The organism is Xanthocytophaga agilis (genome assembly GCF_030068605.1).
GTDB classification, from domain to species: Bacteria; Bacteroidota; Bacteroidia; order Cytophagales; family 172606-1; genus Xanthocytophaga; species Xanthocytophaga agilis.
This window is the reverse complement of the sequence record NZ_JASJOU010000013.1, coordinates 56675-114345: the sequence shown is the minus strand read 5'-3', so window position 1 is coordinate 114345 and position 57671 is coordinate 56675. Positions and strand designations below refer to the sequence as shown.

50 protein-coding genes (2 of these 50 running past the window's edge) are annotated in these 57671 nt (G+C 39.3%); 29 read left to right on the top strand and 21 right to left on the bottom strand.

What is annotated here, in order from left to right:
• From QNI22_RS29295 to QNI22_RS29285, 3 genes are all read left to right on the top strand, one after another.
• Positions 1–699, top strand: partial view of an MOSC domain-containing protein gene (locus QNI22_RS29295; RefSeq protein ID WP_314516479.1) — the 3' portion only. Its footprint begins 117 nt before the window's first position; the window shows 699 of its 816 coding nt (coding positions 118–816); its start codon lies off the left edge, out of view; the stop codon is at positions 697–699.
• 176 nt (positions 700–875) lie between these two features.
• Positions 876–2087, top strand: coding sequence for a nucleoside permease (locus QNI22_RS29290; protein WP_314516477.1), 1212 nt, complete (start codon positions 876–878; stop codon positions 2085–2087).
• Between the two features lie 215 nt (positions 2088–2302).
• Positions 2303–2830 carry a YceI family protein gene (locus QNI22_RS29285; RefSeq protein ID WP_314516475.1) on the top strand — a complete coding sequence of 176 codons (528 nt, stop codon included), beginning with the start codon at positions 2303–2305 and terminating at the stop codon, positions 2828–2830.
• 99 nt (positions 2831–2929) lie between these two features.
• Here the strand turns inward: QNI22_RS29285 and can are convergent, their stop codons facing one another.
• Complete coding sequence (can, locus tag QNI22_RS29280) at positions 2930–3595, bottom strand: carbonate dehydratase (RefSeq protein WP_314516473.1); 666 nt, start codon at positions 3593–3595, stop codon at positions 2930–2932.
• A 200-nt stretch (positions 3596–3795) separates the two neighbouring features.
• Here can and QNI22_RS29275 point away from each other — a divergent pair, with 200 nt between their 5' ends.
• The 3 genes from QNI22_RS29275 to QNI22_RS29265 all read left to right on the top strand — a co-directional run bounded on the left by QNI22_RS29275 (position 3796) and on the right by QNI22_RS29265 (position 6443).
• Positions 3796–4974, top strand: a complete 1179-nt coding sequence (locus tag QNI22_RS29275; RefSeq protein WP_314516472.1) for a baeRF3 domain-containing protein — start codon at positions 3796–3798, stop codon at positions 4972–4974.
• Positions 4975–5064: 90 nt separating this feature from the next.
• The gene (locus tag QNI22_RS29270) at positions 5065–5307 is read left to right on the top strand and encodes a hypothetical protein (RefSeq protein WP_314004008.1); all 243 of its coding nucleotides are present in this window, start codon (positions 5065–5067) and stop codon (positions 5305–5307) included.
• Between the two features lie 503 nt (positions 5308–5810).
• Positions 5811–6443, top strand: a complete 633-nt coding sequence (locus QNI22_RS29265) for a nitroreductase family protein (RefSeq protein ID WP_419836249.1) — start codon at positions 5811–5813, stop codon at positions 6441–6443.
• Positions 6444–6563: 120 nt separating this feature from the next.
• Here the strand turns inward: QNI22_RS29265 and dnaE are convergent, their stop codons facing one another.
• Complete coding sequence (dnaE, locus tag QNI22_RS29260; RefSeq protein WP_314516468.1) at positions 6564–10145, bottom strand: DNA polymerase III subunit alpha; 3582 nt, start codon at positions 10143–10145, stop codon at positions 6564–6566.
• Between the two features lie 179 nt (positions 10146–10324).
• Between dnaE and QNI22_RS29255 the strand changes: the two genes are divergently transcribed.
• Positions 10325–10720, top strand: coding sequence for a hypothetical protein (locus tag QNI22_RS29255; protein WP_314516467.1), 396 nt, complete (start codon positions 10325–10327; stop codon positions 10718–10720).
• Between the two features lie 152 nt (positions 10721–10872).
• Here the strand turns inward: QNI22_RS29255 and QNI22_RS29250 are convergent, their stop codons facing one another.
• Positions 10873–11151, bottom strand: coding sequence for a HigA family addiction module antitoxin (locus QNI22_RS29250; RefSeq protein ID WP_313987176.1), 279 nt, complete (start codon positions 11149–11151; stop codon positions 10873–10875).
• Positions 11152–11439: 288 nt separating this feature from the next.
• On the opposite strand from QNI22_RS29250, the gene QNI22_RS29245 reads away from it, so the two are divergent.
• The 3 genes from QNI22_RS29245 to QNI22_RS29235 all read left to right on the top strand — a co-directional run bounded on the left by QNI22_RS29245 (position 11440) and on the right by QNI22_RS29235 (position 15153).
• Complete coding sequence (locus QNI22_RS29245; protein ID WP_314516465.1) at positions 11440–12225, top strand: DUF4905 domain-containing protein; 786 nt, start codon at positions 11440–11442, stop codon at positions 12223–12225.
• Entirely contained in the window at positions 12215–13507 is a 1293-nt protein-coding gene (locus QNI22_RS29240; protein WP_314516464.1) for a LysM peptidoglycan-binding domain-containing protein, read from the top strand. The genes QNI22_RS29245 and QNI22_RS29240 overlap by 11 nt, the downstream gene beginning before the upstream one ends.
• Positions 13508–14019: 512 nt before the next feature.
• Positions 14020–15153 (top strand): hypothetical protein, encoded by a 1134-nt coding sequence (locus QNI22_RS29235; protein ID WP_314516463.1) that lies wholly within the window; start codon positions 14020–14022, stop codon positions 15151–15153.
• A gap of 37 nt (positions 15154–15190) precedes the next feature.
• Here QNI22_RS29235 and QNI22_RS29230 read toward each other — a convergent pair whose 3' ends face one another.
• A complete protein-coding gene (locus QNI22_RS29230) occupies positions 15191–15880 on the bottom strand; it encodes an SDR family NAD(P)-dependent oxidoreductase (RefSeq protein ID WP_314516461.1) in 690 nt (229 codons plus the stop codon).
• A 512-nt stretch (positions 15881–16392) separates the two neighbouring features.
• Here QNI22_RS29230 and QNI22_RS29225 point away from each other — a divergent pair.
• From QNI22_RS29225 to QNI22_RS29205, 5 genes are read left to right on the top strand one after another with little or no spacing between them, the layout of a single operon-like run.
• A complete protein-coding gene (locus QNI22_RS29225; RefSeq protein ID WP_314516459.1) occupies positions 16393–17181 on the top strand; it encodes an RNA ligase family protein in 789 nt (262 codons plus the stop codon).
• Positions 17182–17221: 40 nt separating this feature from the next.
• The gene (locus QNI22_RS29220) at positions 17222–18265 is read left to right on the top strand and encodes an RNA ligase family protein (RefSeq protein ID WP_314516458.1); all 1044 of its coding nucleotides are present in this window, start codon (positions 17222–17224) and stop codon (positions 18263–18265) included.
• Between the two features lie 3 nt (positions 18266–18268).
• Positions 18269–21223 (top strand): poly(A) polymerase, encoded by a 2955-nt coding sequence (locus QNI22_RS29215; RefSeq protein ID WP_314516457.1) that lies wholly within the window; start codon positions 18269–18271, stop codon positions 21221–21223.
• Positions 21224–21252: 29 nt separating this feature from the next.
• Positions 21253–21522: a hypothetical protein gene (locus tag QNI22_RS29210; RefSeq protein WP_314516456.1), complete on the top strand. Its 270-nt coding sequence runs from the start codon at positions 21253–21255 to the stop codon at positions 21520–21522.
• A gap of 5 nt (positions 21523–21527) precedes the next feature.
• Positions 21528–22640, top strand: coding sequence for an AAA family ATPase (locus tag QNI22_RS29205; protein WP_314516455.1), 1113 nt, complete (start codon positions 21528–21530; stop codon positions 22638–22640).
• A 46-nt stretch (positions 22641–22686) separates the two neighbouring features.
• Here the strand turns inward: QNI22_RS29205 and QNI22_RS29200 are convergent, their stop codons facing one another.
• From QNI22_RS29200 to QNI22_RS29190, 3 genes are read right to left on the bottom strand one after another with little or no spacing between them, the layout of a single operon-like run.
• Positions 22687–23082 carry a VOC family protein gene (locus QNI22_RS29200; RefSeq protein ID WP_314003958.1) on the bottom strand — a complete coding sequence of 132 codons (396 nt, stop codon included), beginning with the start codon at positions 23080–23082 and terminating at the stop codon, positions 22687–22689.
• Positions 23083–23088: 6 nt separating this feature from the next.
• On the bottom strand, positions 23089–23763 hold the full coding sequence (locus QNI22_RS29195; protein WP_314516453.1) for an NAD-dependent epimerase/dehydratase family protein: 675 nt from the start codon (positions 23761–23763) through the stop codon (positions 23089–23091).
• Positions 23764–23774: 11 nt separating this feature from the next.
• Entirely contained in the window at positions 23775–24110 is a 336-nt protein-coding gene (locus tag QNI22_RS29190) for a winged helix-turn-helix domain-containing protein (protein WP_314516452.1), read from the bottom strand.
• Between the two features lie 243 nt (positions 24111–24353).
• Between QNI22_RS29190 and QNI22_RS29185 the strand changes: the two genes are divergently transcribed.
• The 5 genes from QNI22_RS29185 (at position 24354) to QNI22_RS29165 (ending at position 29420) form a co-directional block, all read left to right on the top strand.
• On the top strand, positions 24354–24890 hold the full coding sequence (locus QNI22_RS29185) for a pyridoxamine 5'-phosphate oxidase family protein (RefSeq protein WP_314516450.1): 537 nt from the start codon (positions 24354–24356) through the stop codon (positions 24888–24890).
• A 94-nt stretch (positions 24891–24984) separates the two neighbouring features.
• Complete coding sequence (locus tag QNI22_RS29180) at positions 24985–25614, top strand: GyrI-like domain-containing protein (protein WP_314516448.1); 630 nt, start codon at positions 24985–24987, stop codon at positions 25612–25614.
• Between the two features lie 611 nt (positions 25615–26225).
• Positions 26226–27983: a tetratricopeptide repeat protein gene (locus QNI22_RS29175; RefSeq protein ID WP_314516447.1), complete on the top strand. Its 1758-nt coding sequence runs from the start codon at positions 26226–26228 to the stop codon at positions 27981–27983.
• A 95-nt stretch (positions 27984–28078) separates the two neighbouring features.
• On the top strand, positions 28079–28978 hold the full coding sequence (locus QNI22_RS29170) for a LysR family transcriptional regulator (RefSeq protein ID WP_314516445.1): 900 nt from the start codon (positions 28079–28081) through the stop codon (positions 28976–28978).
• A 79-nt stretch (positions 28979–29057) separates the two neighbouring features.
• Entirely contained in the window at positions 29058–29420 is a 363-nt protein-coding gene (locus QNI22_RS29165) for a 4Fe-4S dicluster domain-containing protein (protein WP_314516443.1), read from the top strand.
• A 40-nt stretch (positions 29421–29460) separates the two neighbouring features.
• Here the strand turns inward: QNI22_RS29165 and QNI22_RS29160 are convergent, their stop codons facing one another.
• The 5 genes from QNI22_RS29160 to QNI22_RS29140 form a co-directional block, all read right to left on the bottom strand.
• Positions 29461–30258, bottom strand: a complete 798-nt coding sequence (locus tag QNI22_RS29160; RefSeq protein ID WP_314516442.1) for a helix-turn-helix domain-containing protein — start codon at positions 30256–30258, stop codon at positions 29461–29463.
• 21 nt (positions 30259–30279) lie between these two features.
• A complete protein-coding gene (locus tag QNI22_RS29155) occupies positions 30280–31083 on the bottom strand; it encodes an SDR family oxidoreductase (RefSeq protein WP_314516441.1) in 804 nt (267 codons plus the stop codon).
• Between the two features lie 309 nt (positions 31084–31392).
• The gene (locus tag QNI22_RS29150) at positions 31393–31977 is read right to left on the bottom strand and encodes a hypothetical protein (protein ID WP_314516439.1); all 585 of its coding nucleotides are present in this window, start codon (positions 31975–31977) and stop codon (positions 31393–31395) included.
• A 1052-nt stretch (positions 31978–33029) separates the two neighbouring features.
• The gene (locus tag QNI22_RS29145) at positions 33030–33857 is read right to left on the bottom strand and encodes a DUF4249 domain-containing protein (RefSeq protein ID WP_314516436.1); all 828 of its coding nucleotides are present in this window, start codon (positions 33855–33857) and stop codon (positions 33030–33032) included.
• A gap of 29 nt (positions 33858–33886) precedes the next feature.
• Positions 33887–36286, bottom strand: coding sequence for a TonB-dependent receptor (locus QNI22_RS29140; protein ID WP_314516434.1), 2400 nt, complete (start codon positions 36284–36286; stop codon positions 33887–33889).
• Between the two features lie 483 nt (positions 36287–36769).
• Here QNI22_RS29140 and QNI22_RS29135 point away from each other — a divergent pair, with 483 nt between their 5' ends.
• The gene (locus QNI22_RS29135; protein ID WP_314516433.1) at positions 36770–37927 is read left to right on the top strand and encodes a zinc-dependent alcohol dehydrogenase; all 1158 of its coding nucleotides are present in this window, start codon (positions 36770–36772) and stop codon (positions 37925–37927) included.
• 59 nt (positions 37928–37986) lie between these two features.
• On the opposite strand, the gene QNI22_RS29130 is transcribed toward QNI22_RS29135, so the two are convergent.
• Together QNI22_RS29130 and QNI22_RS29125 are read right to left on the bottom strand one after the other, a co-directional pair.
• On the bottom strand, positions 37987–39411 hold the full coding sequence (locus QNI22_RS29130; protein WP_314516432.1) for a pyridoxal phosphate-dependent decarboxylase family protein: 1425 nt from the start codon (positions 39409–39411) through the stop codon (positions 37987–37989).
• 21 nt (positions 39412–39432) lie between these two features.
• Positions 39433–40002, bottom strand: coding sequence for a DJ-1/PfpI family protein (locus QNI22_RS29125; protein WP_314516431.1), 570 nt, complete (start codon positions 40000–40002; stop codon positions 39433–39435).
• Positions 40003–40137: 135 nt separating this feature from the next.
• Between QNI22_RS29125 and QNI22_RS29120 the strand changes: the two genes are divergently transcribed.
• Positions 40138–41568 (top strand): aminotransferase-like domain-containing protein, encoded by a 1431-nt coding sequence (locus tag QNI22_RS29120; protein WP_314516429.1) that lies wholly within the window; start codon positions 40138–40140, stop codon positions 41566–41568.
• Between the two features lie 363 nt (positions 41569–41931).
• Here the strand turns inward: QNI22_RS29120 and QNI22_RS29115 are convergent, their stop codons facing one another.
• The 3 genes from QNI22_RS29115 to QNI22_RS29105 all read right to left on the bottom strand — a co-directional run bounded on the left by QNI22_RS29115 (position 41932) and on the right by QNI22_RS29105 (position 45041).
• The gene (locus QNI22_RS29115) at positions 41932–42378 is read right to left on the bottom strand and encodes a DoxX family protein (RefSeq protein ID WP_314516427.1); all 447 of its coding nucleotides are present in this window, start codon (positions 42376–42378) and stop codon (positions 41932–41934) included.
• 183 nt (positions 42379–42561) lie between these two features.
• Positions 42562–43419, bottom strand: a complete 858-nt coding sequence (locus QNI22_RS29110) for a hypothetical protein (protein ID WP_314516426.1) — start codon at positions 43417–43419, stop codon at positions 42562–42564.
• Between the two features lie 470 nt (positions 43420–43889).
• Complete coding sequence (locus QNI22_RS29105) at positions 43890–45041, bottom strand: serine hydrolase domain-containing protein (RefSeq protein ID WP_314516424.1); 1152 nt, start codon at positions 45039–45041, stop codon at positions 43890–43892.
• Positions 45042–45536: 495 nt separating this feature from the next.
• Between QNI22_RS29105 and QNI22_RS29100 the strand changes: the two genes are divergently transcribed.
• Genes QNI22_RS29100 through QNI22_RS29085 form a run of 4 tightly spaced genes read left to right on the top strand, consistent with a single transcriptional unit; the run spans position 45537 to position 48731 of the window.
• Positions 45537–46463, top strand: coding sequence for a heme-binding domain-containing protein (locus tag QNI22_RS29100; RefSeq protein WP_314516422.1), 927 nt, complete (start codon positions 45537–45539; stop codon positions 46461–46463).
• A gap of 3 nt (positions 46464–46466) precedes the next feature.
• Positions 46467–46943 (top strand): hypothetical protein, encoded by a 477-nt coding sequence (locus tag QNI22_RS29095; RefSeq protein ID WP_314516420.1) that lies wholly within the window; start codon positions 46467–46469, stop codon positions 46941–46943.
• Complete coding sequence (locus QNI22_RS29090) at positions 46940–47983, top strand: sensor histidine kinase (protein ID WP_314516417.1); 1044 nt, start codon at positions 46940–46942, stop codon at positions 47981–47983. The genes QNI22_RS29095 and QNI22_RS29090 overlap by 4 nt, the downstream gene beginning before the upstream one ends.
• Complete coding sequence (locus QNI22_RS29085; RefSeq protein WP_314516416.1) at positions 47964–48731, top strand: LytR/AlgR family response regulator transcription factor; 768 nt, start codon at positions 47964–47966, stop codon at positions 48729–48731. Before QNI22_RS29090 ends, QNI22_RS29085 begins: the two co-directional genes overlap by 20 nt.
• Positions 48732–48757: 26 nt before the next feature.
• Here QNI22_RS29085 and QNI22_RS29080 read toward each other — a convergent pair whose 3' ends face one another.
• The gene (locus QNI22_RS29080; protein WP_314516414.1) at positions 48758–48952 is read right to left on the bottom strand and encodes a Rossmann-fold NAD(P)-binding domain-containing protein; all 195 of its coding nucleotides are present in this window, start codon (positions 48950–48952) and stop codon (positions 48758–48760) included.
• Between the two features lie 386 nt (positions 48953–49338).
• Between QNI22_RS29080 and QNI22_RS29075 the strand changes: the two genes are divergently transcribed.
• Entirely contained in the window at positions 49339–51219 is a 1881-nt protein-coding gene (locus QNI22_RS29075) for a serine hydrolase domain-containing protein (RefSeq protein WP_314516413.1), read from the top strand.
• A gap of 309 nt (positions 51220–51528) precedes the next feature.
• Here QNI22_RS29075 and QNI22_RS29070 read toward each other — a convergent pair whose 3' ends face one another.
• From QNI22_RS29070 to QNI22_RS29060, 3 genes are all read right to left on the bottom strand, one after another.
• A complete protein-coding gene (locus QNI22_RS29070; protein ID WP_314516410.1) occupies positions 51529–52179 on the bottom strand; it encodes a response regulator in 651 nt (216 codons plus the stop codon).
• Positions 52180–52293: 114 nt separating this feature from the next.
• Positions 52294–54207, bottom strand: coding sequence for an ATP-binding protein (locus tag QNI22_RS29065; protein WP_314516409.1), 1914 nt, complete (start codon positions 54205–54207; stop codon positions 52294–52296).
• A 176-nt stretch (positions 54208–54383) separates the two neighbouring features.
• The gene (locus QNI22_RS29060) at positions 54384–55466 is read right to left on the bottom strand and encodes a hypothetical protein (protein WP_314516407.1); all 1083 of its coding nucleotides are present in this window, start codon (positions 55464–55466) and stop codon (positions 54384–54386) included.
• 406 nt (positions 55467–55872) lie between these two features.
• Between QNI22_RS29060 and QNI22_RS29055 the strand changes: the two genes are divergently transcribed.
• On the top strand, positions 55873–57093 hold the full coding sequence (locus QNI22_RS29055) for an alpha/beta hydrolase (protein ID WP_314516644.1): 1221 nt from the start codon (positions 55873–55875) through the stop codon (positions 57091–57093).
• A gap of 41 nt (positions 57094–57134) precedes the next feature.
• Positions 57135–57671, top strand: the 5' portion of a protein-coding gene (locus tag QNI22_RS29050) for a DUF4844 domain-containing protein (protein ID WP_314516405.1). The gene runs 102 nt beyond the window's last position; only the first 537 of its 639 coding nucleotides appear in the window; the start codon lies at positions 57135–57137; its stop codon lies beyond the right edge, outside the window.

Here is a 57671-nt window from a genome sequence, read left to right as displayed (position 1 = left end):
CTTGTCGATGAAAACAACAAGTTTCTGACACAGCGAAGTAATGCCAGACTTGCTTTGTTGCAGGTGTCTATGTCTAATGACAGCTTACTGGTGACACATAAGCAAACCAATGAACAAATTGCTATCCCTTTACAACCTCATACTTCCGAACATCTTCAGGTACAGGTATGGGATGACACCTGTGAGGCTGTAGTAGTTGATTCGGTTGTAGACACATTTTTTAGTGACTATATGGGTAGCCGTTGTCGGTTGGTCTATATGCCCGATTCTTCCATTCGTCCTGTAGATCCGCGTTATGCTGTTACAGATAACTATACCAGCTTTTCAGATGCATATCCGTTTCTGATGATTGGACAATCGTCACTGGATGATCTGAATGACAAACTGGAAGAGAAACTACCCATGAATCGGTTCCGACCTAACCTGGTAGTTAGTGGAGCGACTCCCTATGCGGAAGAAAGCTGGCGGGAGATACAGGTAGGAGATGCTCATTTTTATGGAGTAAAGCCCTGTGCCCGTTGTGTTGTGACCACTACCGATCAGGAAACTGCCAGAATTGGCAAAGAACCGTTACGCACTTTAGCGACATACCGGAAAGTAGGAAATAAGATTTTATTTGGGCAGAACCTGATTTTTGGACGCAAGGGATCTGACATACGTGTTGGTGATTTGGTGTCTGTCTCTTCTGTTAATGGCTGATATTCTGATGATAAGGCTCAGGGAAATAGGTGTGTATCCTATTCGCAGATCGCAGAGCTATCCTTATACAATGAAATTTTAACACGGTTTTAAAAAGCAGGTGTTTCTGATTTTTGTAGATTGGGCTCCTGTTTCATTTCTTTTCTGTCTTTCACTTTTAACCTTTTATTGAATCAATGAATGCTAAAGTGCGCATACAACTCTCGGTAATGATGTTTCTCCAGTTCTTTGTCTGGGGTTCCTGGTATGGACAAATGAGCAAATATTTATTTACACAACTCAATGCAACTGGCGATCAGGTAGGGAGTGCATATGCTGCATTTTCTGTAGCAATGATTTTTGCACCGTTTTTTGTAGGTATGATTGCTGACCGTTATTTCGCAGCTCAAAAAGTTTTAGGAACCTTAAATTTACTAGGCGCCGGCCTTCTGTTTTATCTTACTCAGATTACAAATGCAGATTTGTTTTTCTGGGTTATGTTAGCTTATTGTTTATCTTTTGCTCCGACAATTGCTTTGACAACATCCATTTCAATGCGTCAGATGGCAAATCCGGAAAAAGATTTTCCATCCATTCGTGTACTTGGAACTCTGGCCTGGATAATTGTAACCAATATAATTGGCTTTATGGGGGTTGGAGATAAAGTTACCATATTTCAGATCTCCATGATTTCATCACTTGTTTTAGGGTTGTTTTCATTTGCTCTGCCAAATACTCCTCCTACATCTACGGGACCAACTAGCTTTACACAGATTATAGGTGCAGATGCTTTCGTTCTCTTCCGGAATCGTTCATTTGTCATTTTCTTCATTGCTTCTATTCTTATTTGTATTCCATTATCATTCTATTATGCAATGGCTAATCCTGCTTTAACAGATGCCGGAATGTCCAATGTGGAAAATAAAATGTCTCTTGGACAGGCTTCTGAAGTTATTTTTATGTTACTACTTCCACTTGCATTTAGTCGTTTAGGAGTAAAATGGATATTAGTAACCGGATTGTTGGCATGGATTGCCCGATTTGTATTCTTCGCTTATGGTGATGCAGGTTCTGGAGAATGGATGTTTTATCTGGCAATTGTTTTACATGGTGTTTGTTATGACTTCTTCTTTGTGACTGGGCAGATTTATACAGAAACAAAAGCGGGTGAAAAGATAAAGTCTCAAGCACAAGGGTTGATTTCTCTGGCTACTTATGGTGTGGGTATGTTTATCGGGTCTAAACTGGCTGGTAAGGTTACAGATATGTATACAGTGAATAATGTGAAAGACTGGACGCATATTTGGTTAATTCCTGCCGGTATTGCTGTTGTTGTATTAATCATGTTCCTGGTTGCCTTCCGTGAAGATAAGCCCTCAACAAAAGAAAAAGCAACGGTCTTATCGTAATAAAGAGAAGTAAGATTTGTTATAACTTATTGAATTTCATATGTTATCTGCCAGATCGGATTGTCGGTCTGGCAGATTTTTTTATCTGTTATACCCTCATTTTTTAATAGAAAATTAATTTCAAAAATATTTGTATATACATTAAATGTTTATACATTTGTGTCATCAAGTAGTTATCACTTATTCATTTTATAAACTTTATAATACTTAAAACTATGGCAACATGGGCAATTGATCCACTGCATTCAGAAATTCAGTTTCGGGTTAAACACTTAGTAATTTCAAACGTAACAGGAAGCTTTCAGAAATTTGAAGGTAAGGTGGAAGCTGACAAAGAAGATTTCTCAGATGCTTCTATAGCATTTTCAGCTGATATCGACAGCATCTTTACAGGTAATGAGCAACGTGACGGACACTTAAAGTCTGGCGATTTCTTTGATGCTGCTCAACATCCGAAATTATCGTTCCAATCTACTTCCTTTAAAAAAGTGAGTGGAGATGAGTTTACATTGGAAGGTGATCTTTCTATAAAAGGAGTTACCAAGCCTGTAAAACTGGAAGTAGAATTTGGTGGAACAACAAAAGACCTGTATGGCAACACTAAAGCTGGCTTCGAAATAAAAGGTAAAATCAGCCGTAAAGCGTTTGGTTTAACATGGGATGCTGTAACTGAAGCTGGAGGAGCTGTAGTATCTGATGAAATTCGTTTGATACTGAACGTGCAGGTTGCAAAACAAGCTTAATCGACCTTTTAGCAATCAATTCATACAAATAGAAACCTCATTCGACGAGAGCTATTCTCTTGTTGAATGAGGTTTTGTTTTATAAGGCTGTTTTGACCGTTATTCGTCGGTTTTATCAGTAGTAAGTTGTTTGAATCGGAAAATAGGATGGAGGCTCTCCTGATCATTTACCTTAACATTCAAATCTTTAATCTTTCCGGTACGCATGTCAAATACCCAGCCATGGATATTAAGTTCTCTGCGTTCCCATGCTTTTTGTACAATAGATGTCTCTGCCAGATTATAAACCTGGGTAATTACGTTCAGTTCTACCAAACGATCGGCACGTTCCTGATCATCGTTCAGGCTATCAAGTAAAACTGCATGTTTGAAGTAAACTTCTTTAATATTCTGTAGCCATTTATTTACCAAACCATAGTTTTCCTGTTTCATGGCTGCCAGTACACCTCCACAACCATAGTGTCCGCAAACAATGATATGTTGTACATGAAGTACTTCTACTGCATACTGCACAACACTCATGGCATTTAAATCTGTATGTACAATTACATTGGCAATATTTCGGTGAACAAAAATTTCGCCTGGCTCAGATTGGGTAATTACTTCTGCTCCTACACGACTATCTGCACAACCAATCCAAAGTACATGAGGACTCTGACCACTGGATAGTTTATCAAAATAGTCTGGGTCCTGAGAAAGTCTTGATTCTACCCAAGACTCGTTGTTTTGCAACATTCTCTCATAAAGTTCATTCGATACAGGCATCCTAATTAGTTTAGTTAAAAATAAAAGAAGTACGAAAAACAGGTTATAACAACAGTAGGTTTGAGAACAAAGAAACTAAAATTTTTGTGTGTACCCAACTTCATTTTTATAGGCATACTTTTTTAACCCGTAGAGTAACTTACATACCTGTGAATTACACAGGAAAATAAATAAAGTGATCATTTTGTGTATTTAATCTTATGGAGGCTATCGATAAACAAACTATTCTGAAGTTAGCGAATCAGAATGCCAAACCTTGCATTTCTGTTTATATTCCTACTCACCGTAAGGGTGATGAGGTAAATGAAGGGTATGATCGGATTCTGTTCAAAAATCAAGTCCAGAAAGTAAGAACTCAGTTACAAAGTTCGAATATGCGCAGTAATGAGGTAGATGAGTTGTTAAACCCTTTGGAAGGATTATTAAATGATAAAGAATTCTGGAAGAATCAAACAGAGGGATTGGCTGTATTTCGGAGCCCTGAGTTGTTTGAATACTTTCAAAGTCCGATTCCATTTAATGAGTTGTGCGAGATAAATAGTCAGTTCAGATTACGTCCTTTGTTTTCGTTTACCCAATCGTCATCGGAATATTATATTCTTAATATTACCCAAAAAGGAGCTTCGCTTTTTCAGGCAGATCAGTATTTCATTCATCCTGTTGATACACAGGATTTGTTTCCTGCCAGTATGGACGAAATACTGGAGCCTTATGAGCTGGAATCTGAAGGTCAAGGACAGCCACAAAGCAAGTCTGGCCGAATGCAAGGAGAAGCAAGTGTACATCGGGGAGCAAAAGAAGAAAACAAATACAAAGATCATTTACTTGCCGATTACTTCCGGGAAATTGATAAAGGTGTGAAACAATTGCTGGCCCAATCGAAAAAACCTTTGGTGCTGGCATGTGTGGAATACTACCATCCTATCTATCATGAAGTAAATACCTATCCGTTTCTTAAGGATAAGGGCATTACAGGAAGTATGGGTACTATAAATCAGAATGAAATACATCAGAAGGCAAACGAACTGCTCGGAGACTATTTTACTGAACGTCAGGATAAACGTATTACTCAATACCAGAATAGTAGCGGGAGCGGATTAATTTCACACGATTTGCGCCAGATTCTGGAATCTGCTGTGACTGGTCGGGTTGATACTTTGTTTGTAAAGAATGATGCCGAGGTCTGGGGATTGTTTGATGAAAACAATCTGACTGCTACTATTCATGATGAACGTAAAGACAATGATGAATCTTTAATCGATAAGGCGATCATGCTAACATTGCGTAATGGAGGCGAGATCTATATCATGAATGATGTAAATGTGCTTCCACATACATCAGAAAGTAATATTGGCATTGCTGCCCTACATCGGTTTTAGTACATCTGATTTTCCGTATTCAGGTAACAAGTAATACAAATAACCTGAATACGGATTGTTACCTATTTTTCATTTTAACTATGTACGATTATGAGTCAGAATCGAGTAAAAGGGCCCAACAGGAATGATTCTCCACTTAAAAAAGGTTCACCATCTGGAGAGGGTAGAAGTAAAGCAGGAAGCAAACCGGTATTAGATCTGGACAATCCGGAACAACATGAGGAGATGCGGGAAAAGTATACCGATGGCCCGGATGAACCAGGTGCAAACGTACGGGTGCTGCATCCCAACCGAAATACAGATAAGCCATCTATAGACGATAATACATACTAATAGATATATCGTTTTTATAATAGTATTTTGCTTATAGAGAACCAAAGTAATAGCAACCTGGGTTTTGGTTGTACATTGGAAATATCAAAATTCTGGTAATAGCTGATTATTATCAGAATTTTGATAAGCCAGAGGGTTAATCAGAATGCTGATATTTCCTGAAATTGATTGAAATACAGTTGATTTTTTATTTTTGGAGAGCATTCTGCTCTGTCAGAATTAACCAAAACTTTTATTGGAATTCTGATTAGATAGCTTAACCATAAACCCAATGCTGATTTCACTATCTTAGTGAAATCAGCATTGGGTTTATATTTACTACTTCGCTCTGATATAACCGCAAGCTGCCTTTACCCACGATACACTCTACTAAAGAGAACTCTTTACAAATAATAGCGCTTTTCTAATATTATTTAGGAATATACTATAAAATGTATAGTATATCGAACATTTTCGATATGATCCGAGTTGTATGGTCAGAAACTATCTCTTCCATACGAATTATGAGTCTGATTGACGCACTAAACTGGCGCTATGCCACTAAACAAATGACTGGGGAAATCGTACCTCAGGAAAAAGTAGACATTATTCTGGAGGCTGCCCGTCTAGCTCCTACCTCTTCTGGTTTACAACCTTTCGAAATACTGGTTATCACGAATCCAGAATTGAAAAAACAGATACAACCTATTGCCAATGGTCAGCCACAAATCGTAAGTGGTTCTCATCTATTGGTATTTGCTGCATGGGACAATTATACCGAAGATCGTATCAACGAATTTTTTGATCGTACCAATGCTGAGCGTGGAACTGTAAATGAGAGATTTGAGGCGTATCGTAATATGTTGTTACGTATATATCCTGCTCGTCCGGCTGAAGAGAATTTTCAGCATGCTGCTAGACAAGCATATATTGGATTAGGTCTTGCTATAGCGGCCGCGGCATTAGAAAAAGTAGATGCCACTCCTATGGAAGGATTTGATGCCAAAGCTCTGGATGAATTTTTGAAGCTAAAGGAAAAAGGATTACGCAGTGTAGCTCTTCTTCCACTGGGATATCGGGATGCAGAAAAAGATTTTCTGGTGAGTCAGAAAAAAATCAGAAAGAGCAAAGAGAACTTTATTACAGAACTGAAGTAATAATTTTCTTTGAAGAAAAAAGAGGCGTCTAAAAGTTTTGTGAAGCACTGCTTTTAGACGCTTTTTATTTTAAGTCTGTTTTAAGCTAATTTTATAGGATAGAGACAGATATGAGCTGCTTTACCATACTAGCTTATACACAACTCCATCCATCTCTTCAATTTCTTTTATTAACTCATTGCTTGGATTGATGCGATATAGTCGGGATTTTCCTTCTACCTGCATCTTCTCACGGGAGTCAGAAAGAGAAATACGCAGTTCACAGTCGCCCGGATAGTTTTTGGCCAGATCTGCCAGTTTGTTAATTACAGTTGTATTGATGGTAGTCAGATCCAAACTAAGTTGAACGCCCTTACATAACTTTTGGCGCATTTCACTTAACAATTGCATTTGTTGTGGCTTAAACTCAAATTGATCTGTTGAGTTAAAGAAACGAGGCTCATATTTACCCTTAATAAATATGAAGCCACCTTCCTGCAGGTAGTTCGCAAATTTTACGTGATTCTCGCCAAATAGTGCAATTTCCAATGAAGCGTTATAGTCTTCCAGCGTGAATATTGTGAAAGGATTACCACTTTTGGAAATACGGGTTCCGGTTTTGGTGATGATACCGGCAATGTTGATTTCCCGGTTTTTAAAGTTCTCAACCTGATCAATAGGAGTGATGGCAAACTGTGACATCTCAATCCGGTACTGATCCAGCGGGTGTCCTGAGATATAGAAGCCTACTACCTCTTTTTCGTGTTTTAACCGCTCAATTTCAGTCCACTGCTCACAAGGCATTACACGGGGAGGGGGTAATTCTCCGCCGCCATTTGCTCCCCCAAACAAGCTTTGCTGAATTTTTCCTTTTTCAGACTGTGCCTGGTTACCGTATTTGATTGCTTTTTCAATCAGTGTACCTCCATTATCAGCAAAGTACTGTGCTCTGTGTAGGCCAAAACTGTCAAATGCGCCACCATAGGCAAGACTTTCAAATGTTTTTTTATTGACTGTTCGTAAGTTTACCCGTTTGGTCAGATCAAAGATGTCTTTGTAGGGGCCATTGGTTTCCCGTTCATTTATCAGATCACCTACAGCCGCTTCTCCGGCCCCTTTGATAGCGCCCAATCCGAAACGTATCTGGCCTGCTTTATTTACGTCAAATACAATACTACTTTCATTTACATCTGGTCCAAGTACGGGAATTCCCGCCCGTTTACATTCTTCCATGAAGAACGTTATCTTTTCAATATTACCTAGACAGGAAGTCATTACAGCCGCCATATATTCTGCTGCATAGTGAGTTTTCAGATAGGCGGTTTGATAAGCAACAAATGCATAACAGGTAGAGTGGGACTTATTAAAAGCATAGGATGCAAAGGCTTCCCAGTCAGTCCATATCTTTTCCAGCTTTTTCTCTGAAAGTCCTTTTGCTTTGGCATTGTTAATAAACTGAGGTTTCAGTTTGTCCAGCGTTTTCCTGTCTTTCTTACCCATTGCTTTCCGAAGAACGTCGGCATCTCCTTTGGTAAAGCCAGCCAGTTTCTGGGAAAGCAACATTACCTGTTCCTGATATACTGTAATTCCATAGGTATCTTTCAGAAACTCCTCCATTTCAGGCAAGTCATAAGTCACCTCTTCACGACCATGCTTCCTGTTTACATAGTTTGGAATATAGGCAATCGGACCCGGACGATACAAGGCGTTCATTGCAATCAGATCATCAAACCGGTCAGGTTTCAGATCTTTCATGTATTTTTTCATACCATCCGATTCGAACTGGAATACAGCGTTGGTTTCACCTCGCTGGAACAGTTCATAGGTAGGTGCATCATCCAATGGGATATTATCTATCTCAATCTCCACTCCGTGATTCCGTTTGATCAGATTCAGGCAATCACGAATAATTGTCAGGTTTCGCAATCCCAGAAAATCCATTTTGATTACACCTGCATCTTCAATTACTTTTCCATCAAACTGAGTGACCAACAGATCTGAATCTTTTGCTGTTGATACTGGTAAAATGTTTGTTAAATCGTCTGGCGCGATAATAATACCTGCTGCATGTATACCTGTATTTCGTACCGTTCCTTCTAGTTTCTCAGCTTCTCTCAGTACTGTTGCCGCCAGATCTTTTCCATTATATAGCTGCCTCACCTTTTTTACATTTTCCAGTTCATCCGGAGTGACAATATCCGCCAGATCTTCCAACGGCATATGTATAAGCTTTTGAAAATTAATTCCGTAGGTTGGTTTATCTGGAATTAATTTGGTAAGAATATTGGTGTCCATTAATGGATACTCCATTACTCGGGCAACGTCTTTAATGGCTGATTTAGTTGCCATTGTACCATACGTAATAATCTGGGCTACCTGATTGCGTCCATATTTTTCAACTACATAATCAATAACTTTCTGCCTGCCTGCATCATCAAAGTCCGTATCAATATCAGGCATTGACTTTCTGTCAGGATTCAGAAACCGTTCAAACAGCAATTGATATTTCACGGGGTCCAGATTCGTAATCCCAATACAGTAGGCTACAGCTGAACCTGCGGCTGAACCCCGGCCAGGTCCAATCATTACACCTAGTTCCCTACCAGCCTTGATGAAATCGGATACAATCAGAAAGTATCCGGCAAACCCCATTGTTCTGATTGTATGTAGTTCAAAATCAAGTCGTTCTACTACTTCTTGTGGCAACGGAAGATTTTCGTCTGGTTTTACAACTGCATCCAATGGTAATCCATTGTAACGGCGTTTTGCCCCTTCATAGGTTAGATGGTGCAAATAATCATCCCCATCTGTAAACCCTGGAGGAATAGGGAAGTTAGGAAGAAGAATATCCTTCTTGAGTTTAAGTGTATCTACTTTGTCTACAATCTCATTTGTATTGTCAATTGCCTGTGGCAGATCTTTGAACAAATCGCTCATCTCTGCCGTATTTTTAAAGTAAAACTCATTGTTTGGAAAGCCAAACCGATAGTCTTTCCCTCCAAAACCATCTCCTTTCCAAACAGGTTTACTTTGTAATTCTCCTGTGTTTACACAAAGCAAAATGTCGTGTGCATTGGCATCATCCTGATTCACATAATGAGAGTCATTGGACGCAATTACTTTTACATTGTATTTCGCTGCAAAGCGAAGCAATACTGCATTTACCTTTTCCTGGTCATCTAGTTTATGGCGTTGCAGTTCTACATAATAATCTTCGCCAAACAAATCCAGCCACCATTTGAATTTTTGCTCTGCAATTTCTTCGCTTTGATGCAGAATAGCCTGTGGCACTTCTGCACCGATACAACAGGTAGTTGCAATTAATCCTGTATGGTATTTCAACAATATCTCTTTATCAATACGAGGCCATTTGCTATAAAGGCCCTCCATATAACCCAGTGAACATAACTTGGCAAGGTTCTTATAGCCTTCCTGGTTTTTAGCTAACAGCAATTGATGGTTCCGAACGTCTTTATCTTCTTTGGAGAATTCCTTTTTATGTCGGTTCTCGACCAGATAGAACTCGCATCCTACAATGGGCTTAATATCATTTTTTGAGGCTTCTGCTACAAACTTGAATGCCCCAAACATATTTCCATGATCTGTAAGCGCAACAGCGGGCATTCCATCTGCCTTAGCTTTTTTCATCAGTTTAGATATATCTGCTGCACCATCAAGCAGCGAAAACTGAGTATGGCAATGTAAGTGACTGAATATAGGCATAGTAATTTAAAGACAAATAAAAATCCAGGCAATCGAACTATCCGATACAACGGAAAGATACTCAAAAATAGTATCTTTTTTCTTAACAAAACATCTTGATTATGAAGTTGCATTTTCGTATAATTGAGTAGTTAAATTATATTTAATGTTGGTTAAGTGATATAAAAGGAGGTGGGATCATGAGTAGCGATTACAATATTCAGATAGGGGCCGTTGGAGGCTTTTTTAGAACTCTATGGGCTATCATTTGCCGCAGAAAGGTATCGATGCCTTTTGTAAGGCGTGCACTTTCGTCGCGGGGGTATGCTATTCGGGAACCTTATGTTTTGTATAAAGATTGTCGCGTAGCTAAAATCCAGGTAGATAAGAAGGAGAGAATCTGGTTGTTTACACATTCCAGACACAAGCCCTATGTAAACCGCTATAGAGTATGGGATATGGTAGTAGTTCTTTACAGAGTTCGGCAAAGTTATCTGAACTTTTTATATGCTGCCAGCAGGCCTGGAGTCTCTATTCCGCGAATAGAAATTAATCTACAGACTAATCGCCAGAGAGGAACTGTTTCCGGAAGATAAAATCCTTTTACCAGAAAAGAGACCTTTAACTATTTAACTTCAGAGTGAAATAGTTATAAAAATAAAATTCCTCAAAATTGAGAATTTTGAGGAAAAAATATATTTAATAAACACTAGATATGGTATATATTTCTGAATATACTACTTTATGTTTAAAGAGTAGATTCATTAACGCCATTTACCATCTCAATACGTTCAAGTTCTAATTCATAGTCGGCTTGTAGGCGAACCCATTCTTTAGCCCGATAACCGAACTCTTTCTCAAGAAGCAGGGCTATTTTGGGTGTAATACGGCGTTTGCCATTTAAAATGTCTCCAAATTGAGAGTTGGAAACATGGATTTTTTCTGCTACAAACTTTGCTTTGATGTTAGCAGATTGTAATTGCTTTTTCAGCAAGATACCTGGATGCATTGGGTGTTCTTTTTCCATGATTGCTTTAGAGTAGAGTAAAGAGTGTTCAAGACGCGAATATTATCACAATATTGTGAAAAAAGCAATAAATTAAAACGTAAATCGTATTAAAATTTAATTAGAATTGAAACCAAATTTACGGAAAAATGTTTGGCAATAAATATACTAAATATTATAATAGTCAATGTATATACAGAAAGGATTATTTTTAATCTGCTTCTTATTGGTTAGTGTTTGAGAATGAGCAGATTACCAGATAGCCTTCTATAAAAACAAAATGCAAATCATTACGATATAAATTAAATTTTGTTACCTGCTTTTTCTTTTTCCTTTGATGGACTCATCTGGCGTGTGATTCCAGATCTTCATAAGCCTTATTTGATACTAGAAATACGTCATTCCTCTCACAAAGTTGTATTTGCTACTGTAGATATCCACGAGAAATCACTTATATGGGCTAATTGGTCCCCTTCTGAACGTTGGTGGAGTAGTGGTGTTGCTGCTGACAGGGGCATATTATTTCTGCAAATTTTTCCGGATGGTCAGAATCCGGATCCACGCGGTATCGTTGCCCTGAATATAGAAACGCAGCAAATCTGCTGGGAGCAAACAGGGTTGCAATTTATGCAATTAGCTTTGGACGGTTCTGTATTAGCCCGTAGAATAAAAGAGGTATTACCTGAGTATTTTACATTGGATGCCTTGTCTGGGGAAATCATCCGGCAATCTGATGAGCCACTTTTTACTGTATCTGTACCCGGATCTTCTGCTATCTTTCCAGTACATTATACATTGGAAGATGATTATTTTCAGATTATTGCAGAATTTTTATCCAAGACCCTTAAAATTTTACCAAAAAATGCATTGGAATATGCGGAAACCAAGCATAGTATAATTATTTCTTATTATATTTACGCCGAAGACCAGATCGAAAATTATCTGGTTGTTTTCGATATCCATTCCCGAGTGCCGCTCTTGCACGAAAAAATAGCAACCCAACGCACGGGTATCGGAAAAGGTACGTTTTTCATTTTTGAGCAGTTATTAATCTTTGTAAAAGAGCAAACCCTCCTTCTAGGCTATGAAATCTAAACACCTTTTTTTGTTTTCTACTTGTCTATTCGTAAATGTATCTGTTTTTGCGTCTGTTTCTATACCAAAGGATTCAGTTGGAGTAGAACGCAAAGGAAAAAGCACCTTGGTTTTACATAAGGTAGAGTCAGGTGAGACCCTTTTTTCATTGGCTCGCCGTTATCATTCTTCTGTTAACACTATTAAAAGTGAAAACCCCGGAATGAAAGATGCATTGAGGTCAGGAGAAATTATAAAAATACCTTATACAGGTTCTGTTGCAGTAAATACATCCACTACACCTGTTACAACCAGTGCTCTCAAAGACAATGATGTTATTATAAATGGTAAGAAACACACAGTAGCCAATGGCGAAGGATTATATAGTATTGCCCGCAAATATAAAGTGACAGTGGATAATCTTCGTAAGTGGAACCACTTATCCTCTGATGAATTGCACATTGGGCAGGAACTGGTTGTAGGGAATGGCGAAGCTTCTGAAAAAGCTGAGAAGGCAGCCATTATTGCTGCTTCTACCGAAGAGAAAGCTCCACTGCCTGCTGGTGGTAAGAAACATACAGTAGCCAATGGCGAAGGATTATATAGTATTGCCCGCAAATATAAAGTGACAGTGGATAATCTAAGAGATTGGAATGATTTGCGTTCAGATAATATTGATATAGGACAGGAGCTGGTTGTAAGTTTGCCTGAAAATGCACAGGCGGCTACTACTGTTGCTCATACAGAAACCAAACCACACGAGACTGTAAAAACAACCATTATAGAAAAAGTACCAGAGAAAAAAACGACGGCTCCTATAGTTTCCACAACAACTCCTGCACCTGTAACCAATACGGTTGCAGTCACTACACCTGTAAGTACCGAAAGTAAGCCTGTAACCATAGATCCAACAGCAACGGCTATGGCGACACCTGCTTCAACTGGAAAATCTGTGGATAGTATTGGAAACAAAGAAGAAGAAAAGGCAGCGGAAAAGGCAACTCCATTGGTGATTAATAACAGCGGATATGTAAAAACAGTTGAAACTGGTATGGCTGAGGCAATTACAGATGGTGCAAGCAGCGATTTGTTTCTTGCACTTCACAGAACTGCTCCGGTTGGCACAATTATGCAGGTACGAAACGAAATGAATGATCAGAGTGTTTTCGTAAAAGTAGTAGGTAAACTTCCTGATACTGGCGATAATGATAAGGTAATCGTAAAATTATCTAAGAAAGCCTATGAAAGATTAGCTGCTGTTGACAAGCGTTTTCGCGTACAGGTGTCTTATATGCCTCAATAATAAGTAACTAAAATGTAATTTGTTCAACGAGTTCGTAATAAACCTGATGCGAACTTGTTGAACAAACCTTTCCAGCTTCTCTATTTGCATATTGATCAGTGGATACGAAAATGTATGTTAGATCAGAAGTAATGGTTTCGGATAGTAAATAGTGAGTCACTCCTCTGGATCAATATGTCTTATTTTATGGAAGAACAGCAAAATCCCAACTCAACATGGCTAAAATATGCCTGGAACATATTGTTTGCCTTATTTTATCCCTTTCTGGTAACATTTTCTCTTATATTTACAGGAATTGTCTGGTTGTTTTCAGGCTTTTCCCGAGTCCTCTATAAAATACTAAATTCTTTTTCCAGCCAGGAAAGCGAGAAAATTTCTGAGTGAGTAAAATTACTCTTTTGCCAATTTTCTTTCATCTGGTAAAAATGGCACGATATTTACTTAATAAAAGGAAAGATACTAATTAATATTGTATCTGACACCTCGTATTAAAACTACACTCGTCCAAGTTTATGAAAAGAATTTTACTGATAATACTAATCCTCTCAGGGGCTTGTTCATCAGGAAAGAAAGCCTTGCAAAAGGGAAATTATGAAGAGGCTATTATGAAGGCTATCAATCGGTTACGAAGTAGTCCAAATAATAGCAAAGCCCGCGAAACCTTACGTGATGGATATCCTCTTACATTGGAGTATCATACTAACCGCATAAGCAATCTCCGAAACTCAAACGAAGCCTTTAAGTATGAAGGGATCATTGCTTCCTATCAAACATTGACTCAGTTAACGAATGAGATTCAGCGCTGCCCTGCCTGTCGTGAAGAAGTTCCTAATGCACGCACATATTTGAGTGAGATTAGTGAAGCCAAACAATTGGCTGCTACAGAGAGATACAATGCGGGTGTGGTTGCCTTTGATCGGGATAATACCCGGGAGAGTGCAAAAGAAGCTTACCTTCATTTTCTGAGAGCCTCAGAATTTGTGCCTAACTATAAAGATGTACAACAACGAATGCAGCAAGCCAAGTTTGAGGCTACTCTTAAAGTAGTTTTTGAACAGATCCCAGTTCATTCTCGTGCTTATAGCCTGAGTAATGAGTTTTTCCAGAATAAGATCAATCAATTTGTAGGGAGTGAAAAAATGAACGAGTTTGTTCGTTTCTATACACCAGGTGAAGCACAAAAAGTAGGTTTACGTGATCCTGATCATCTGGTACGTATGCAGTTTGATGATTTTGTGGTAGGACAGGTATACATGAAAGAGAGTACAGAAGAGATTTCACGGGATAGTGTGATTGTGGGACAGGTTAAAACGCCTGCGGGGAACAAAAATGTGTATGGTACGGTAAAAGCTAAATTTACATTGTTTCAGAAAACCATAAGTTCTCGTGGATTAATGGATCTACAGGTAATGGACCCTCACACCAAACGTGTATTGTTCCAGGAAAAGATGCCTGGTGAATTTATCTGGAAGTCTGAATGGGCTAGCTACAAAGGAGATGAACGTGCATTGACTGACAAGCAGGTAAAGCTATCACAGTTACGTGAAGCTCAACCTCCTGCTCCTCAGGATTTATTTATTGAATTCTGCAAGCCTATCTATACACAGGCAACAGGTACTCTACGTAAATATTATCAGAATTATTAACTACTCACAGTACAGAACTTGTATCTGTACTGTGATATTATAACTTACCATAGACTTTTATAACAGTTTCTTCTGGACGCGTGTCAATATGACAGGCGTTTTCTATTTTTTCTGCAAGCTCTTCTGGCTTTACCCATGCTGAGAAATCTGCATTGGGCATAGAAGCCCGGTTAGTTGGGGTATCTATGATACTGGGAACTACTACTGAAGTGACAATATTCTTCTCTTTACCTGCTACATTGAGGAGTTCTGCCAGTTTAAAAATCAACGATTTGGAAAGAGAATATCCTATCAGATCTGCACCTGCCTCAGATTCCAGCGCAGGACGTGCTCCAATCAGTACCATGCGTCCTCCATTGCCATGTGACTGCATACGTAAAAACAGAGGACGAGCTACATTATAGGTTGACTTAAAATTTAACTCAAACATTTGTTCTACTTCATGGTAACTGGTTCGGACCAGATTTCCCATCGAAAAACCACCTACAAGAAGTACCGCTGCCTGAAGTGAAGGGTATTGATCGTATGTTTGTTGAACTACTATGCGAGCAGCATCTTCATCAAAAAGATTTGCCTCCTTTACAGTTAGATTAGGATTTTCTGGAAAATGATGACGTGTCCGGGGCTCTACTACAGCGATCACCTGATAACCTTCTGTTAAAAACCTTTCAGTAACGGCACTACCCAGATTGCCTGCGGCACCAGTAATAAGAACTGCTTTATTCATGAGGATTGGTTAAGAGGATAAGATAGTTAAGTTGGCTAATGAACAAAAAAAATAAATTAAAATGTAAATTTGTATAAACAACCTTATTTTTTTGTGCTTAATTGGAATAGTAGATAGTTATTTTATGAGAAATCCTATTGAGGCAGAATTTGTTTTGATAAATAAGGTAATAGAAAACAATCTATCTATCTCTGATTGAAAAAAACGTGGTTTATTTATGGTTACCTTTCATAGAAAGTTGAATTAATATATAACAGACTTTTGTTCCGCCTTTTAAACAGTGCGTGTCTTGTAATCTACATACTACCCCTCTTGCCTGATCCTCAGGCAGGAAGATCTCCCAAATAGATCTTCTTAATTATTCTATTGCCTATTTTCTTATTTTAAAAACTACCTGAGCCAATCAGGAAGGATACGTGTATAGTGTCTGATTGTTGACTGTTAGTGAACGTAACAGCTACTTGTGACTATACAGGATCTTTTCTGGATAGGCTATCTATAACTGATTACATATGATTACTATAAAAAAATATCCTCGTACACGCCATATTGAGGGATCAAGATTGCAAAAAGGTGACGAAGATCTGAAAAGTGTACCTTTTGAAGAAATAAAGGGCAAGTTTCTGGTTATCGAAGAAAAGATGGATGGTGCAAATGCCGGAATTAGCTTTTCAGAACGTGGCGAACTGTTGTTACAAAGTCGTGGACACTACCTAACCGGAGGTTATCGGGAACGTCATTTTGATTTACTGAAAACCTGGGCAAATACCTATGCTCCACAAATGTGGGATGTAATTGGAGATGAGTATATTATTTATGGTGAATGGATGTATGCTAAACACACAGTATACTATACAGATCTGCCTCATTACTTTCTGGAATTTGATATTTATGATAAGGTAAAAGATGTATTTCTGAGTACGTTCCAACGTCGTGATATACTGGAGTTTATGCCTTTTATGAAATCTGTGAAGATATTGTTTGAAGGTCCTCTGACTCGTAAAGAACAGTTTTACGATTTTATTACACATTCTCATTTTATCAACGACCATCATATGGAATGTTTGAAATCAGATTGTGAAAAGCTGGGGTTACGATATGACATTGCAGCAAAGGAAACCAATCCAAGTCCTGTGATGGAAGGTTTGTATATCAAACAGGAGAACGAGCAGATTGTTGAAGACCGGTTTAAGTTTGTACGAGCCGATTTTCTGACCAGCATTCTGGATTCAGAAACACACTGGCTGGACCGTCCTATTATTCCTAACCGACTGGCAGAAGGTGTTAATCTGTTTGAATGATTGCCAGGATTGGTTTAACCCATGACTAAATAAGAGATTTGTGTTTACATCATACGAAAAAATAGAAGAAGGTTTACTGAATCGAGGGCTGACTCAGGAACACTACAGACAGATACAAAAGGCAGAATGGGTAGTTACAGAGAAATTGCATGGCGCAAATTTCTGTGTAGTACTCACTGCACAGGAAATACAGTATGCAAAACGAAAGGAAATCCTTTTGCCTGAGGATGATTTCTTCGGATATCAAGATCTTGTAGCGACTTTGGAAGGAAAGTTTCTGGAGATACAGGATCTTTTGCAGAAGAAAGGACTACTCAAAGCAGAAGAAACTGCCTTGTTGTATGGCGAACTTTGTGGAGGTGGGTATCCACATCCGGATATTGAGCCTAATCCTTTGGTAGATCTGGTACAATCCGGTATATACTATTCACCCAATATTGAGTTTTGCATCTTTGATATTGCTATACAGAATGAGACTTCTGATGTGGCTAAAAAATACTTGGATTATGATACTATGGCTTCCTTGTGTAATCAGGTAGGTTTGATATATGCAGAGGCACTTTTGATTGGGAGTTATGAAGAAGCTTTGCATTTTAATATCCATTTTGAAAGCACACTTCCTGCAAAGCTGAATCTCCCCCGATTGCCTTTTCCTAATCTGGCAGAAGGAGTGGTGATTAAGCCACGGGTTTCATTCGTATTGACTACTCCTAAGGAAATATTCCGTCCTGTATTGAAAATGAAGATTCGGGAGTTTTCAGAAGTGCAGTTTCATCAGTCTGAAAAATGGAATGCTTTTGAGCCTAAAGGTAAAACTACCCGCCTGATAAGGGATATTTTACGATTGGTTAATGCTAATCGTGTGTCGAATGCTGTTTCAAAAATTGGCCGGGTTAAGGCTTCTGATAGCCACAAAATAGCACAATTGAGCCAGTATTTTCGGGAAGATATACAGTACGAAATTGAGACAAACTTTCGTAAGTCACTGAATAAGCTTACTCAAATGGAAAAAGAAATGATCGAAAGGCATATTCATGCAGCCATGGAAGAAACCATAAAAGAGTTTTTGAGAGAGAAAGGATAAGATATGAAAACAAAGAAAAAAGACGATCCCAAAGAAAAGTTTATTACCAGTCACGAGATTATACATCGTATTCTATGGGACCCTCGTCTGAATCCACAGGTGTTTGTGATCGGTTTTCTGGATCGCATGTCTGTCAGTGGATTGAGAGAGAAACCATTGCTGGAATGGGATGAAAACGGAGAAATTCCCTGGCATCGTATCCGGTATGTCCGGTGTGGTGAGGTAGTGGTATGGGATCGGGAGCAACGTATCGATTTGTTTACAGGTGATCAGTTGCCTGAGGCTGTTTGGAATAGTGAACCTGAAACAGTAAATGCTCCCGTAGTTATTTTTAAACCTGTTCCTGTATATGGATATAGAAATGGAAAGTGGCAGGTAGTATCAGAGAAATCAGAAGCTGGTAATTCAAAAAAGTTGCGGATTTCTACGTATAACGTATTGACCAATCGGTTTGATGGTGAAGATACAACTATACACAAACGTATACCTGCTGTTATAGAACAATTACAGAGATGTGAAGCGGAGATTATTTGTCTTCAGGAAGTTACTCTGGAGTTGTTGAGTAAGCTATTGGAACAATCCTGGGTGCAGAAGATGTATGTATCAGCTATTGGGGAAACATTTGTTGTAGAACAAGGATTGCTATTGTTATCTGTGTTTCCTTTTTCGCTCGCATCACATTCCTTTTCATCTCATAAAGGATGTTTGGTAGGATCATTGCAGTTGGGAGAGAACAGCATGCACATAGCAGTAGTGCATTTGACCAGTAATCGGGCAGTGGATGCGGAGAAGATCCGTACACAACAGATTTCAGTGGTCCGTGATTATTTATATACATTGTCAGGAGCAACTGTAATAGCAGGTGACTTTAATGCCAGAGAAGAAATAGTGGAACCTCTCTTGCAAAAAGAATGGAAAGATTGCTGGCATCAGCTTTATCCTGATCAGCCAGGATATACATTTGATCCTGCTGTAAATCCATTGGCAGCCAGTAATACGCTTTCGGGTTATCCAGGTCGGTTAGATCGTATTCTGATTCGTTCAGTTACCCGACAATGGATTGCAGAACAGGTAGAATTATTTGGTAACAAGCCTGTTGAAGGGACGGAAGGACAATTATACCCTTCGGATCATTTTGGGATATGTGCTACACTGGCTTTCCAGAAAGAATCTGTGCAACTGGATAACGATACTTTGACTACACTACAGCCTACCTATCAGAGTGCTATAGTGGCCATACCTCCGGAAAGTTTGTGGGGACCTATTCAGGCTATTCGCAAGCAATATGATAGCAAAGTAGCACGATGGATGCCACATATTACGCTAATGTATGGGTTTATTCCAGATGAATATTTTGGCTCGTCCACTGCTTTACTAGCCGAAAAGCTAGCCAGACTCAGACCATTTGAAGTAACGCTAACAGGGTATGAAACGTTTACTCACCGGAATAATATCACTGCGTGGTTAAAACCTGAAACGGAAACAGCAGGACAATGGCAGGAATTACAAAGTGCATTACAGGAATTGTTTCCTCAATGTACTGAACAGACAAGTCGTGCAACAGGTTTTACACCACATCTGAGTGTGGGGCAGTTTGCCAATGAACAACAGGCACAAAAAGTATTACCCGAATGGGAGCCTGTATCTTTTCTGGTTTCTCAGGTTGCTTTGATTAGTCGGAAGGGAAACAATCCGTTTTCTGTACGTTATCGTATTTATTTGGAAAGTGGACAGATTGAACAGGTTTCAGACTCAAGCTTGGCGGGTTTTATTGAACAGTCATTACCATTGCCTGCAAGTCACCAGAAAGAACAGCAACAAGTAGTTTTGTCTATAATAGAACAGGCTTGCAGTGATGTTATTGGCCAGCATACACCGCTGTATACATTAGGTTCAGCACGGTTGGGTGTTCAGACTATAACAAGTGATAAGGATGTGGTTTGTCTGATTCCGGAAGGTATTTCACAGGCGGATTTTCTGCAAAACGTACAAATTCAGCTGGAGGGTATTTACCAAAAGGCCCGTTTTGCTACTGATGTACAGATACCTGCACTCAGATTGAGTATAGAAGGACAACAGATTGATCTGCTTTGTGCCAACTACAGGCTTTTTCCTGTGATTCCGGCACAAATTACAGAAGATCGGATGTATGACTTTGATTCTGTAAGCTGGCAGGCTGTGAGTGGATGTCTGGAAGCTGATCGGATACTGGAAGAAGCACAGAAGTATGTTTCGCTGGAAGAATTTCGATTATTGGTTCGGGCTGTTAAGCTTTGGGCTAAGAAACGAAAGATACAGGGAAATGGATGGGGATACTTGGGGAGTTTTTCCTGGACAGTACTAGCGCTCTGGAGTTGTAAAACCTATCAGCCAAAGAAGGGCAGGCGAGATGCAGAAACTTTGTTGATGCATTTCTTTCAGGTGGTGAGTCAGCATGACTGGCGGATTCCAATAGGTATTACTGAGGAGAGCAAAAACTTTCGGATTCGGGGAAAACGTGATCAGATGCCCATTGTCACAGTGGTTAAACCGGTGTTTAACAGTGCTAGAAATGTTACAACATCCACTTTCCATATTCTAAAGACAGAGCTGAGCCATGCATATAAACGGATTCAATCAAACTGGACAGATGTATTTGCAGAGCAGGCTATATCTGAAGATAATATACTGATACTGAAACTGGCTTGCCAGACTGAGGAAGAACTGGAATTGTGTTGTGGATGGATCGAGGGACATATAGTGGGACTCATTATTTCACTGGAGGAGGTAGGACTATTTATTCGGCCTTATCCCGGATTTGTAAAGACACAAATAACAGCTCAGACTTTTCTGGGCATCCAATTCTCTGGACAGACAAATAAGGATGGTTTTGCACAGAAAACAGCCGAGTTTATTCATCAGTTTGAAAGCTGGGAGTTTTGTCCGGAGAGAAGCCTGATGATAGTAGAAAGCAAATAAGTTATTTAGAACTTTTGAAATTAATTAGAATGAAAACAAGAATTATGTATATAGAGCGGAAAGCAGAGAGTCTTACAGGAGAAGCGCGTATTGGTAAGATAACTTTCTCTAAATCAGGAAAAAGTTTGTATTATAATGGAATGCATTTTCAGAGATTCTCTGGTTGCAGAAAAGATGGAGCAGATCGGCTATATGGTGAACGGTTACCTATTGAAATTGACAAAGATATACAGGAAGAGTACTGGATATCCATTCGCAATTTGCCTCAGTGTAAACATATTTCAGTAATTAATGGATGAATACTATGAATGTTTTGCAGAAAGAACTGGCAGAGTTTGCTATTGTCAGAAAGTACCAGAGTCGGTTTGACTGGATGAAGAATACTCCTCAGGATTCTGTGCATCACCAGGAAGGGAATGTATATATGCATACGGAGATGGTACTGAATGCTCTGCTGGGTTTACCTGAATTTCAGGAGTTGTCAGAGTATGAACAACGTATACTTACCTATACAGCGATCTTTCATGACATCTGCAAACCAGACACTATGCAAACCTGGCCAGGAGAAGCTGGTCGTATTTCTCATCCGCGCCATGCACTGAGGGGTGCAACTCTGACGCGTCAGATTCTGGATAAAGAAAACGAGTCGCTGGATTTTATTTCTAAAGTATATTCATTGGTGCGTTTTCATGGCTATCCATTTTGGGTGTTAAATCGTGAAAATCCACTGAAAGATGCTATCCGACTGAGTCTGTTAACGAATACAAAATGGTTATATATTTTTGCCAAAGCTGATTTACTGGGACGGATTTGTAATACACATGATGAGATGTTGTATAATCTGGAGCTTTTCAGAGAGTTTTGTATAGAGCACAATATCTATGGCGAAACCAAACAGTTTGCATCAGAGTATGATCGGTTTCATTACTTTAATGTAGATGGTGCTTATCCTGATACACAACTGTATCCTGACTATGCATTGAACATCTATCTGATGTGTGGATTGCCAGCAGCTGGTAAGGATACTTATCTGAGAAAACATCTGACAGATTTGCCTCAGGTACATCTGGACGGCATTCGGGAAGAATTTGATATTGATCCAACCGATAATCAGGGACAGGTAATTCAAATCAGCAGAGAACGAAGCAAGGAGTTTTGTCGTAAACGGCAGTCTTTTGTCTGGAATGCTACGAATATCAATGTACAGATCAGATCAACTTTGATTGGGATGTGGTTGCCTTATAAGCCAAAGATTCATATTATCCATTTGCATAAAAACATCGGTCAGATTTTATCTGATAATGCAAAACGAGAAGATGAGGCACGGGTACCTGACAGTAAAATTCTGAATATGTTTGAACGATTCGAATTTCCGGATATTACTGAGTGTCATGAATTAAAAGTTATCTCATGTTGACAATATTTTCTGTTGAATAGCTGGAAGAATACCCTTTCCAGCTATTTTATTTTGTAGCTGGCTCAAGCAAGTCCCAGAGATTCCCATACAAATCTTCAAATACGGCTACAGTTCCATACGGTTCTTCTTTCGGTTCTCTCACAAACTGGATTTGATTGGACTTCATCTGATGATAATCCCGCCAGAAGTTATCTGTATATAAAAACAAAAATACCCGCCCTCCTGTCTGGTTACCAATATAGCGTGCTTGTTGCTCTGTTGCCGCTTTAGCAAGTAGCAGACTACAACCTGTAGAATTAGGAGGTGCTACCACTATCCATCGTTTGGTTTCGCTGAGTGGAGTATCTTCAAGTAGCGAGAAATGCAGTTTCTCTGTGTAAAAGGCAATCGCCTCATCATACTCCTCTACCAGCAATGTCACAAGAGCAAGGTGTTGCTGCATATATAATCAGACAGGTTTTGCCAGAATTAGAATATCTTTCACTTCGATAACAGACTTGTGATATCCATGGGATACTACATGGATCATAGCCAGACCCAGTTCACTGAGTGTAGTAACAAAATTAGGAAATGCAAATTTCCAGAAAGGATATAACCAGTCTACGTATTTATAATAGGGAAGAGTATACTTCAACCCTTTGGTTGGTTGCATGTAACCAGGGCGAAAATTATATACCGCCTTAAAGGGAAGTTTCGTCAGATCGTTTTCTGTTTTGCCTTTCACTCTAGCCCACATTGATCTGCCTTTTTCTGTGCTGTCTGTTCCACTGCCAGAAATATAACAGAATGTCATGTCCGGATTGGCTTTACTGAGTATCTGAGCTACATGTAGGGTTAAGGTGTAGGTTAGCTTGTAGTACTCAGGTTCTTTCATTCCCACAGAAGATACTCCCAGACAGAAGAAACAGGCATTATATCCGGTAAGCTGATTTTCTATGGGGTTAATATCCAGAAAGTTGGAATGGATAATTTCTTTCAGCTTGGGATGTGTTACACCAGAAGGCTTGCGTGCAATAACCAGAACAGATTCAACATCCGGATGTTGCAAGCATTCATGGAGTACACCTTCTCCCACCATTCCGGTGGCACCTGTGACAATGGCTTTGATTTTTTGATTCATCATAATACTACAAATCAGAATGGTATGTGTTCAGATTCGCTACGCATAAATTCTGCGAAACGTTTGTGAAGCTCTTTGTAAAAAGCCAGATACTTCTCACCCTCCTCTGAAACTACAGCTCCACCTCCTTTCTCTCCACCAGTCTGTGTAATTACCAGTGGCTTGCTGGCCTGACTATTCATAGAGTTTACCAGCTCCCATGCACGTTTATATGACATTTGCATCGCCTTTGCCGCCTGTGAGATAGAGCCTGTTCGCTGAATATGTTCCAGAAGTTCCATGCGTCCAATACCCATAAAACGTTTCTCTCCTTCAATCCAGATTCGGCCATTTAGTTTGAATTTTTGCATCGGAATGTATAGTAAGCAGTCTGTTGCAAAAATAGAATAAAATGGCAGTTTACTGCTGCGAGATATCTTTTATTGTTGCTACTGGAAGCAAAGACGGGTAAACAATAAATATATTTTGATAAGAAATGATTTTATGAAATATTTATATGGGTATCAAAGAAATAGACCGCAGAGAGTAGCAATAGATAATTTGCTATTTGTATTTTTGAAGCTACAGAGCAATTCTACTTCAACAATATATATATGGGAAAGCAATTTACTGAAATTGATGCATCGACAAGAGAATTTATTGAGACACAGAAAATATTCTTTGTAGGTACGGCTGCCCCTGATGGTAGAGTCAATGTATCTCCCAAAGGAATGGATACATTACGGGTACTGGGAAGTAATCGGGTTGTGTGGCTGAACCTGACAGGAAGTGGTAATGAAACGGCTGCTCATCTGCAGGAAAGTAATCGTATGACTCTTATGTTTTGTGCTTTTGAAGGAAAACCCAATATTCTGCGATTATATGGAACGGCTTCTGTTATCTATGCGAAAGATGATGCATGGGCCGACTTAATTGCATTGTTTCCACCTATTGCAGGTGCCCGTCAGATTATCGATGTATCAGTCGACCTTGTGCAGTCTTCCTGTGGAATGGCTGTTCCTTTCATGGATTTTCAGTCTGAGAGAGAAGAATTAAAGCATTGGGCAGAGAAACAAGGCTCTGAAAAGATAGAAGAATATTGGAGCCGGAAAAACAGGTACAGCTTAGATGGAAAGCCGACTGGCATGTAGAACCAAAGAATAAATAATCTTGTTCAATTCACCCTGCTGACATAGGGCTGTCATATCCTGTATTTTCTTTGTGTCTTCACTCTATTTGGAAATTATGGAAAAGACGGACCTTACCAAAGAAGACAAAGTGTATTACTCAGCAGGGCTACTGCCTCAGCTTGTCAAAATCCCTCAGAAAAACTTCTTAGCCATTGAAGGGAAAGGAGATCCTTCCTCAACGCATTATGCAGAACACTTGCAGGCTTTGTACAGTGTGGCATATAGTATAAAATTTCATACAAAAAAGCAGCTGAGAGATTTTGTTGTACCCAAGCTGGAAAGTTTGTTATGGTTTGATACAAAGAAATATTCAGGCCTGGATGCTGTTCAGACTCCTTTGATGGTTCCTCGTACAGAATGGCAATGGAAGTTGTTGATTCAACTACCAGGCTTCGTTACAAAGAATGACATAGATGTTGTGAAGGAGGCTGTCTGGCAAAAGAAACAAACAAGTCTTGTTAAACAGGTTGTAGGATTTCAGTATGAAGAAGGTACTGCAATCCAGATACTACATGTGGGCCCTTTCTCAGAAGAGCCCAGAAGTCTGGAAAAAATAATGGCTTTTGCTGTAGAGCATAACCTGCAGAAAGCAGGAGAACATCATGAAATCTATTTATCAGATTTTAGGAAAACGTTACCTGAGAAACTAAAAACAATACTGAGAGAACCTGTCAAGGCTACATAACTCAAAGCTAATTTGCTGGAAGGGTAGTTAATAAAAGAGATGTTATCTGTTAATTTTCCCATTTGTGGTAATGAAAATGTAGTAAATATATTTTTTTTCTCTAAGTATGTGTATATTTTGACATTCAGAAGAGAGAAGCAATTTTTACATCTCTCTTCTGTTTCCTTCTCTGAGCCGTAACTATAGAATATTCTTGAACATACAAGCGAAAACGTATGTATGTAGATCAGTTTTGATTATGAGAGATTTAGTCTAAAGGTACAGTAGTGTTTTTGCAGAAAGTTGAGAAGCATTAAAGTATACTTCTGTTACCAAACTTACTTTTTTAGATAGCTATTCTTTTTAGGGATCTTATCAGGTAAGATAATCTCTCTTTTTAAGATGGGAATCCGCATTTTGCTTGCCATTATTGTAGAATTGAAAAAATGCTCTGACAATCATTTCTCTATAAGTAAATCTGTCAAGTATGTAATACTATAGCTTGTTTGTAGATGTATCTTCCCTTTGTGTAGGGTAGGGTAATTTTTTATTTCTATATCCGGACTATAGATTCAAAACAATTTTCAGATCATATTTTTAAGATTATTCAATCTTCCAATGTTTGGTAGAATATGAGGGTATTTGGTTTTATTTTGATTGTATTCTTTTTGGGGATTGAAAGTAAGGCTGTATCTGTTTCTTCTGATAGTTTGTCAAAAGAACTTTTAGCCCTGGACCCTAAAGAGTATAGTGATTTTTTCTTTTCAGTAGATGTTCAGCTAAAGGGGGTCCCTCTGGACAACGCTTTAACTTTTGTAGCTGAGTTAAAGAAAAATACAGAGAATCTGAGTGATGTTCGGGTTCCTTATTATTTTGGACGTACCGTAAGCAGATTGTTTAAGGCAAAAAAGAAATATCATAGTGCAGATAGTGTATTACAACAAACACTTTTGTATGCTCATGAGCAACAGCTTAAATACGAAGAGCCGGAAACCTTAAAAGATCTTGGCGAATTGTATAGTGACATTTATAAATATTCTGAGTCTATAGACTACTTGAAACAAGCTTATCAGCTTTATTATAAATGGGGGTACATCAGGCTGGCCGCATTAATGCAATCAAAGCTGGGATTGATCAGCTATCATGCCAAAGAAGGAAATAGTGTTCCTTATTTTTTACAGGCAATACATTTGGGTAAAGACTCTCTGACAAAAAGGGAGCTGATTAATGACTACAATTCAATAGGCATGGTCTATGAGGAGGGCAAACAATATCAAAGGTCTATTGACTATTATAAAAAGGCACTGGAATTGGCAAGTGCCTATAAAGATTCTGTCTGGATCGGATTAGCTATGGGAAATATTGGTCAGGTGCTGGTCCTGACTGGAAAGTATGATGAAGCGATGGAGTATCTGGTATATGATTTGAACAGCAGCATCCGGTACAATGAACTTGCTTCTGCAGCTTCCACTGCTCGCTCTATTGCAGAAATATATCTGCATAAAAACCAAAGACCTATGGGCCTGTATTATCTCAAGAAAGGGTTGGAGCTAGCACTAAAGGGGCATGGAACAACTTCAAAGAAGAAAATATACTTATTATTATCAGAGTTTTATGAACAGGAAAAAGCTTTTCAGAAAGCACACTACTATTTGAAACTTTTCACTCAGATAAATGATTCGTTAGCTCAGCATACCAAAGAAATAGAATCTATAAAGATCCAGTCGGCATTTGATCTGCAGAAACATCGGAGTGCAATTACTACACTACAAATTCTGACTCAGAAAAGAGAGCAATTATATATTGGTTTGGGAATTGTCATAATTCTGGTGGCAGCTACTACAATTCTTGGATTACGTATTATGCAGAAGATCCGATTCAATAAGTTGCTTCTACATCAGAAAAGAGAACTTCAGGAGCGAAATACTATGTTGCAGCAACAACAGGAAGAAATAGAAGCTCAGAATGAAGAACTGTTGCAGAGCAGGGAAGAGATAGAGGCTCAACGGGATATATTAACTATCCAAAATCAGGACTTATACCAGGCACACGATATCATTGCTCTTCAGAATGAAGAAATCCGTACACAAAACCAGACACTGGAAGAAGAGGTCAGAAAGCGAACACACAAATTGCTTGAATATAACCATCATCTGGAAGAACTGGCATTTATGACGGCGCATAACCTTCGGACACCTGTAGCACGTATTCTCGGATTAGGGGAGGTCTTACGATTTTCTGAGCCGGAAGAAGAACGAATGTATATAGAGAAACTGATTGGAACAACTAAAGAACTGGATCAGGTATTAAAAGATATGAATACTGTGCTGGAAAAGAAGAAAGGACATGATGCATTCAAAGAATTTGGAAACATTCAGCAAAATGAATGAATATAATCTGCTGAAAGAGTTGAATTATCAACTAGTTGTGGGTTGATTTGTAAATCAATGGTTTTCTACATCCATATAGATTACAGTTCACATACATGATCTTTGATTTTAGATTAAAGGTATTTTATACAGTTTCCCAGAAACTGAGCTTTACAAAAGCAGCCAATGAATTGTTTATTACACAGCCAGCTGTAACGAAGCATATCAATGAACTGGAGCACCAACTGGGAGTAGCCCTGTTCAAAAGACATGGGAATAGTATTTCATTGACTCTGCCCGGACAGGTATTGGTGCGATATGCTGAACAGATTTTTCAGATATACGCTGCACTGGAAAATGAATTGGCTGAGTTCAGTACCGAAACAAGTGGTAACATCCGGATTGGGGCCAGTACTACCCTAGCTCAATATGTACTTCCTAAGATTCTTGCTCTGTTTAAATCCACGCATCCTTCTGTCCAGATCAGCTTCTTTACGGGTAACAGCGAACAGATTGAACAGCAGATTATTCATGAAAAGATAGATGTGGCACTGGTGGAAGGTATCTCTCACCATCCGCAAATTATGTATGAACCGTTTGTAAAAGATGAGATAGTGCTGGTGACCCGAACCAACAACAAATTAGCTGCTAAAGCGGAGACGAAGGCTGAACAGCTGCATGCTATCCCACTGGTATTGCGGGAACATGGTTCAGGTACATTAGATGTAGTATACCAGGCTCTTGCTCAGATCAAGATACACCCAAAAGAACTGAATATTGAAATTCAGCTGGAAAATACTGAAAGCATTAAACAATACCTGATGCATTCCAACTGTGCTGCTTTTCTCTCTATTCACTCTATTACTTCCGAATTACAGCAAAACCAACTTAGCATTCTCGATATCAAAGGCTTGGATATTTACCGTACATTTCAGTTTATTCAATTGCATGGCCAGACTAATAAACTGGTACTGCTGTTTAAACGTTTTTGCATGAGTCATTATAACTTTAAGTAATGGGCTATAATTTTTTCTGATTGGTAATTGATAGAGATGAGATGTAAACTTGTAAAAGAAAACTTGGAAGAAAAGAAACATGGCTATTATCATAACCGACGATTGCATCAACTGTGGTGCCTGTGAACCCGAATGCCCAAATACTGCTATCTATGAAGGGGGGGCTGAGTGGACCTGGGGTGAAGGAACGCAACTACAGTTTATCGAATTGGAAGACGGCTCAAAGTTAGGGGGGAAAGATCCTCAGGAACCTGTTTCCAATGACTTCTATTATATCGTACCCGGAAAATGTACAGAGTGCAAAGGGTTTCATGAAGAACCTCAGTGTGCAGCTGTATGTCCGGTAGATTGCTGTGTAGAAGATCCAGATTACCGGGAAACAGAAGAGGAACTATTAGCTAAAAAGGCATGGTTGCATAACGAAGATGCCGTAATTGCCTGATAAATAAAAATGTCTGAGATATCATAAGTGTATTAGTTGCTTATGATAGAGAAGAAGGGTTCTTTCCAAAAAACTGTTTGAAAGAATACGAGAAATGGGATAAGCTTTCAAAGCCTACTTCCAGGTATACATCTGATGGCTTTTGCTTCTTTTCTCTGATGAGATAATGAGCTTCCTTGAGCCTGCGTTGTTGTATCCATCGATTAGGAGAGGTATTAAAGATCTTTTCGAAGTCTCGTTTGAAAGATGCCAGACTTCTCCCCGTCAGATAGGCAAACTTATCAAGAGAGACATTGTATCGGAAGTTGCGATTCATAAATTCTTCCAGATCTATTTTGCCTGGAACGCCAAAGTCAAAGAGAATATTTCTTAAGGAAGGATTACATCTTAGCAGTAATAGAATTGCTTCCTGTTTTTTATAGTGTATTAGATCTTCTGTCAATACTTCTTCAAAGTAAGGAAGCAGCGAATGAAAATAATTTGTTAGCAATACATCTGGGCCTATCGACACAACAGCTTGCGAAGAAGCATATACTTCTTCGGCAAGCTGTTGTCCTTTACTGACATTTACTAAAGTTTCATTGTCAAGAAGAATTGTAATGGCAATAAAATGCCCGTCTTTTGCAGGCTGCTTAATAAACTTTCCAAGATTATTTTTTCGCAGCAATACTATATCACCTGCATTAAATGTATCAGTTTGACCACCATCAATGATGGACAGACTGCCTGAAATAATATATGCTAAATGGTGTTCATGGATAAATTGCTCTCCAGATCGGTTAGCATCTGTATAAGTGGAATAAATAATTCCACCCAGATCTTTGGTTTGTTCTCCCATTGTTGCAAGAGTAATGTTCTATCAGCTCAACAATGCTTTGGCGATTTCTTTTCGAAAAGTTTCCGGACCTTGTTGTGCTCTTTGCATAGATAATGTGTGTGCATCTGGGCCTGCGAGGTATCTTACTATATCTTTGCCATCAGTAGCTGCTTCATATGCAACCTCTGCAATTTTATCGGCAGTTGAGAATTCAAATATAGAAGATCCGGATAGAACCTTTAGCATTTTGTCAAACGTTTCCTGATAAGCCTCATGTGTACTCAGATTCATGGATCGTCCAGCAAAATCAGTGGCAATTCCACCTGGAGCAATCGTTTTTACACGAATATTAAATTCCTGTAATTCAAACGCAAGGCTCTCATTAAATCCTTCCAATGCCCATTTTGTTGCATGGTACAAAGTAGAGAAGGGAACAGTTATCTGACCTCCGATAGACGTGGTAGTTAGAAAAAGCCCATCTCTATTCTCCCGAAAATGAGGTATAAGAGCTTGTGTGACCAGGATTACTCCTATAAGATTTGTATCCAGTTGGCGATGTATCTGTTCCTCTGACGTTCCTTCCAAAGGACCCATGAGACCATAACCCGCATTATTAAAAACGACATCTATTTTTCCAAGTGATATAGCCTTGGATACTGTTTCGTTGATCTGTTTGTGGTCAGTAACATCCATTGGCAAAAGTGTGACATTGGGTAGTTGATTCAGATCTGTTTCTTTCTCTGGATTACGCATCGTTGCGATTACCTTCCAACCTTTGGATATAAATAATCTGGCAGCAGCCTTTCCAAGTCCACTGGAAGCTCCTGTAATAAAAATAGTCTTCATTGTTTTGGGCTTTATTATTGAAAATAATCTGAGTAGCCGGCTTCCCAAACACTTTACAAAGGTAGCATGAGTAATTGATTTTCACTTTCGTAAAAAGCTCAGATTATTTTCGTAATTGGCTCAGAACTTTTCTGGCTATTGAGTAGTGCAGATTATATTCTGAGATTCAAATAAAGAGGATTTCTGGGATAGAAAGAATAACTTTAATCAGGAGTGTTGAGAAGGTACTAAAAACAAAAAGCCCTGGTTATGATACCAGGGCTTGCTGTTGAAGGATCAGATTTATATTTTTTGTAGCTAAGCTACCTATTATAATTCTACACGGTTTACTACTTTACCATTTGCTCTCACTTCGATAGCACCTTTAGCATTTTTCAGTTTGCTTAGATCATATATACGTGTGAAGCTACCTTTTTGAGATAAAGATTCGCTGTGGATAGTTGAACCAAACTGATCGTAGATAGATACTTCTACTGCATCCGCTGTGTTACCTACCAAACGTAACTGATATTTGTTACTCTCTAATGCTTTGATTTCAGCTTTACGTACTGCATTTACTGCTACATTGCTATAAGCAAGAGAAAGTTCGGATTTACCAGCTGCATCTTTTACTTCTAACGTATAACTTCCTTCAGGCATTGTAGAGAAGTTATATGGACGGATAAATCCTTTTTTATCGTTGAAGATTTGTTCCTGTAATACTACTTGTCCATCCTGATTTTTGATGCTTACAGTTACCAGACCTGTTTTTGCTGAAGCATATACTAAGTTATAAACAGATACGCGGTTAGTTGTATTAATTGACGCAGTTGAAACACTTTCCAGATCGTCAGCAGCAAATACGTTAGCACTAAGAACCAGACCAAGAGCGAAAGTTAAAATTGACGTTTTCATAGTTTTTCGATAGTTATAAAATGAATGATTTTTTATATAATAATTTTTTTTGATTTGCTTTTGAATGTGTGGCTCTTATCAGAACCAACGATACAAAGGTACTGCAGCTTTGGCATAAAAAAAGTGCAATGAAGCCAGGAAGGAGCTTTCGTAATAAAATTCAAAAAAGTAGTAGACAGATGTCAAAAATATGCTACCTCTAACTTAGAATAGTACAATTGTGGATTTGTGTCAGAAATATATCTCAAAAAAAGAAAGTTATAGTCGGTATGTATGCATACTCCTATGTCCTGAAAATGTACAATCTTTTTCAAGGTAATGTCAAATTTGTTTAGTGAGGTTTTGTATTTATCCAATATGCTATTAGTCGTTTTCTAATAATTTCTTTTAGAAAGGAAAAATAAAAAAAATGTGTAAGTAGGATATAATACAGATCGTTCAAGCTGCTGAAAAAAAAGAAATTAGAGGCTAAAAATTCTAAAAAATGATGTAAGAAATGTGTGGAATTTGTCAAAAAGTGCTTCTTTTTGTTGTAGACTTCACAACAGACAAAAAACATGATGAACGTTGTTTTTGTTTTAATTTGTTGATTTTCAGATAATTAATGTATAGGTTGAGTGATTTGTAAAGACATCTGTAGTCGAAAATAGATGTAAGTACTTTTTAAGGGTATGAGAGCCTGTAATTTGCTTAAAAACAGAGAACTTCTAGCTTTTGATAAATATATTCCGGATACATCATTGCGAAATATTGTATTCTTTATGAGAGGAATCACTAATCGTGCTTTTTTAGGTATTTTAGTCGAATTGTATTTATCCCATGTGATTTTTGTAAAAAAGAAATATTGCCTGCTTTTAGGATAACCTAGTGGAGCGTTTATGAAAATTCGTGAGAAGAATGGTAAGTAATAGACAATAAATGGTTGAATGATAAAAAGAATAGTTCATATACAACTATGTATATGAACTATTGATTAATAAGATATTGTGTAACTGCTTAGGTTGCTGTTAGTGTAAATACTAAATAAGCAGGTAAAAAATAATCAGCAGGACTTATTGGATAACAATTTCTTTGCTGGATACACCTGCACCTCCAAACCAACCAACTGCTTTTTTCCCTTTGCTATTGCTGTTATGAATATTAGTGCGTACGTTAGCTGGCGGATTGGAAAATAGTCCTCCGTTATTGATTTGAGCAGAAAGCTCCACATAGTAGCGATAATTGTCTTCTGTAATAGCCCAGTTTTCTCCGCGTATAGTGTCACCCTTCCGAAATGCTTTATCATCATTCATTTGAAGGTCACCGATGTAATTGCCATCTACCAGTTTATCTTCTGCAAAGGTGAGGTCGCCCGGACCACTTAATAACGTATCATTCTGATAAATTTTAAATCTGTAAAAGTCTCCAATACCAACAGGCTCCGGACCATTGTAATAGATATAATATCCGCTTTCTTCATAAAAGGCTGACTCCTCATGGTATTTCACTGTTAAGGAATCAATAGGGGGTACACGTTTTATCTCTGTCTGAGCCATATATTCCTCTCCATTGGAAAGTATTTTGAGTGTATAGGTATTGCCTACTTTTCCCTGCAAATGCTGAGTCAGGTAAATACCTGGTTCAGATTCTTTTAATGTATCTGTTACACCTTCACTATCGCTAATAATCAATGTGGCTCCGGTTACTTTAGGTGTTTCCTGATTGGTAAAATAGGGTGCTGTTGATGTGAGACGAACTTTGTAGGGGCCAGGTTGATTGGTCACCCAGCCATCTACAACTAACAGAGTTTCTCCTTGTTTCAGATCTACATCAATAACATCTTCACAACTGGTTAGCACTACAGACAACAAAATCAGTACGGGCAAAATATATCGTTTCATAGGGAATTCAGATTAAATAATGTATGGAATTAGAATTTGAAGTTATAGGTAACAGAAGGCAGGATAGAACCGAAGATTGACAGACGGACAGCTTCTGTTTGTATCTTCGAAGCATTGTTTTCGTCGTTCTGGCGGAAATACACAGTAAATGGATTTCGTTTGGCGTATACGTTGTAGATCGAGAATACCCATTCACTCTTCCAGCGACGATGTTCATTCTTGGCAGGTGTTAAGGTTGCTGACAGATCCAGACGATGATAGGCCGGAACACGGTAATTATTGCGTGTGCCCTCTGTATTATGAGGTACTACCAGTGTGCCATCTTCTACCTCGTATCGGGCATTAGGGAAGGTGGTTGCTACACCTGTTGTGTAGGAGAAGTTGCTGGAAAAGCTCCACTTTTTATTAAATGTATAGATACCTACTGCAGAGAGAATATGTGTTCTGTCGTATTTGGCTGCATACCATTGAGCTTCTCCTTCCTTGTTCATGTTCAGACCGTCAATCTTACGTTCTGAACGGGATAATGTGTAGCTTACCCAGCCTGTTAGCTTGCCTGAGTTTTTCTTAACATATAACTCAAGTCCATACGCACGGCCATCTCCATATAATAAATCACCTTCCAGTTCCTGATTCAGCAATACTTCAGCTCCATCACGATAGTCGATCTGGTTTTTCATGGTTTTGTAAAATACCTCTGCTGAAGTCTCAAACATATTGTTTTTGAAATTGCGGAAATACCCTACGGCTATCTGATCTGCCAGTTCAGGTTTGATGTTGTTGGTGGTAGGCGACCATACATCCAGTGGCGAAGCTGCTGTGGTGTTGGAGATCAGGTGTACATACTGTGCCATACGATTATAGCTAGCCTTAATGGAACTACGTTCGTTCAAGTTATATCGCAAAGAAAAACGAGGCTCTGGATTAGTATAGAAGCTAATAGATTCACCTTTGCCATAGGTTCGCTGATTTACCGGAACTTTCTTTTCGTTGTTTTCGCCTACATAATCATATACAGTCATAGCTCCCAGATAGTTATAGGCAGAGAACCGAAGTCCGTATTGCACTGACAACTGAGGAGTGAGCTGTTGTTCGTTATCAATATATGCTGCATATTCAATGGAGTTCTGATGTGCCAGTTCCAATGGATTGAAGATTGATTCTTCACTTTTTGGAATAGCCTTACCAGGTTCAAACTGATAGCGGATAGCACTTATACCAAATGTAATGGTATTACGGGCATTGAGATAGTACGAAAAATCCGCTTTGCCGCTATAATTATAGATATGAGATGTCCATTCAAAAGCTTGTGATCCACTAAGAACGCCCAGTTGATAGTCATAGTCGCTGTATACAGCTGTAAAGTTGGCGAACATCCGGTCACTAAACAGGTGATTCCAGCGTACTGTACCTGTTTTATTTCCCCAGTTCATTTTGAATCCTCCTGAATTGCCACTGGCATCTTCAAATTTAAAAGCGTCTTTGCCAAAATATCCTGATACAAACAGACGATCTTTGGGACTAAGTGTAAAGTTTACCTTGGCACTCAGATCATAAAAATAAAGCTGGTTGTTTTTGAGATCCTCATCAGAAGATAATTTCAGAAACATATCTGCATAGGATCGGCGACCTGAGATAATAAATGAACTTTTGTCTTTCTGAATAGGGCCTTCTACTGTGAGGCGGCTGGAAATAGTACCAATTCCTCCAGAAAGACCAAATTTTTTGTTGTTGCCTTCTTTCATCCGTACATCCAGCAGAGAGGAAAGACGGCCACCATATTGGGCTGGTATGCCTCCTTTGATCAGTTTTACATCTTTCACTGCATCAGGGTTAAATACAGAAAAGAAGCCCATCAGGTGTGAAGAGTTATAGACAGGAGCTTCATCCAGCAGGATCAGATTCTGGTCTACTCCACCACCACGAACATTGAATCCTGAAGCCCCTTCCCCAACAGTACTGACACCTGGTAATAACTGAATACTGCGAACTACATCCACTTCACCTAACAGGGCAGGCATTGACCGGATGGCTTTCATTTCCAGTTTGCTGACACCCATATCCATACTACGGACGTTGTTATCCGGACGTGTTTCAGTGACAACCACCTCCTGTATCTGCACCTGGTCTGCTGATAGCTGAATATCTATTTTCTGATTTGCCTGCAGGGTAACGGCTTTTTCCTGACTCAGATATCCAATGTATTGATATACCAGGGTGTAGTTTCCCTGAGGGATTGTAAGAGAATAAAATCCATATTCGTTTGTTACGGTGCCGGTAGTTTGTCCTTTGATCTGAACCGTAGCGCCAATGAGTCCTTCTCCATTGGCACCATCACGCATGTATCCGCTAATAGTAACTTTGGTTTGTGCCCAGCCAGATAGAGTAGTGCCAAGGCAGATAAGAAAAATAAAAATGTGCTGTTTCATAGGTTTTAAAGGCATAGTTTTTCCAGCCCACAGTGTTTTATGTGGAAAAAGGTTTTAGATAAGAAATAAAGGTGTTTAGAAGTACAAGAATGCGCTTGTCTGCATAACCGGACAGACCACAGGAATAAAATCTGACGACATGTAGGCCTGCTTCAGGCTGAATGTGTAGAATAATCTAAAAATGGAAATCAGGCATGGCTTACGGATTACTTTATTTAGGTTTTGTATGGTTTGATTACCGGCCAGGTAACACTATGACAGATGTAATCCCCTGTTACCCCCATGTCAGAATAAAAATTTTTTAAAATATTTTTTTAGGGTGAAAATAACAGTGATTCTTGGGCAGAAATGTATAAGAATATACACTTCTTTTCTGATAAGGGTATTGTTTTTTTAGCTAATTGTGAATGTATGTAGTTGTAGATCAGGTAGTTGTTTTGCTGATCTCATTCTTTCATTTTTTATACAACCAATTACAATCTCATGAAAGCGCTTGTATTTCACAATCCCAAGGATGTTCGCGTTGAAACAGTCGAAGATCCAAAGCTGAAAGCATCAGATGATGCTATTATCCGGGTTACCTCTACCGCTATTTGTGGTTCAGACCTGCATATCTACAATGGTATGTTTCCACAGCCACGCAATATGATACTAGGTCATGAATTTATGGGTATCGTAGAAGATGTAGGACCTGGGGTTTCTAAACTTAAAAAAGGAGACAGAGTAGTTGTTCCATTTCCGATTGCCTGTGGTCACTGTAAATTCTGTTCTATGGAATTACCTACCCATTGTGAGAATTCTAATCCTGAGCATTATGGTCCGGAGGGAGGATTATTAAAAGGGAAAGGTGGGGCTTTGTTTGGATATACAGACTTGTATGGTGGCTATGATGGAGGACAGGCCGAATATGTGCGGGTGCCCTATGCCAATGTCGGCCCGCGTAAAGTGCCGGAAGGACTTACCGATGAGCAAATCTTATTTATGACAGACATTTTTCCGACAGGCTGGTCGGCTATAGACTGGGCTGAACTGAAAGGGGGAGAAACAGTAGTAGTCTTCGGCTGTGGTCCTGTAGGAATTATGGCACAAAAGTCAGCCTGGATAAAAGGTGCAGGCAGAGTAATTGGAGTGGATATTCAGCCTTATCGCTTAGAGATGGCTAGAAAAGCTGCAAAGGTAGAGACCATAAATGCCAGTGAAGTGGATGTGGTAGATGCCATACGATCTATGACAGGAGGGTATGGCGCGGATGTATGTGTGGATGCCGTAGGACTGGAAGCCGAACGCAGCATACTGGAAAAGGCAATGAATGTGATCCAGATGGAAAAGGGAACTATGAAAGTACTGGAAAAATGTATGGATGCCGTACGTCGGGGAGGAGTAGTAACTGTAGTTGGTGTATATGGGACTACGTTTGACAACTTTCCATTGCATCAGTTTTTTGATAAAGGCATCAAACTAATGGGTGGACAAGCCTGGGTTCATCGGTATATTGACCAACTGATTTCATTGGTTGTAGAAGGTAAGGTAGTGCTTGATGATATCATTACACATAAAGTTTCGCTGAGTGAAGCTCCCAAAATGTATGACATCTTTAACAAAAAGCAAGACAATTGTGTAAAAGTGGTATTAAAGCCCTAACACAACCAGTTTATTGAAAAAGAAGGCTCCAGTAGTTAAAAATGTTGGAGCCTTCTGCTTTAGGCTGGTATTGAGGTAGACAACAATTGTGATACTACCTGCATCAGTTCAGATTTTGTTATTTCCAGATCCTTTTGTGTGGTACGCCAGTTAACCAGTGCGGCCCGCATAGCAGGTACACCTTTGTAAACTGTTGGAGTAAGTACTACCTTTTCATTCTGAATCAGCTTTTCCAGAAACTGATTAACCAGCTTTTGCAGGTTCTCAGTATGAGGAGTGTTTATAGTGAAACATACCACACAGATACGAACAGGCGCAAGCAACGTAAATGCTTCAGATTCTTCTATAAAGTTACCTAATTGTTGAGCCAGTGAGATAGTTGTTTCTACAATATCCCGATAGCCATCTCTTCCATAGGCTTTCAGGCTAAACCAGGCTGGCAATGCCCGAAACCGACGCGAGTTTTCAGGAGTATAATTGATGTAGTTAAAATCTGCTTCCAGGTCACCAAGGTATCTGGCGTTGGCATTCTGAAAAACTTCCAGTTGAAGAGATTTGTGACGTGTAAAGATCATGGCAGAATCATAAGGAACATTGAGCCACTTATGGGCATCTATGGTGATAGAGTCTGCTTCCTGCCATCCATTCAATAAGTGACTATAAGTAGGAGTACAACCTGCAAACCCACCAAAAGCAGCATCTACATGCAGCCAGAAGTAGTAACGCTTTCGTAACTGAACAATGGCTGCGATATCATCAAAATCAACGGTGTTTACAGTTCCGGCATTGGCTACAACGATACAGGGTGTGCCCTGTAGAGATTGTAAGGCTTCTTCTAGTTTTTGCAGATCAATTGCTTCTCTGTCTGGTTGTGTGGGTATCGTAATGAGGCTATTGCGTCCCATGCCCAGCATTGCCAGGGATTTCACAGCACTAGCATGAATAGCAGCACTCAATACGTTTAGTTGGGGTAGTGCTGATACTCCTTCCTGTGCCACGTTGATGCCCGATTGTTTTCCAACCCATTGTCTGCCAAGCGACAATCCAACAAAATTGGACATGGTTGCTCCTGAAACAAAGGTTCCAAAGAAGCTTTCCGGTAGTCCAAAGAGTTGTCTGAGCATATGGATAGTTTCAATCTCTACCTGAGCGGCTGCACTCTGACTGCTGTTGGTTGAGTTCTGATCGAAGGCACTTGTAAGCCAATCTCCAGCTAAAGCTGCCGGAGTGGCACCTCCTGTGACAAATCCAAAGTACCGAGGTCCTGCTGCTGCTGTAATTCCATCACGGTATCTGTGATGAAACTCTTGCAGTGCAGTAGTAAATCCTTCTCCTTTCTCTGGAATAGCATCTGGCAAGTGTTCTGGAAATAGCGTTCCGGGTGCGATATTATCTATCTCGTTCAGGAAGGAAAGGGCATATTCCTGTGTAGTTTGTAAAATAGTGTCCAGCGACTGTAGATCCGTTTGCAATGTAGAGTTCATAGATTACTCAACGAATATAGGTTAATAGATACAGGTTAGTTTGCCGACAGGTTGCACAGAGGCTAGTACACGATCTTTTGTTTCTGTGCCGACAGCCTTTTCAACCATCCAGCCAACCAGATCCATAGCTGCCAGACAACCAGCAGCGGTCGCAATGTTACCATGTACTACCAATGGTTCTTCTACTACTGTTATGCCCATTGATTCCAGTATGTGTTGCACAGACGGATAGGTAGTGGCTGTAAGTCCATCCAGTAACCCCAAGGCTGCTACCAATAAGGAACCTGAGCACATAGATCCAATTAATTGCTTTTCAGGATTGAATGTAAAGCGGTTCAGATAAGTGGGGTCTTTTATCAGAGAGCGGGTACCTGCACCACTGCTGAAAAATACAATGTCAGCTGCGTTACACTCTTCGATATCACCGTGTACGGTAACAGGTAATCCGGTAGCAGAAGTGTGAACAGCTTTAGTGCCTACAATCCGTATACTCCATTCAGGGTGAATAAGACGAACCCGGTTAAACAAATCCCAGGGGAGAAATACATCAATGTCGGTGCATTGATCAAAAGCTACAATAGTGACTTTCATAGTGTTATATTAGGTATGATAAATGAGAAATCAAGACTGTTAGTCGTTCTGACAAATTTCTACTTTATCTTTATAGCAGAACAGATACAGTTTTTGAATATTTTTCCATAACAGATTGCGTTCTTACTTACTCATATGGCCAATTATCTTTATTTACAGATTGCACAACGAATAGAAGAACATATTGAAAATGGAACGTATAAAGCAGGGGAGAAGCTACCTTCCGTACGTAGTGTACATGAAGAGCAGGGAATCAGTATATCAACAGTACTGGAAGCTTATCACCATCTGGAAGACCGAGGATTGATAGTGGCACAGAAGAAGTCCGGATATTATGTCAGTGGTAGGAGACGTAACAAAGAACAAGTACCTTCTCAGGTGATTCCGGCTCTAAAACCGGAATCTGTAGTAATTGACTCTTTGCTGGAGACAATCATGCAGGAACGGTTTATCAGGGAAGTGGTTTCTTTTTCGCGGGCTATACCTGGTAATCATCTGATTCCTGGTAAGATTCTGAAACGGAATATGCTGGAGGTGCTTCGTATAGATGAATATGAAGTAATGAATTATACCCAGCTTCAGGGCAATGATCATTTACGAAACGAGATTGCCAAACGATCTCTGGGTTGGGGTGGAATGCTTACTGCCAAAGATATTTGTGTTACGTCAGGATGTCTGGAGGCAATTCACCTTGCTTTACGGGCTACTGCACAACAGGGAGATATCGTAGCGGTTGAATCTCCTTGTTACTATGGGTTTCTGGAAGCTATACAGGGACTGCGATTACAGGTTATTGAAATTCCATCGCATGCTCAGACAGGTATCGATCTGAATTATCTGGAAGATGTGTACAAACAATATCCTGTTAAAGCATGTATTGTCACTCCAAACTTCAGTAATCCTACCGGCTCTTTGATGTCTGAGTCAAATAAGAAAGAGTTGGTTGCACTGACTACCCGTTACCAGGTACCTCTGATTGAAGATGATATTTATGGTGAGCTGTATTTTCAAGGCACGCGGCCTACCTCTCTGAAAATGTACGATAAAGAAGACTGGGTGATTGTGTGTTCTTCTTTTTCCAAAACGCTGGCTCCCGGACTTCGGGTAGGCTGGGTGGCAGGAGGGCGTTTTCGTCAGTCTATTGAACGCCTTAAGTTTATGACTAATATTGCTGCTACGACAGTGGCCCAACTGGTTATAGCCCGTTTACTGGAAGCCGGTAGTTTTGAGCGACATCTGAAACGAATGCGAAGTAAACTGTTTCTGCAAATGACAGAAGTACAAGCTGCTGTAGAAGCGTATTTTCCAGAAGGGACCAGTATCTCTCATCCGCAGGGAGGGTATGTAGTATGGATAGAGCTACCTGAGAAAGTTTCTTCAATGGAGCTGTATAAAGTTGCCTTACAGCAAGGGATTGGATTCACTCCCGGACATTTGTTTTCGACAGGCATGGTACACTCACACTTTCTAAGATTAAGCTGTGGCTCTGTAACTAGTGAGCAAACTGAACAGGCTTTAAAGACATTAGGACAACTGGCAAAAGAACTGATAGCGAATCACCAATAAGGATAGTTCTGGAATCTCAAATAGGTATTATCGGTGTTCTGATCAAAATAAAAAACTATCACTATTTCGATTATTTTAAAAAGTGATCGAAATAGTGATATTCCTGAAGTGTGATCGGTGTTTTGATATTTCTCTGATCTGACCGGAACTCCAGTCAAACACAAGTTTGAACTAAATTCAGGTCAAACAAGAAAATGACCATTATTCGAATATTTCTTGAAAGTGATCGGTATTCTGGTCAAACGCAAAACTGATTCGGATACTGATCATTTTTTATTTCCAACTGATAAACCTGTCTCAACTTTTGTTAGATGTGTTTGAACAGAATTCGAATCAGGCTATATAATTATCTTACCAACAGGATTAGCGGGATGCACCTGATACTATCAATTCATTGGGTTGGGCTGTATTGGATTCCATCCCTTGTGTTGACGCATCCTGTTTAGCAAATGCCACAAGTTTATGATACGATTTATAGGATACTACCAGGATAGCGAATACTACTAATGGAAATATAGTTTGTCCAGTAAAGCCATCTACTGCCCAGTGACTAACACAGGCACTGATGAGTGTAAATCCAAATCCGGCATACGCCCATTCTTTTACATTACCTTTCACAAACGGCAACACCAGTGCCAAGGCTCCTGCTACTTTAAATATGGTTAACATCACCCTGAAGTAATCCGGATAGCCCAGATGCCGGATACCTTCTACGGCCAGTTGGGTATGAGACGTTAAGGCAGGCATAAGTCCTTCCAGTAAAAATAAAATCACAGTGGCTGTCCAGTAAATTCGTTTGGTTGTTTTCATGTCCGTATTGTTTTTGATTAATACAAAGTAAGCGAATCCCTGCCACTTTGATGGGGTGCTCTTACGGCATTTTAAAGGGTAGTTTGCGACAAAAAATACAGGTTTATTCTTGCCCGAATGCAAAGGCAGAATAAACCTGTAGATAGCATGTTATAGCAGTATTAACTAGTGATTTTATAGTACTTACTGGTAGAAATAAGTGAATGAGTAAGGTCCCGCAACAGTTGCATTTGTAGCAAGGTTTACGGCTGTCATCTGATTGGCATATCCGTAATTTTCATAGCCATATGTTATCTTAGCATTATAGGCGTTAGCTGTATTCAAAGGAGTAAATGTATAGGCTGTTACATTATTCTTATAGGAAAGCCATTGGGCTGGTGAATTCTGCAAACCTCCATTCATGGTAATAAGCCACCAGAGTGCGATATTGCCATTAACAGACGACCAGGGTGTTAACTTGGTGTCATAACCTGTTGCTTGAATAGTATAGTGGCTTCCTCCTGCCGTCTGAACCAGTGACATTTTGTCGAGATTGCCATTGGATAAATAGGTAAACTGATAATTGTTATATCCACCTGTATAACCGCACCCAAGCGTACTGATTCGGTTGGATGCATCATACGTGATAGAGTTACTAAATACATAACTTCCATTCACTGTAAAATTAGAACCTGTGATTTTTCCAGTTGCATTGGTAGAAACATTGATGACAGCGCCGTCTTCGCGTTTAACCTGTTGCAAAAAGCCTGTTGTGGTATTGTATATGAAAGACCAGGTATGTGTAGTGGCTCCATCTGTTACCTTCGATAAATTAGGCCTGATGCTTCCTGAGCGATAGGCAAAGGTAATGGACTTATCACTAGCCAGCGTAATTTTGGATAGATACCCCTGATCAATGAGGATAATGTCCGGACTTATTCTTGAACTTGCGTCTGATGTCTGAGGTTTGATGTCATTGTCTTTTTGACAGGCGGTGAGCAGAAACAGAACCAATAGAAAGGCTCCCTGAAATACGTTTGTTTTGATGTGAAAAGTTTTCATAAGATTTAGGAAGAAAAGTGAAACAATTAGAGTGCTGTTTATGATTTTTTCTCTGATAGAATGATCAGAGAACATAACAAAGGTAATATCACTATAAGGCGTATTCAAGACATAAATATGTGTAAGTGGTTGTCAATCAGGTGAGTGTGAAAAGCAAGGTGATGGTTGATGGATCGTTGCTTTGGTTGTCAGAAAGGAAAATTTGAGAGCAAACTTTTAGTAAGGGAAGTTCTTTAAAGGATAGAAAAGACTCAATAAAAGATCCATTATCATGTGTGCGCCACGGACAAACCAGGAAAGTGGTTGAAAAAAGTAAGTTGGTGAGAGGGTATATCAGGGTATTTTTGATTTATACAAAATGAGTGGATACTTACTATTTTGAAGATAGTTTATGACAAAAGATTAGGCTCATTCTTAGTCTATAGTTGACTATGAATGAGCCTGTTAAAATTATGTTATAGTGATGCCATTTATTTATTCCAGGTATCTATAGCATCATGAAGAGCCAGCGTATAGTTATTATTAAAGGCTGGATTACTGTATTGGGAATTGATGATAAGTGCAATCTGTATACCATTGTCATACCCAATTATGATAGTATTTAATTCCCCTTTGTTTCCATAGCCCTGACCTGGATAATACCCATTGTGAGAGTAACAAGCTAATCCTTTGGGTGTCTGACCTGAAAACATGCCTATATTTTCTGTTCTCATTTGTGTTGTAGTGGCAGAGGGCAGCAACTGAGTTGAGTACATAAGTTTGCCAAAATAACTGGCTAGTTGAGCTGATGTCATATACCAGCCCTGGCTTGCCGCCAGAGTGGTGAGGTCACCCCAGGGCTCTCCATTTTTACCATCTTTGGGGAATTGATAACATAAGCCTGGATTATCGCTATCCGGTAACTGTTTGCAGTTGACATTGGGATAGGAGCCTATTTTGCCAAAGATATTTTCCTGACAATAAGCTACATAATTGTCACCATATTCCTGTGCCTGTTTAGCCTCTACTTGTTGTCGCTGACTCGAAGTCGCATTGTTGGGAAGGCTGGTCACTGTTTTACCAGAAAGATGTACAATAGCAAAACGTAACAACGCGTAATTTACATTGCGATAGCCAGTAGGTGAATTCCGTGTAGCTGTATCAGCAAAATTTTTCAATGTTTGGTAATCTGTTTGGGCATCATATAGATTCGAGGTATGTGTAAGCAGTTGCCGGAATGTAACCGTTTGTAAAGAAGCAGATACCTTCCAGTGAGCAGGCAGATAGGGGGCTAGTTTGGTATCCAGGGTAAGTCCTTTGGCTGCCAGTAGCTGCATGAGAGCTGTAGCTGTGATATTTTTGCTTACACTCGCCAAAGTATATCGATCCGTAATCAACATAGCTCTTGGATTAGCATCAGGGGCAAGTCGGGCATCACCACCTGCCCGCATCACTTTGTTCTCTCCTTTAAAGCCAATAGTAAACTGATATCCTACGCAATTGCCTTTGAGACGTTGTTCGATCAGATCTGCCAGCTTATCAGTATCCAGTTCCTTGCCAGGCGATACTTCTACCACAGTATCGCAGGCAGTGAGTAGACAAAAAGTAAAACATAGGGTAAGTACTTTGGACAATAGTTTCATAAACGGGTTGAAGATCATTGAGTGAAAAGATAGTATGAGTAATTGTGTTTGGAATTATTTTGTCTGATACACTAATCAGGTAATAGGACAAAGGTAGAATGGGTATGAAGGGCATTCAAGACATGAATATGTGTAAATGCTTATGAGAGAAGTTTATCTGGAGTGAACTGCCAAATTTGAATCCAACTTACTTGCTATAGATTTACTACACCGTTCTTTCTTGAGAATATGGAACTTGATGGACAGGCAAAACTGATGTTAAGTCGGCCAACTTGCCGTTTAAATTCGGAAATGAATAAATCGCGTTGTTGCAGTATGCTAGATTTTAAAGTCTAGACGATCAGCCAGGTCGCAAAGCTAAGTTGAGATTGAAGCCAGATGACCTTTCAAATTGCCGGATTGAAGATTCAATTCGCCAGTTTTAAGGTTTTACACTTTATTCTTTGGAAAACTTATTTATCCTTTGTACTGTCATTCAATTACTGATTTATATTTATGAAGAAAATAATCATCATTTCGGCCTTAGTCCTTGGTGGGGTTTTTGCGATTATGCAGCTATTCCGGCCAAAGATTCAAAATCCACCTGTTACACATGATTTTACGGCACCACCACAAGTGAAGAGTATTTTGGTTCGGGCATGCTATGATTGTCATTCGAATGAAACCAATCTTCGCTGGTATGACCAGATTCAACCAATTTATTCGACGGTGTCAAACCACATTAAAGACGGTAGAAAGGTTTTGAATTTTTCCGAGTGGGATAAATTAGCTAAGCCAGATCAAAAGGCGAAACTTTGGGAGTCCGTCAACCAAATTGAGCAAGGAGCAATGCCAATAGCAAGTTACTCTTTTGTTCATCAGGATTCCCATGTTTCAGCACAAGATCTGTTGATTCTTAAAAACTATTTACAGGGAATGGTTAAAAGAGATATAGGTGATACCTCAAAGTTGAATGATTTGCAAAAACAATATCACTCTAATGCAGGTTCAGACGAGACACTTCCCAAGTCTTTAAATGGCATTACCTATATTCCTGACTACAAGAACTGGCAGGTCATCAGCACATCCGAGCGATTTGACAACGGTACTCTAAGAATTATTTATGGTAATGATATCGCAGTAAAAGCCGTAAGATCGCATAACATCAATCCATGGCCAGACGGAACTATCTTCGCAAAAGCCGCTTGGGATGAACTTGAAGATAAAGACGGAAATGTTAAGACTGGGGCATTTAAGCAAGTTGAGTATATGATCAAGGACAGCAAACGCTTTTCCAAAACAAACGGGTGGGGCTTTGCCCGCTTTAAAACGCCTAAACTTGTTCCCTACGGCAAAACTATACTGTTTACGCAAGAATGCATCAACTGTCATAAGCCTATGAGCGATAATGACTTGGTATTCACTTTTCCTATTAAAAATTAACTCATGAAATCACATTCAACAATATTTATAGCCGTGTTGTTTCTTTTTTCCTGCGGACCTACTAAGCAAAAAGAGGAACTGATTAATACAAAAGCATCCATTCCGGAAACATTTGATATATCTGGAAAAAACTTGAAGGTGATAACTACTATGTTGAATCGTCACGATAGTACCACATCACTTCTTTACGGAAATGAAATAGCTTACCAGTCTGCTATGCAACATTTGAAAAAACCAAGCCTGGGCGAAAAGTTTACCTTGGTAACGTGGAAACAGCAATGTGACAAGCATTGGTTTGGTGCCAACATTCCCGGCGACCTTTTAGCTGTTGAAATACTGGAGGTAGGCAACAATCAACAAAAAACGGAACTTCACTATAGGAAATTACTTGGCAAATCGCTTACGCCTGTAAGTGATACTTTAGGTGCAAGCGATAGGGTCAATTTTATAATTTCACAGGAAGCATCCTTGACTCCATGATACTTGGTAAATATTTAACCTCATCTAACAGAAAGTCTTTTACAGTTTCTTCACTGGTTATCTGGGTAAGCGCGTTCGTGATGGGGGTATTAGCTTCTATTCCGAAAATCCTGCGGTTAAACATCAGTTTTGGAGAAGTCGCCATTGATTCGTTGATCGCCTTTAGCTTTTCGCTGTTTGTCTGGTATTATAATCTTTTTACGTTGCCAAGAGTGCTGATTGGGAACATTACCACAAGGTTTTTTGGTCTGAGACTGGTGAAAAGCCTCGCTTTAGGAATAATCTTTATGGCGATTCTTGTTATCATCAATCAGTTGTTCTTTTCATCCTATGGGTTCGGATCAATGATCTTAATGTATCAATTCCGAGGGATACTGATCAATCTCACAATTTATTTGTTTCTGTATTTACTATATCAAAGTTATGCCAACCAGGTTATTGCAGTTGAACTGGAAAGAATCAAGTCCGATCATCTCGCTGCACAATTCGAACTTTTGAAGCAACAGATTAACCCGCACTTCCTGTTCAACAGCCTGAATACGTTAAAATCAATGGTCGATATTGGCGATGAGCACGCGTCAGACTTTATTGTCAAGCTTTCGAACTTTTATCGGGCATCTCTCGACACCAAAAAACTCGATGTAGTTAGTATGGAAGAGGAGTTGAAGCTACTTGATTCGTTTTTCTTCCTGCTCCATGCCCGGTTTGAAGAAGGCATTCATATTGATGTTAAACTTACTGCAGGCCATAAAGCATCGTTTGTGCCACCTTTCGTACTTCAACTCCTTGTCGAGAACGCAGTTAAACACAACGTGATCGCTATTGACCTGCCCTTACATATCGAAATATTTTCGGATGAAGATTATATTGTGATACGAAACAATTTACAGGTAAAATCATTAACGGAGCCATCAACAAACCTGGGTTTGCAAAACGTGAATCAACGATACCAACATATCACCGGAATGCCTATAATCGTAAATGATTCGGGCAAATATTTCACCGTCAAATTACCAGTTTATGAAAATTTTAGTCGTTGAGGACGAATTAAAAGCTGCAAGGGCTTTGATAAAATTGATTACATCTGTAAAACCTGATGTGCAAATAAGCGGCCCCGTTCAAAGTGTTCGCTCAGCCATTGCCTTTTTAGAGACTAATCCGGTACCTGATTTAATTTTCATGGACATACAATTATCCGACGGCCTTTCTTTTGAGATCTTTGGGAAAATTAAAGTGCCAGCTCCTGTCATCTTTTGCACAGCCTTCAACGAATACGCGTTAGAGGCTTTCAAAACAAATGGAATAGCATATATCTTAAAGCCTTTTAATGGAGCGGATATCACAGCGGCATTCGATAAATTAGATCTGTTAACTAAGCCGACAAAGAACCAAAATTTTGCTGAGGCTTATCTGGCTAAAATGATCAAAGCTTCGCAGGAAACCGACGGCAAGAAAAGCTTTTTAGTTTATAAAGGCACCAAATACCTAACCATTGATACCTCTGATATCGCATATTTCTTTGTCCATAACGAAGAAACCCGGATAGTGACATTTGACAACGAATGGTATCCTGTTGATCAGTCACTTGATCAGACCGCATCACAATTGCCGGAAAAAGACTTTTTCAGATTGAATCGTCAATTCCTTATTTGTTTTCGTGCAATTAAAGAAGTGGAACATTACTTTTCCAGGAAGCTATGGGTGAAACTGACCGTTCCCGTTGAAGAAAAGCTGTTGGTTGGGAAAGATAAAACCAGCCAGTTCCTTCATTGGCTGGATAAACGTTAAAAGTTTTGAATTAGTAAATCAACGTCTTATAAGTTGGTAGACATGGTGATTTCTTTGTAAGTCTCAAACTCTTCCATATTCTTAGCCTTTTTATCCTTGATCAATTTATAGCTGTCAGGACCTAAGATCAGATGGACAGGAGGGCTCATATTTACCAGATTAACAAGCTCCTCGACTAGTTTCTGCGGATCGCCGGATTGCTTACTGTTCCTGATTGACATACCCTTGTGAGATTTATCGCTTTTATACTCTGATATCGCGTTTGTGGTGCAAGTAAGAGAACCGGCTTCTAGGAAGCGGGTTGAAGGTAAATGAGTGATAAAAAGACACGTTGATAATCATAGTTAGAATTGTTCAGTTGAATCCTTGCTCAGCTACCGAAACAAAGGTAGAATGGGTATGGAGTGTGTTCAAGACATCAATATGTGTAATTGGAGGTATAGAAAGTGGTGAGGCTCATAGACTAAAGGATAAATCTGTTCTTCTTATGTTCGGTTGGATCCAACGGAACACCATACAGAATGTAGTATCATATATTTAGACTTCCGCTTGCAATTGTTATAGCAAAACGGTTTATCTCACTAACCTGTGTTATCCTTTTATTCCTATGAAAAGATATTTGTCTGTATGTTTCTGGGTATTTCTTATATCCGTTCATTCGTTGTTTGCCCAGTCCAATTCTTCTCCCGAAACACTACCTGAGTTGATTCATGAGATTGAAAAAGTAATGCAGGAAGAAAAGATGCCCGGACTGATGGTATCCATTGTTTCGAAAGACTCTGTTTTATTTTCAGGTGGTTTAGGAGTGTCTGTTGTGGAGTCTGGACAAAAGGTAGATGGTAAGACATTATTTCATTTGTATTCTATCACCAAGATGTTTACAGCACTGGCTATACTTAGGCTCATACAAAGTGGGTCATTACACTTACAGGATAAACTGAGAGACATTGCTCCGGAATTGGTTTATACTAATCCATGGGAAAGTACTCATCCGGTACGGCTGGTACATCTGCTCGAACACTCCAGTGGTTTTGATGATACGCATCTGAATATGATACATAATACATCCATCCATGATCTGAAGGGGATAGATGCCGTCAACTTTTATCAAACCTGTCTGATAGCAAGATGGAAGCCAGGACTGGTTAGTTCGTATGCCAATCCCAATTACACCATAGTAGGATATCTGATTGAGAAATATTCAGGTATGTCTTGGGATAGTTATCTTCAAAAGATACTTCTGGAACCATTAGGAATGCATTATTCTGACTTTGATCTGAGAATCAAAGAGGAGAAGAGGTATGCCCGTGGGTATCGGTTTGCTGATGGTCATTACATTCCGTTTCCATTTTTTGTCCCAACCGGGAATGGAGCCGCCAGTGCTTTGCATTCCTGTGCCGAAGACATGACCCAATACCTTCGTTTTTTTCTGAATGACTGGAATATACATGGTGAGCAATGGCTGGATACAACGTATTTGTCTGCAATGGAAACCATTCATAGTACAGCCGGAGCCAGAGAAGGACTTCAGATTGGCTATGCTCTAGGTAATAGTACATTTTATAATCATCCCAAGGCTAATTTCAGAGGGCATGCCGGAGGAGGAGATGGGTTTGAGTCATTAGTTAATTATGACCGTCGGCACCGGATTGGCTATGCGATTGCAAATAATGGAGGAAAAGGCATGTGGCGGATTTCTGTTTTGATTGAAAACTTTCTGACGAGGGAGTTACCCGACTTTGTGCCTGCTACATTGGTGCAACAGCCAACAAAACCTGTTTTAAGGGATTATCCGGGTTACTATAAACCGATAAATGTTCGAAGTGAACAGTGGAACTTTCTTCAGCGAATCATTGGAGTAGTAAAGCTCTCCCAATGGGAAGGTGGACTGATTATAAAGCCTTTATTGGGAAGGGCTGACACCGTAGAATGGGTTAAAGATCGGTTATTCAAACGAAAATATGAACATCAGGCGTCGGTGGTAGTTGGACTGGATGAAAATGGAAATCCATTTTTACAGTCTGATATGCACCAGTATTATGAGAAGACGTCCTATCTGCCAGTACTGATTCAGCAACTTCTTCTGGGTCTGTCTGCACTTGCAATCGTATTATCAGTGATATGGGTACTGGTATGGTTGGTTATGGTATTAGTTAGAAAGGTAAGCCGGAGTCAGATTCTGGTTGGACTTTTACCTGGGATGGCGGTTCTATCAGGTGTGATCGCATTTAGGATAACGACTGTTACAGACTATACAAACCGGATTGCCTTTAACTCCATCAATCTGACATCGGTAACTATCTTTTTCACTTCCCTCTGTTTTGGTTTGTTTGCTTTTACAGGTCTGGGATTGCTTATAAAACAATGGACACACTTAAAAAGCTCATGGATCAGAGGTATACTGGCGTTTAACGCATTCTTCCTGACATACCTAGCTATTCTGCTCTTGATGCATGGGTGGATAGGCGTTAGAGTTTGGGCTTTATAGATCAATTGTATGATCTTCTTACTATGGCTACTAGCTGTTGGTTATCGTAGTAACTCTACTTAAACAAATTGATCAACCTTTTTTGCTTTATAGTATTCAAACTTCAGTCAATAAGGAACGTGAACAGCGTTCGGATATTCCTTCAATGTGACTGGAGTTTGAATATCTCTGACATAGGATCGGAATATAGATGTTTTTTGAGAGTGATTTGAACTCTGATCACATTGAAAATGGATTCAAATCAACGCTATCAGACTCGAATTACTGACAGAGCAGAAAGTTAGTTGAATATAGAGTATAGATTGGTGATTAAACTAGTTTGTTTTTTAACGCTTTGGCTACGGCTTCTGAGCGGGAATGAACCTGTAGCTTTTCGTAGATACGTTTGATATATCCTCGTACTGTATCTATTGCCATGGCATACTTATCCCCAATCATTTTGTAGCTAAGTCCTTCTACCAGGCCGTTGAGTACCTGAGTTTCCCGTTCATTCAGTTCTATTTTTTCAGCAGGGATTTGGTGGGAAAGACGAATCAGTGAGAGTACTTTACGGGCAATATTGGCACTCATAAACGAACCCCCATTGTATACTTGCTGGAGGGCAATCAGGATATTTTCTGGCTTTTCACCTTTGAGCAGATAGCCTGAGGCTCCTGCTACAATAGCTTCCAGAACTTTGTCATTCTCCTCCAAAATGCTTAGTATCACTATATGAACATGTTGAAAGGCTGGCAGTGCCTTGATTTTTTGTGTACAGGTAATACCATCCATGTGCGGCATTTCAATATCCATCAGAATCACCTGCGGTTGAATATGTGGTAAGTCCCTAAGCAGGTCCGCGCCAGAAGAGTAGTTACCCACGCACTCAAAATCATCAGAGAGTTGAAGCATAAATACGAGTCCTTCTCTATATGAATGATTATCTTCTGCAATGGCAACTCTCAATGGGGCATTTTTCATGGTAGGTACTTAATTGAACAGGCTTTGGAAAATGTGTTTTGTAATCGAAGAAAGGATAAAAATATGTTATATAAATGAAGAAACCTGTTTTTTGTTTTGTATCTGGTAAATATATTAAGGCTTGAAAGAAAGTGTAATCCGGGTACCTTGGCCGGGACATGTATCAATAGTAAGTTGACCGCCGAGTTCTTTTGCCCTGGTTTTCATGTTATTCAACCCATTTCCACGTTTGATTATTTCCGGATCAAAGCCTATTCCATCATCTTGTATCTCCAGACTAATAGTGCCACGAATTTCCTGTAATTGGATCGTAATAGCTGTTGCTTGAGCATATTTAATAGCATTGTTGATGGCCTCTTTAAAGATCAGATAGAGAAACTTACGCATGTTCATACTTAGCTGTGCCTGAGAGAGCGAATCATCCGCAAGAAAAACACAACGGATATTGCGTGCTTCCAATAATGGAATCGCAAATTCCTTCATACGCACGATGGTACGTTCCAGAATATCGTTGTCTGGTTTAATAGTCCAGATCAGGTCATTGATAGACGAGATACTGCCGTGTGCCTGATGACTGATATTTTCCAGAATAGGCAGAGTCTGTTCTTTTTCTTTGGCAGCATTTTTTACTAACAAATCACTATAAAGAGCAATGCTGCTCAGATTGGCTCCCAGTTCATCATGAAAATCGGCTGCAATACGATTCCGGATTTGCTCCATTTCCAGTCGTTTGCGAAGCTGATAACGTCGATACCCTACTGTTCCCACTATGCCGCTCATCAGCAGGCCTGCAATCAGCAAAAATACATTGCGACGCTGTACGGCCAGTTCCAGTGATTGCGAACGATTCTTTTCATTTAGTAAAGCAATTTCCTGCTGGCGTTTATCTGCTTCATATTTCGCCAGCAATTGTTGGGTTTTACCTCTAAGCTGAGCCTGGAATATAGAATCTTTGGCAACAGATGCGGCTTTAAAAAATGGATACGCTTTCTTGTAATTATCTGTATCTACATACAGTTCAGCTAATGCCATATTAGATGTATACAAGTCATCCTGATCTTGTGTTTCTTTAGCTAGTTCCAGTGCTTCCAGATAGTATCTTTCCGCCAGATCAAATTTTTGTAGTATCCTGTACATTTCTCCCTGATTGTGTAGGTTAACCCTCAATGCACCAGGAGATTCCAGTTCCCGTGACAGCTTTTCTCCTCTTTTTAGATAGGATTCTGCCAGCTTATATTGTTTTTTTCCTGTATATACTAATCCCAGGTTTACCAACAGATCAGTTTGTAATAATCTGTATTCGACCTGTTCTGCATGCTGCAAGCCACTTTTATAATAATAAATAGCTGTATCTACCTTGTCGATGTTGTCATATAGATTTCCCAGTTGATTTTCTGTAATAGCGAGGCTTGTGAGGTTGTTTAGCTCTGCTGCAATGGATAGTGCTTTCTGATAGTATGGAATTGCTCTATCATATTGTTGAGAGCCAGCAAGAATATTACCTACATTCAGGTATTCGCCTGGATTTTTTTGGTTGTATTTTTCCTGAAACTGAATAGATTCCAGACTGTATTTCATAGACATTTCCAGATTATCTACTTTTTTGTAGGCAATAGCTAGATTGCCTAAGGCTCCCATTTTTACCTTAACCTTAAATTTCGAAGGATTTTTCTGGATTACTTCCCATGCTTTCAGATAATAATTAAGAGTGAGAGGATGATCCCCTTTATGATGTGCAATAGTGCCTTTCAGAAAAGGTATACAATATTCCAGTGGTGCATATGTTTTTAATTGACTTCGTAATGAAGCTAATTTCTGACATAAAGAATCAGCTCGTTCGTATTCACCTTTGATAATATATTGAAAACTGCAATCTTTCATAGCAATCGCATACAGTGTATCAATGGGTTGTGTATGCAGAAACCATTGTAGTGAATCCAGTGTCTGCGGAACTACAGCAACAGGTGACTGTGGATGAGCAAATTGACTTAGCCACAGGACGCAGATAGTAAATATGTTTGTTTTCACAGAGTTAGCATTTACATATTTATCTATTAGTAGCTATGCTGTCTCAATATGTAACTATGAGATTACAAAGGTTACCTGGAGATAATCTTCTCTGTAGTGCAACATGATGAAGGGACTAAGAAATGGCTTATAAAAACAAAGTGCCTTTCCAGAGGATGAAAAGGCACTTGAATATATTACTGATATTGAATATAAATCGGCTGTGGATATAAGGTCAGCATCTCTTCTGGTGACATAACTCGAGGCTGATTTACCCGTTTGGTATCATTGCCGTAAAATATTTTGAATCCGGCAAACTGTACAGGTTCATGTGTAATGGCGATCCGGTACGAGTTGCGTTTCTTGGCAGGAGGTCCCCATCCGTCCATATGCATGACAATCTGTACTTCCGGAGATGTTTTAATCTTTTTATAGTTGGTAATCATGGGTTTTACAAACCGGTGTACTACCAGAATCTTGGGAGGAATATTGTTGTCTTTTACCAGTTTACCAAGATAATCTGTTACATAGTTGATATCGGCTGCATCAAATGTTCCAATTTCTTTACCAGGACGTTTTTCACCTTTCATGGAGAACTCCGGATCGATACCCAGGTGTACATTTGGCATGCTCAGGTATTTCTCCAGTTTGGGTACTTCATCCTGTACCTTGCTGAAACCTACCTGAATATCCAGAAATACAATGGCATTTACTTTTTTCGCCATCTCAATTACCCTATCTATCTGATGATGAGGCATCCGTAAACGGTAGGTGTTATCTTTCTGAGGTAAGCCCTGTGCTGTAACTGCAATGTAGTGAAGAGCTGGAATAACAGGGGTTTCAGGATCTGCCTTTTCCCATTTCTTTACATCTTCTTTCAGACGTCTCAGCATTTCCTCTTCAGGATATTCTCCCAGAATACCCATTTGTTTGGAGTATAGGTTACCATAATAAGCCACGATACGTGAGAAGGGAAGAATGGCACCTGCTCTTGGATAAGGAGCTTTTACCGGCCAGTATTCAGTTGTATCTGCTCGTGACAGAAAGGCTACTTTCTGGCTATACAGCGCTGTATCAAGTGGGGGATAAGTTACTGCTTTTTCAGCACTGCTATCTGTTGTAGCAACCGAATCTACTTTAGCTACCTGAGCCGTAGTATCTGCTGATGTAGTTCTATCCTGTGATTTGGATTGACTACAGGCTATAAACAGAATGGAAAAAGAGGTAAAAAGAAAAAGAGAAGCCAGTACCTGTCTGGCAATAGAAAACTTGTGTTTCATCAGGTGAAATACGGAAACAATGACTTAAATAATGAGTAAAAACGATCAGGTTGGTAGAAAGTATAAAAATTCAGGGCCGAAATTACTATTTTATTATTGTATTGCAACATCATGGGTAGTCAATTTTTATTGATACTCATAGGGTTAACAAGGTGTAATTTATCTACCGTTTTACACTATACATATAAAGAATATACTTTTCTGAAATAAGTATTTCTACAGGCACAGGAAAATGGTAAGATATCCGACCTGTGCCTATACGTAATTAATGAGAGTAGGTTACAAATAAGTATATTTTAACTGGTTCATACTCAGGTTTTGAAAAGGTTCAAGGGACAAAATGGAACTTAAATAATAAGGAAGGATCTTGCTAATTTCGGGAAAGCTTTCTTTGAAGAAGACAGCTATGTTGATGGAATGCTCTTCTATAAAATACAAGATATTCAGTCTGGATAAAGGTTTGGATTATCATATAAATAACAACTATCTTGGACGGTATGTAAAAGTAATGCTCAAAATCATCATTATGAGAATACTATTTTTAGTAGCAGTTGTTTTTTTTAGTGTAATCTATTCCTTTGGACAAGGTAATCCATCGGATGATGCTTACTTTAAAGCAAGATCTATTATCCGGGATCTGGATTCTATTGTTGCTCCCAATGGCATTCAGGAAACCTATCCGGTAAATATTGGAGGTGTAAGACAATGGGTATATGTGCGTGGACAAAATAAAGACAATCCGATTCTGTTGTTTGTACATGGAGGGCCTGCTTCTCCTATGTCACCTGTGATGTGGATGTTTCAACGACCTGTAGAAGAGTATTTTACAGTCGTTAACTATGACCAACGAGCATCCGGAAGAACGTTTATCTCCAATGATACACTCTCACTAGGGCAGACTATCACCATTAGCCAGTATGTAAAGGATGCCATCGAACTGGCAGAGTTTGTTACAAAAAAATACAAAAAGAAAAAGGTGATTCTGATGGGACATAGTTGGGGTACAATTGTCTCCATGCATGCTGCCTTGAAAAGACCCGATCTGTTTTATGCCTATGTTGGTGTAGGGCAGGTGATAAATACTGTAGACAATGAACGGGTTAGTTACGATTTTGCTGTACAGGAAGCTAACCGGCTGCATAATGAACTTGCATTGAAAGAGTTACAGTCTATTGCTCCCTATCCTGGTAATCAGCCGATCACAAGAGAGAGAATTATTATTGCCCGAAAGTGGCCACAATATTATGGCGGGCTGTCTGCTTACAGAAATACCTCAGACTATTACTTTAATGCACCTTATCTTTCCCCTGATTATTCGAGAAGTGATATTGCATCTATTGATAAGGGAAGTCTCTTTACACTGGAAAAAATATTGCCCGAATTCTTAAAGGTCGACTTTAAACCTGTTAAGACCTTTCCTGTTCCTGTGTTTATGTTTATGGGCAGACATGATTATACAACCCCTTCAGAGCCTACACAACACTGGTTGCAACTGGTAAAAGCACCGATCAAAAAAGGAATCTGGTTTGAAAATTCCGCCCACCTGATTCCATTGGAAGAGCCAGGAAAGATGCTGTTATCCTTGCTGAACGAGGTGAGACCTCTGGCTGTGGAGAAAAGTAAGTAATCAACCCAAAACAAACTTTATAACTATAAAAAGAAATTCAATTGAAACCAGACGTTATTGCTCAATTACAGACATATAGGCAGAAAGACAAATTTTCGGAAGAATCATGGAAAAAGCGAGGACTTATTCCTTCTCCTAAGGAAGTTTCTCTTGCAATGAGTACTTTAATTAATGATTGCCTGGATGAGGTTCTTGGTAAAGATCCGCAATCTGTAACCAATGCAGAATGGCAAAACCTTCTCATCAATAATCTTGCTAAAGTCTCCAGAATGGAATATGACACAGAAGAAAGAGAATTCCTCTGTGATTGTTTTGCTTATATCGCAGATCTGCTTGATATAGATTTTGGACTAGCATTAGATTCGTTTATGTATGGAGCTGATATGGCTCGTTCTCTTGCTTTAGATAATGCTCCCTCCGGGAATTATCAACTTCGAACACAGCCTTGTGATGGATGTGATAATCTATTAGAAACATGGGTAATAGAAAGAGCAGGTGTTCCGGATTTTAGCTGGTTCGTTGTTAAATGTAATCACTGTCATGCATATACATTGCTCTCTGTTGGTTCAGGCATTGGT

What these genes read in the sequence shown, in the direction of transcription:
- QNI22_RS29290 (WP_314516477.1), top strand. Translation starts at nt 876, where the DNA reads ATGAATGCTAAAGTGCGCATACAACTCTCGGTAATGATGTTTCTCCAG.
- QNI22_RS29285 (WP_314516475.1), top strand. Translation starts at nt 2,303, where the DNA reads ATGGCAACATGGGCAATTGATCCACTGCATTCAGAAATTCAGTTTCGG.
- can (WP_314516473.1), bottom strand. Translation starts at nt 3,595, where the DNA reads ATGCCTGTATCGAATGAACTTTATGAGAGAATGTTGCAAAACAACGAG.
- QNI22_RS29275 (WP_314516472.1), top strand. Translation starts at nt 3,796, where the DNA reads ATGGAGGCTATCGATAAACAAACTATTCTGAAGTTAGCGAATCAGAAT.
- QNI22_RS29270 (WP_314004008.1), top strand. Translation starts at nt 5,065, where the DNA reads ATGAGTCAGAATCGAGTAAAAGGGCCCAACAGGAATGATTCTCCACTT.
- QNI22_RS29265 (WP_419836249.1), top strand. Translation starts at nt 5,811, where the DNA reads ATGAGTCTGATTGACGCACTAAACTGGCGCTATGCCACTAAACAAATG.
- dnaE (WP_314516468.1), bottom strand. Translation starts at nt 10,145, where the DNA reads ATGCCTATATTCAGTCACTTACATTGCCATACTCAGTTTTCGCTGCTT.
- QNI22_RS29255 (WP_314516467.1), top strand. Translation starts at nt 10,325, where the DNA reads ATGAGTAGCGATTACAATATTCAGATAGGGGCCGTTGGAGGCTTTTTT.
- QNI22_RS29250 (WP_313987176.1), bottom strand. Translation starts at nt 11,151, where the DNA reads ATGGAAAAAGAACACCCAATGCATCCAGGTATCTTGCTGAAAAAGCAA.
- QNI22_RS29240 (WP_314516464.1), top strand. Translation starts at nt 12,215, where the DNA reads ATGAAATCTAAACACCTTTTTTTGTTTTCTACTTGTCTATTCGTAAAT.
- QNI22_RS29235 (WP_314516463.1), top strand. Translation starts at nt 14,020, where the DNA reads ATGAAAAGAATTTTACTGATAATACTAATCCTCTCAGGGGCTTGTTCA.
- QNI22_RS29230 (WP_314516461.1), bottom strand. Translation starts at nt 15,880, where the DNA reads ATGAATAAAGCAGTTCTTATTACTGGTGCCGCAGGCAATCTGGGTAGT.
- QNI22_RS29225 (WP_314516459.1), top strand. Translation starts at nt 16,393, where the DNA reads ATGATTACTATAAAAAAATATCCTCGTACACGCCATATTGAGGGATCA.
- QNI22_RS29215 (WP_314516457.1), top strand. Translation starts at nt 18,269, where the DNA reads ATGAAAACAAAGAAAAAAGACGATCCCAAAGAAAAGTTTATTACCAGT.
- QNI22_RS29210 (WP_314516456.1), top strand. Translation starts at nt 21,253, where the DNA reads ATGAAAACAAGAATTATGTATATAGAGCGGAAAGCAGAGAGTCTTACA.
- QNI22_RS29205 (WP_314516455.1), top strand. Translation starts at nt 21,528, where the DNA reads ATGAATGTTTTGCAGAAAGAACTGGCAGAGTTTGCTATTGTCAGAAAG.
- QNI22_RS29200 (WP_314003958.1), bottom strand. Translation starts at nt 23,082, where the DNA reads ATGCAGCAACACCTTGCTCTTGTGACATTGCTGGTAGAGGAGTATGAT.
- QNI22_RS29195 (WP_314516453.1), bottom strand. Translation starts at nt 23,763, where the DNA reads ATGATGAATCAAAAAATCAAAGCCATTGTCACAGGTGCCACCGGAATG.
- QNI22_RS29190 (WP_314516452.1), bottom strand. Translation starts at nt 24,110, where the DNA reads ATGCAAAAATTCAAACTAAATGGCCGAATCTGGATTGAAGGAGAGAAA.
- QNI22_RS29185 (WP_314516450.1), top strand. Translation starts at nt 24,354, where the DNA reads ATGGGAAAGCAATTTACTGAAATTGATGCATCGACAAGAGAATTTATT.
- QNI22_RS29180 (WP_314516448.1), top strand. Translation starts at nt 24,985, where the DNA reads ATGGAAAAGACGGACCTTACCAAAGAAGACAAAGTGTATTACTCAGCA.
- QNI22_RS29175 (WP_314516447.1), top strand. Translation starts at nt 26,226, where the DNA reads ATGAGGGTATTTGGTTTTATTTTGATTGTATTCTTTTTGGGGATTGAA.
- QNI22_RS29170 (WP_314516445.1), top strand. Translation starts at nt 28,079, where the DNA reads ATGATCTTTGATTTTAGATTAAAGGTATTTTATACAGTTTCCCAGAAA.
- QNI22_RS29165 (WP_314516443.1), top strand. Translation starts at nt 29,058, where the DNA reads ATGGCTATTATCATAACCGACGATTGCATCAACTGTGGTGCCTGTGAA.
- QNI22_RS29160 (WP_314516442.1), bottom strand. Translation starts at nt 30,258, where the DNA reads ATGGGAGAACAAACCAAAGATCTGGGTGGAATTATTTATTCCACTTAT.
- QNI22_RS29155 (WP_314516441.1), bottom strand. Translation starts at nt 31,083, where the DNA reads ATGAAGACTATTTTTATTACAGGAGCTTCCAGTGGACTTGGAAAGGCT.
- QNI22_RS29150 (WP_314516439.1), bottom strand. Translation starts at nt 31,977, where the DNA reads ATGAAAACGTCAATTTTAACTTTCGCTCTTGGTCTGGTTCTTAGTGCT.
- QNI22_RS29145 (WP_314516436.1), bottom strand. Translation starts at nt 33,857, where the DNA reads ATGAAACGATATATTTTGCCCGTACTGATTTTGTTGTCTGTAGTGCTA.
- QNI22_RS29140 (WP_314516434.1), bottom strand. Translation starts at nt 36,286, where the DNA reads ATGAAACAGCACATTTTTATTTTTCTTATCTGCCTTGGCACTACTCTA.
- QNI22_RS29135 (WP_314516433.1), top strand. Translation starts at nt 36,770, where the DNA reads ATGAAAGCGCTTGTATTTCACAATCCCAAGGATGTTCGCGTTGAAACA.
- QNI22_RS29130 (WP_314516432.1), bottom strand. Translation starts at nt 39,411, where the DNA reads ATGAACTCTACATTGCAAACGGATCTACAGTCGCTGGACACTATTTTA.
- QNI22_RS29125 (WP_314516431.1), bottom strand. Translation starts at nt 40,002, where the DNA reads ATGAAAGTCACTATTGTAGCTTTTGATCAATGCACCGACATTGATGTA.
- QNI22_RS29120 (WP_314516429.1), top strand. Translation starts at nt 40,138, where the DNA reads ATGGCCAATTATCTTTATTTACAGATTGCACAACGAATAGAAGAACAT.
- QNI22_RS29115 (WP_314516427.1), bottom strand. Translation starts at nt 42,378, where the DNA reads ATGAAAACAACCAAACGAATTTACTGGACAGCCACTGTGATTTTATTT.
- QNI22_RS29110 (WP_314516426.1), bottom strand. Translation starts at nt 43,419, where the DNA reads ATGAAAACTTTTCACATCAAAACAAACGTATTTCAGGGAGCCTTTCTA.
- QNI22_RS29105 (WP_314516424.1), bottom strand. Translation starts at nt 45,041, where the DNA reads ATGAAACTATTGTCCAAAGTACTTACCCTATGTTTTACTTTTTGTCTA.
- QNI22_RS29100 (WP_314516422.1), top strand. Translation starts at nt 45,537, where the DNA reads ATGAAGAAAATAATCATCATTTCGGCCTTAGTCCTTGGTGGGGTTTTT.
- QNI22_RS29095 (WP_314516420.1), top strand. Translation starts at nt 46,467, where the DNA reads ATGAAATCACATTCAACAATATTTATAGCCGTGTTGTTTCTTTTTTCC.
- QNI22_RS29090 (WP_314516417.1), top strand. Translation starts at nt 46,940, where the DNA reads ATGATACTTGGTAAATATTTAACCTCATCTAACAGAAAGTCTTTTACA.
- QNI22_RS29085 (WP_314516416.1), top strand. Translation starts at nt 47,964, where the DNA reads ATGAAAATTTTAGTCGTTGAGGACGAATTAAAAGCTGCAAGGGCTTTG.
- QNI22_RS29080 (WP_314516414.1), bottom strand. Translation starts at nt 48,952, where the DNA reads ATGTCAATCAGGAACAGTAAGCAATCCGGCGATCCGCAGAAACTAGTC.
- QNI22_RS29075 (WP_314516413.1), top strand. Translation starts at nt 49,339, where the DNA reads ATGAAAAGATATTTGTCTGTATGTTTCTGGGTATTTCTTATATCCGTT.
- QNI22_RS29070 (WP_314516410.1), bottom strand. Translation starts at nt 52,179, where the DNA reads ATGAAAAATGCCCCATTGAGAGTTGCCATTGCAGAAGATAATCATTCA.
- QNI22_RS29060 (WP_314516407.1), bottom strand. Translation starts at nt 55,466, where the DNA reads ATGAAACACAAGTTTTCTATTGCCAGACAGGTACTGGCTTCTCTTTTT.
- QNI22_RS29055 (WP_314516644.1), top strand. Translation starts at nt 55,873, where the DNA reads ATGTTGATGGAATGCTCTTCTATAAAATACAAGATATTCAGTCTGGAT.